At 56.3% G+C, this 52,722-nt stretch carries 74 protein-coding genes (1 of these 74 only partly in view); 13 read left to right on the forward strand and 61 right to left on the reverse strand.

The window, feature by feature from the left end; all coding sequences use genetic code 11:
- The first annotated feature begins 375 nt into the window (after positions 1-375).
- The gene (locus WA302_RS23025) at positions 376-918 is read left to right on the forward strand and encodes a gamma carbonic anhydrase family protein (protein WP_025304486.1); all 543 of its coding nucleotides are present in this window, start codon (positions 376-378) and stop codon (positions 916-918) included.
- 36 nt (positions 919-954) lie between these two features.
- On the opposite strand, the gene aroE is transcribed toward WA302_RS23025, so the two are convergent.
- From aroE to dprA, 5 genes are read right to left on the reverse strand one after another with little or no spacing between them, the layout of a single operon-like run.
- Positions 955-1,773, reverse strand: a complete 819-nt coding sequence (gene aroE, locus WA302_RS23030; RefSeq protein ID WP_089181393.1) for a shikimate dehydrogenase — start codon at positions 1,771-1,773, stop codon at positions 955-957.
- Positions 1,774-1,784: 11 nt separating this feature from the next.
- Positions 1,785-2,354, reverse strand: a complete 570-nt coding sequence (gene tsaC / locus WA302_RS23035; protein ID WP_089181394.1) for an L-threonylcarbamoyladenylate synthase type 1 TsaC — start codon at positions 2,352-2,354, stop codon at positions 1,785-1,787.
- 7 nt (positions 2,355-2,361) lie between these two features.
- The gene (locus tag WA302_RS23040; protein ID WP_025304489.1) at positions 2,362-2,907 is read right to left on the reverse strand and encodes a DNA topoisomerase family protein; all 546 of its coding nucleotides are present in this window, start codon (positions 2,905-2,907) and stop codon (positions 2,362-2,364) included.
- Positions 2,908-2,932: 25 nt separating this feature from the next.
- Positions 2,933-3,406 (reverse strand): DUF494 family protein Smg, encoded by a 474-nt coding sequence (smg, locus tag WA302_RS23045; protein WP_025160381.1) that lies wholly within the window; start codon positions 3,404-3,406, stop codon positions 2,933-2,935.
- On the reverse strand, positions 3,378-4,499 hold the full coding sequence (gene dprA, locus WA302_RS23050; protein ID WP_261456928.1) for a DNA-protecting protein DprA: 1,122 nt from the start codon (positions 4,497-4,499) through the stop codon (positions 3,378-3,380). Before dprA ends, smg begins: the two co-directional genes overlap by 29 nt.
- 133 nt (positions 4,500-4,632) lie before the next feature.
- Between dprA and def the strand changes: the two genes are divergently transcribed.
- From def to mscL, 5 genes are all read left to right on the forward strand, one after another.
- The gene (def, locus tag WA302_RS23055) at positions 4,633-5,142 is read left to right on the forward strand and encodes a peptide deformylase (RefSeq protein ID WP_015379260.1); all 510 of its coding nucleotides are present in this window, start codon (positions 4,633-4,635) and stop codon (positions 5,140-5,142) included.
- 17 nt (positions 5,143-5,159) lie between these two features.
- Positions 5,160-6,104, forward strand: coding sequence for a methionyl-tRNA formyltransferase (gene fmt / locus WA302_RS23060; RefSeq protein ID WP_089181396.1), 945 nt, complete (start codon positions 5,160-5,162; stop codon positions 6,102-6,104).
- 72 nt (positions 6,105-6,176) lie between these two features.
- Positions 6,177-7,466: a 16S rRNA (cytosine(967)-C(5))-methyltransferase RsmB gene (gene rsmB, locus WA302_RS23065; RefSeq protein WP_089181397.1), complete on the forward strand. Its 1,290-nt coding sequence runs from the start codon at positions 6,177-6,179 to the stop codon at positions 7,464-7,466.
- Between the two features lie 55 nt (positions 7,467-7,521).
- Positions 7,522-8,898 (forward strand): Trk system potassium transporter TrkA, encoded by a 1,377-nt coding sequence (gene trkA, locus WA302_RS23070; RefSeq protein WP_004929716.1) that lies wholly within the window; start codon positions 7,522-7,524, stop codon positions 8,896-8,898.
- Between the two features lie 137 nt (positions 8,899-9,035).
- Entirely contained in the window at positions 9,036-9,452 is a 417-nt protein-coding gene (mscL, locus tag WA302_RS23075; RefSeq protein ID WP_049208534.1) for a large-conductance mechanosensitive channel protein MscL, read from the forward strand.
- A 57-nt stretch (positions 9,453-9,509) separates the two neighbouring features.
- Here mscL and WA302_RS23080 read toward each other — a convergent pair whose 3' ends face one another.
- The 42 genes from WA302_RS23080 to fkpA all read right to left on the reverse strand — a co-directional run bounded on the left by WA302_RS23080 (position 9,510) and on the right by fkpA (position 33,213).
- Complete coding sequence (locus WA302_RS23080) at positions 9,510-9,716, reverse strand: alternative ribosome-rescue factor A (protein ID WP_025304494.1); 207 nt, start codon at positions 9,714-9,716, stop codon at positions 9,510-9,512.
- 74 nt (positions 9,717-9,790) lie between these two features.
- Positions 9,791-10,222 (reverse strand): Zn(2+)-responsive transcriptional regulator, encoded by a 432-nt coding sequence (gene zntR, locus WA302_RS23085; RefSeq protein ID WP_016930321.1) that lies wholly within the window; start codon positions 10,220-10,222, stop codon positions 9,791-9,793.
- The gene (locus tag WA302_RS23090; protein ID WP_049208531.1) at positions 10,222-10,596 is read right to left on the reverse strand and encodes a DUF1992 domain-containing protein; all 375 of its coding nucleotides are present in this window, start codon (positions 10,594-10,596) and stop codon (positions 10,222-10,224) included. The genes zntR and WA302_RS23090 overlap by 1 nt, the downstream gene beginning before the upstream one ends.
- Positions 10,597-10,744: 148 nt before the next feature.
- On the reverse strand, positions 10,745-11,134 hold the full coding sequence (rplQ, locus tag WA302_RS23095; RefSeq protein WP_004929726.1) for a 50S ribosomal protein L17: 390 nt from the start codon (positions 11,132-11,134) through the stop codon (positions 10,745-10,747).
- 40 nt (positions 11,135-11,174) lie between these two features.
- Positions 11,175-12,164 (reverse strand): DNA-directed RNA polymerase subunit alpha, encoded by a 990-nt coding sequence (locus tag WA302_RS23100; protein ID WP_002919219.1) that lies wholly within the window; start codon positions 12,162-12,164, stop codon positions 11,175-11,177.
- Between the two features lie 25 nt (positions 12,165-12,189).
- On the reverse strand, positions 12,190-12,810 hold the full coding sequence (gene rpsD / locus WA302_RS23105; RefSeq protein ID WP_025304496.1) for a 30S ribosomal protein S4: 621 nt from the start codon (positions 12,808-12,810) through the stop codon (positions 12,190-12,192).
- 30 nt (positions 12,811-12,840) lie between these two features.
- Positions 12,841-13,230 (reverse strand): 30S ribosomal protein S11, encoded by a 390-nt coding sequence (rpsK, locus tag WA302_RS23110; RefSeq protein WP_004929731.1) that lies wholly within the window; start codon positions 13,228-13,230, stop codon positions 12,841-12,843.
- 16 nt (positions 13,231-13,246) lie between these two features.
- Complete coding sequence (rpsM, locus tag WA302_RS23115) at positions 13,247-13,603, reverse strand: 30S ribosomal protein S13 (protein ID WP_004929734.1); 357 nt, start codon at positions 13,601-13,603, stop codon at positions 13,247-13,249.
- Positions 13,604-13,751: 148 nt separating this feature from the next.
- Positions 13,752-13,868 (reverse strand): 50S ribosomal protein L36, encoded by a 117-nt coding sequence (gene rpmJ, locus WA302_RS23120; RefSeq protein ID WP_002227352.1) that lies wholly within the window; start codon positions 13,866-13,868, stop codon positions 13,752-13,754.
- Between the two features lie 33 nt (positions 13,869-13,901).
- Positions 13,902-15,233, reverse strand: a complete 1,332-nt coding sequence (secY, locus tag WA302_RS23125) for a preprotein translocase subunit SecY (protein ID WP_004929740.1) — start codon at positions 15,231-15,233, stop codon at positions 13,902-13,904.
- A 7-nt stretch (positions 15,234-15,240) separates the two neighbouring features.
- Positions 15,241-15,675: a 50S ribosomal protein L15 gene (rplO, locus tag WA302_RS23130; protein WP_004929742.1), complete on the reverse strand. Its 435-nt coding sequence runs from the start codon at positions 15,673-15,675 to the stop codon at positions 15,241-15,243.
- Positions 15,676-15,678: 3 nt separating this feature from the next.
- Positions 15,679-15,858 (reverse strand): 50S ribosomal protein L30, encoded by a 180-nt coding sequence (rpmD, locus tag WA302_RS23135; RefSeq protein ID WP_048232028.1) that lies wholly within the window; start codon positions 15,856-15,858, stop codon positions 15,679-15,681.
- A gap of 6 nt (positions 15,859-15,864) precedes the next feature.
- Entirely contained in the window at positions 15,865-16,365 is a 501-nt protein-coding gene (gene rpsE, locus WA302_RS23140) for a 30S ribosomal protein S5 (protein ID WP_004929747.1), read from the reverse strand.
- Between the two features lie 14 nt (positions 16,366-16,379).
- The gene (gene rplR / locus WA302_RS23145; RefSeq protein ID WP_004929748.1) at positions 16,380-16,733 is read right to left on the reverse strand and encodes a 50S ribosomal protein L18; all 354 of its coding nucleotides are present in this window, start codon (positions 16,731-16,733) and stop codon (positions 16,380-16,382) included.
- 9 nt (positions 16,734-16,742) lie between these two features.
- Positions 16,743-17,276, reverse strand: coding sequence for a 50S ribosomal protein L6 (gene rplF / locus WA302_RS23150; RefSeq protein ID WP_004929751.1), 534 nt, complete (start codon positions 17,274-17,276; stop codon positions 16,743-16,745).
- Between the two features lie 14 nt (positions 17,277-17,290).
- Positions 17,291-17,683: a 30S ribosomal protein S8 gene (gene rpsH, locus WA302_RS23155; protein WP_004929753.1), complete on the reverse strand. Its 393-nt coding sequence runs from the start codon at positions 17,681-17,683 to the stop codon at positions 17,291-17,293.
- 30 nt (positions 17,684-17,713) lie between these two features.
- Positions 17,714-18,019 (reverse strand): 30S ribosomal protein S14, encoded by a 306-nt coding sequence (rpsN, locus tag WA302_RS23160; protein WP_004929754.1) that lies wholly within the window; start codon positions 18,017-18,019, stop codon positions 17,714-17,716.
- Positions 18,020-18,032: 13 nt separating this feature from the next.
- Positions 18,033-18,572, reverse strand: a complete 540-nt coding sequence (rplE, locus tag WA302_RS23165; protein ID WP_004929756.1) for a 50S ribosomal protein L5 — start codon at positions 18,570-18,572, stop codon at positions 18,033-18,035.
- A gap of 14 nt (positions 18,573-18,586) precedes the next feature.
- Positions 18,587-18,901: a 50S ribosomal protein L24 gene (gene rplX, locus WA302_RS23170; protein WP_004929758.1), complete on the reverse strand. Its 315-nt coding sequence runs from the start codon at positions 18,899-18,901 to the stop codon at positions 18,587-18,589.
- Positions 18,902-18,910: 9 nt separating this feature from the next.
- Positions 18,911-19,282, reverse strand: a complete 372-nt coding sequence (gene rplN, locus WA302_RS23175) for a 50S ribosomal protein L14 (RefSeq protein WP_000613954.1) — start codon at positions 19,280-19,282, stop codon at positions 18,911-18,913.
- A gap of 172 nt (positions 19,283-19,454) precedes the next feature.
- Positions 19,455-19,709, reverse strand: coding sequence for a 30S ribosomal protein S17 (gene rpsQ, locus WA302_RS23180; RefSeq protein WP_004929760.1), 255 nt, complete (start codon positions 19,707-19,709; stop codon positions 19,455-19,457).
- Positions 19,710-19,901: a 50S ribosomal protein L29 gene (rpmC, locus tag WA302_RS23185; RefSeq protein ID WP_004929762.1), complete on the reverse strand. Its 192-nt coding sequence runs from the start codon at positions 19,899-19,901 to the stop codon at positions 19,710-19,712.
- Complete coding sequence (rplP, locus tag WA302_RS23190) at positions 19,901-20,311, reverse strand: 50S ribosomal protein L16 (RefSeq protein ID WP_004929764.1); 411 nt, start codon at positions 20,309-20,311, stop codon at positions 19,901-19,903. The genes rpmC and rplP overlap by 1 nt, the downstream gene beginning before the upstream one ends.
- A gap of 12 nt (positions 20,312-20,323) precedes the next feature.
- Positions 20,324-21,022, reverse strand: coding sequence for a 30S ribosomal protein S3 (gene rpsC, locus WA302_RS23195; protein WP_004929766.1), 699 nt, complete (start codon positions 21,020-21,022; stop codon positions 20,324-20,326).
- Positions 21,023-21,039: 17 nt separating this feature from the next.
- Positions 21,040-21,372, reverse strand: a complete 333-nt coding sequence (rplV, locus tag WA302_RS23200; protein ID WP_002223844.1) for a 50S ribosomal protein L22 — start codon at positions 21,370-21,372, stop codon at positions 21,040-21,042.
- Positions 21,373-21,386: 14 nt separating this feature from the next.
- Complete coding sequence (gene rpsS / locus WA302_RS23205; protein ID WP_004929772.1) at positions 21,387-21,665, reverse strand: 30S ribosomal protein S19; 279 nt, start codon at positions 21,663-21,665, stop codon at positions 21,387-21,389.
- A gap of 14 nt (positions 21,666-21,679) precedes the next feature.
- A complete protein-coding gene (rplB, locus tag WA302_RS23210) occupies positions 21,680-22,504 on the reverse strand; it encodes a 50S ribosomal protein L2 (protein ID WP_004929775.1) in 825 nt (274 codons plus the stop codon).
- Positions 22,505-22,522: 18 nt separating this feature from the next.
- Entirely contained in the window at positions 22,523-22,825 is a 303-nt protein-coding gene (gene rplW, locus WA302_RS23215; RefSeq protein WP_004951179.1) for a 50S ribosomal protein L23, read from the reverse strand.
- Complete coding sequence (rplD, locus tag WA302_RS23220; RefSeq protein ID WP_004929779.1) at positions 22,822-23,427, reverse strand: 50S ribosomal protein L4; 606 nt, start codon at positions 23,425-23,427, stop codon at positions 22,822-22,824. Before rplD ends, rplW begins: the two co-directional genes overlap by 4 nt.
- A gap of 10 nt (positions 23,428-23,437) precedes the next feature.
- Positions 23,438-24,067 (reverse strand): 50S ribosomal protein L3, encoded by a 630-nt coding sequence (rplC, locus tag WA302_RS23225; protein WP_015379265.1) that lies wholly within the window; start codon positions 24,065-24,067, stop codon positions 23,438-23,440.
- Positions 24,068-24,099: 32 nt separating this feature from the next.
- Positions 24,100-24,411 (reverse strand): 30S ribosomal protein S10, encoded by a 312-nt coding sequence (gene rpsJ, locus WA302_RS23230; protein ID WP_001181005.1) that lies wholly within the window; start codon positions 24,409-24,411, stop codon positions 24,100-24,102.
- Positions 24,412-24,796: 385 nt separating this feature from the next.
- Positions 24,797-25,276 carry a bacterioferritin gene (bfr, locus tag WA302_RS23235; RefSeq protein WP_019456183.1) on the reverse strand — a complete coding sequence of 160 codons (480 nt, stop codon included), beginning with the start codon at positions 25,274-25,276 and terminating at the stop codon, positions 24,797-24,799.
- Between the two features lie 73 nt (positions 25,277-25,349).
- Positions 25,350-25,544: a bacterioferritin-associated ferredoxin gene (gene bfd / locus WA302_RS23240; protein ID WP_164068750.1), complete on the reverse strand. Its 195-nt coding sequence runs from the start codon at positions 25,542-25,544 to the stop codon at positions 25,350-25,352.
- 132 nt (positions 25,545-25,676) lie between these two features.
- A complete protein-coding gene (tuf, locus tag WA302_RS23245) occupies positions 25,677-26,861 on the reverse strand; it encodes an elongation factor Tu (RefSeq protein ID WP_015376315.1) in 1,185 nt (394 codons plus the stop codon).
- A 70-nt stretch (positions 26,862-26,931) separates the two neighbouring features.
- Entirely contained in the window at positions 26,932-29,046 is a 2,115-nt protein-coding gene (gene fusA, locus WA302_RS23250) for an elongation factor G (RefSeq protein ID WP_025304497.1), read from the reverse strand.
- A gap of 93 nt (positions 29,047-29,139) precedes the next feature.
- Positions 29,140-29,610, reverse strand: coding sequence for a 30S ribosomal protein S7 (gene rpsG / locus WA302_RS23255; protein WP_004956203.1), 471 nt, complete (start codon positions 29,608-29,610; stop codon positions 29,140-29,142).
- Between the two features lie 96 nt (positions 29,611-29,706).
- Positions 29,707-30,081, reverse strand: coding sequence for a 30S ribosomal protein S12 (rpsL, locus tag WA302_RS23260; RefSeq protein WP_004930426.1), 375 nt, complete (start codon positions 30,079-30,081; stop codon positions 29,707-29,709).
- 143 nt (positions 30,082-30,224) lie between these two features.
- Positions 30,225-30,512 carry a sulfurtransferase complex subunit TusB gene (tusB, locus tag WA302_RS23265; protein WP_025304499.1) on the reverse strand — a complete coding sequence of 96 codons (288 nt, stop codon included), beginning with the start codon at positions 30,510-30,512 and terminating at the stop codon, positions 30,225-30,227.
- Between the two features lie 9 nt (positions 30,513-30,521).
- Positions 30,522-30,881 (reverse strand): sulfurtransferase complex subunit TusC, encoded by a 360-nt coding sequence (gene tusC, locus WA302_RS23270; protein ID WP_025304500.1) that lies wholly within the window; start codon positions 30,879-30,881, stop codon positions 30,522-30,524.
- Positions 30,882-30,888: 7 nt separating this feature from the next.
- Positions 30,889-31,278 carry a sulfurtransferase complex subunit TusD gene (gene tusD, locus WA302_RS23275; protein ID WP_033636259.1) on the reverse strand — a complete coding sequence of 130 codons (390 nt, stop codon included), beginning with the start codon at positions 31,276-31,278 and terminating at the stop codon, positions 30,889-30,891.
- The gene (locus WA302_RS23280) at positions 31,278-32,000 is read right to left on the reverse strand and encodes a helix-turn-helix transcriptional regulator (RefSeq protein ID WP_004930418.1); all 723 of its coding nucleotides are present in this window, start codon (positions 31,998-32,000) and stop codon (positions 31,278-31,280) included. Before WA302_RS23280 ends, tusD begins: the two co-directional genes overlap by 1 nt.
- 373 nt (positions 32,001-32,373) lie before the next feature.
- The gene (fkpA, locus tag WA302_RS23285) at positions 32,374-33,213 is read right to left on the reverse strand and encodes an FKBP-type peptidyl-prolyl cis-trans isomerase (RefSeq protein ID WP_025304502.1); all 840 of its coding nucleotides are present in this window, start codon (positions 33,211-33,213) and stop codon (positions 32,374-32,376) included.
- A gap of 356 nt (positions 33,214-33,569) precedes the next feature.
- On the opposite strand from fkpA, the gene WA302_RS23290 reads away from it, so the two are divergent.
- Positions 33,570-33,797, forward strand: coding sequence for a SlyX family protein (locus WA302_RS23290; RefSeq protein WP_025304503.1), 228 nt, complete (start codon positions 33,570-33,572; stop codon positions 33,795-33,797).
- A 15-nt stretch (positions 33,798-33,812) separates the two neighbouring features.
- On the opposite strand, the gene WA302_RS23295 is transcribed toward WA302_RS23290, so the two are convergent.
- The 7 genes from WA302_RS23295 to kefG form a co-directional block, all read right to left on the reverse strand.
- Positions 33,813-34,985, reverse strand: coding sequence for a MalY/PatB family protein (locus WA302_RS23295; RefSeq protein WP_049208852.1), 1,173 nt, complete (start codon positions 34,983-34,985; stop codon positions 33,813-33,815).
- Between the two features lies 1 nt (position 34,986).
- Positions 34,987-36,426, reverse strand: coding sequence for a Na+/H+ antiporter NhaC (gene nhaC, locus WA302_RS23300; protein WP_049206071.1), 1,440 nt, complete (start codon positions 36,424-36,426; stop codon positions 34,987-34,989).
- A gap of 122 nt (positions 36,427-36,548) precedes the next feature.
- Entirely contained in the window at positions 36,549-37,577 is a 1,029-nt protein-coding gene (locus WA302_RS23305; RefSeq protein ID WP_060448453.1) for a LacI family DNA-binding transcriptional regulator, read from the reverse strand.
- Between the two features lie 92 nt (positions 37,578-37,669).
- Positions 37,670-38,257, reverse strand: coding sequence for a peptidylprolyl isomerase (slyD, locus tag WA302_RS23310; RefSeq protein WP_004930407.1), 588 nt, complete (start codon positions 38,255-38,257; stop codon positions 37,670-37,672).
- Positions 38,258-38,369: 112 nt separating this feature from the next.
- Positions 38,370-38,573, reverse strand: coding sequence for a YheV family putative zinc ribbon protein (locus WA302_RS23315; protein ID WP_015379274.1), 204 nt, complete (start codon positions 38,571-38,573; stop codon positions 38,370-38,372).
- 14 nt (positions 38,574-38,587) lie between these two features.
- Positions 38,588-40,396: a glutathione-regulated potassium-efflux system protein KefB gene (kefB, locus tag WA302_RS23320; RefSeq protein ID WP_049294935.1), complete on the reverse strand. Its 1,809-nt coding sequence runs from the start codon at positions 40,394-40,396 to the stop codon at positions 38,588-38,590.
- Between the two features lie 2 nt (positions 40,397-40,398).
- Positions 40,399-40,950: a glutathione-regulated potassium-efflux system ancillary protein KefG gene (kefG, locus tag WA302_RS23325; protein ID WP_025159909.1), complete on the reverse strand. Its 552-nt coding sequence runs from the start codon at positions 40,948-40,950 to the stop codon at positions 40,399-40,401.
- 129 nt (positions 40,951-41,079) lie between these two features.
- On the opposite strand from kefG, the gene WA302_RS23330 reads away from it, so the two are divergent.
- A complete protein-coding gene (locus WA302_RS23330; RefSeq protein ID WP_261456861.1) occupies positions 41,080-42,993 on the forward strand; it encodes an ABC transporter ATP-binding protein in 1,914 nt (637 codons plus the stop codon).
- A 6-nt stretch (positions 42,994-42,999) separates the two neighbouring features.
- Here WA302_RS23330 and tauD read toward each other — a convergent pair whose 3' ends face one another.
- The 6 genes from tauD to WA302_RS23360 all read right to left on the reverse strand — a co-directional run bounded on the left by tauD (position 43,000) and on the right by WA302_RS23360 (position 47,960).
- The gene (tauD, locus tag WA302_RS23335) at positions 43,000-43,848 is read right to left on the reverse strand and encodes a taurine dioxygenase (RefSeq protein ID WP_060448454.1); all 849 of its coding nucleotides are present in this window, start codon (positions 43,846-43,848) and stop codon (positions 43,000-43,002) included.
- Positions 43,845-44,681: a taurine ABC transporter permease TauC gene (gene tauC / locus WA302_RS23340; RefSeq protein WP_033631937.1), complete on the reverse strand. Its 837-nt coding sequence runs from the start codon at positions 44,679-44,681 to the stop codon at positions 43,845-43,847. The genes tauD and tauC overlap by 4 nt, the downstream gene beginning before the upstream one ends.
- Positions 44,678-45,445: a taurine ABC transporter ATP-binding subunit gene (gene tauB / locus WA302_RS23345; protein WP_336064761.1), complete on the reverse strand. Its 768-nt coding sequence runs from the start codon at positions 45,443-45,445 to the stop codon at positions 44,678-44,680. Before tauB ends, tauC begins: the two co-directional genes overlap by 4 nt.
- A gap of 9 nt (positions 45,446-45,454) precedes the next feature.
- Positions 45,455-46,450, reverse strand: a complete 996-nt coding sequence (tauA, locus tag WA302_RS23350) for a taurine ABC transporter substrate-binding protein (RefSeq protein WP_049208851.1) — start codon at positions 46,448-46,450, stop codon at positions 45,455-45,457.
- A 114-nt stretch (positions 46,451-46,564) separates the two neighbouring features.
- Positions 46,565-47,347, reverse strand: coding sequence for a PhzF family phenazine biosynthesis protein (locus tag WA302_RS23355; protein ID WP_261456860.1), 783 nt, complete (start codon positions 47,345-47,347; stop codon positions 46,565-46,567).
- Between the two features lie 10 nt (positions 47,348-47,357).
- On the reverse strand, positions 47,358-47,960 hold the full coding sequence (locus tag WA302_RS23360; RefSeq protein WP_025304514.1) for a LysE family translocator: 603 nt from the start codon (positions 47,958-47,960) through the stop codon (positions 47,358-47,360).
- A gap of 118 nt (positions 47,961-48,078) precedes the next feature.
- On the opposite strand from WA302_RS23360, the gene WA302_RS23365 reads away from it, so the two are divergent.
- The 3 genes from WA302_RS23365 (at position 48,079) to WA302_RS23375 (ending at position 50,310) form a co-directional block, all read left to right on the forward strand.
- The gene (locus WA302_RS23365; RefSeq protein WP_025304515.1) at positions 48,079-49,059 is read left to right on the forward strand and encodes a hydrolase; all 981 of its coding nucleotides are present in this window, start codon (positions 48,079-48,081) and stop codon (positions 49,057-49,059) included.
- Positions 49,056-49,289 carry a YheU family protein gene (locus tag WA302_RS23370; RefSeq protein WP_004930376.1) on the forward strand — a complete coding sequence of 78 codons (234 nt, stop codon included), beginning with the start codon at positions 49,056-49,058 and terminating at the stop codon, positions 49,287-49,289. The genes WA302_RS23365 and WA302_RS23370 overlap by 4 nt, the downstream gene beginning before the upstream one ends.
- A 151-nt stretch (positions 49,290-49,440) precedes the next feature.
- Positions 49,441-50,310, forward strand: a complete 870-nt coding sequence (locus WA302_RS23375) for a phosphoribulokinase (RefSeq protein ID WP_025304516.1) — start codon at positions 49,441-49,443, stop codon at positions 50,308-50,310.
- Positions 50,311-50,348: 38 nt separating this feature from the next.
- Here WA302_RS23375 and WA302_RS23380 read toward each other — a convergent pair whose 3' ends face one another.
- A complete protein-coding gene (locus WA302_RS23380; protein ID WP_025304517.1) occupies positions 50,349-50,756 on the reverse strand; it encodes an OsmC family protein in 408 nt (135 codons plus the stop codon).
- Positions 50,757-51,138: 382 nt separating this feature from the next.
- Between WA302_RS23380 and crp the strand changes: the two genes are divergently transcribed.
- Positions 51,139-51,771 (forward strand): cAMP-activated global transcriptional regulator CRP, encoded by a 633-nt coding sequence (crp, locus tag WA302_RS23385; protein WP_004090925.1) that lies wholly within the window; start codon positions 51,139-51,141, stop codon positions 51,769-51,771.
- A gap of 50 nt (positions 51,772-51,821) precedes the next feature.
- Positions 51,822-52,722 carry the beginning of a YccS/YhfK family putative transporter gene (locus WA302_RS23390; protein ID WP_025304518.1) on the forward strand. 1,178 nt of this gene lie beyond the right edge of the window, so only the first 901 of its 2,079 coding nucleotides appear in the window; the start codon lies at positions 51,822-51,824; its stop codon lies beyond the right edge, outside the window.

A 52,722-nucleotide genomic window follows, 5' to 3' on the forward strand; every position in this document is an offset into this window, starting at 1 on the left:
CCCACACAGATTGTCTGATAAATTGTTAAAGAGCAGTGAGTTAGGCGCTTTCGCTTGCTAACTCGAGGTGGCGTATATTACGCTTTCCTCTTTCAGAGTCAACCCTAATTTTCAGGATTTTTTCTCTTTCTTCCCGGCCGCTGTGTGAAGTGAATCACTTGCGCCGTGTCGATGGAGGCGCATTATAGGGATCCGAGTTTTTTGCACAACCCCTTTTTTGATCTTTTCTTTCTGTTTGCACACTTTTCAGCCCTTCCGGGTGGATCTTGTGCGATCAGGGCCATTTTCCGCAGGATCCGGCGCTGAGATTGGTTGTAATTCCATCGTCAGAGTCTAGTATTGCCGGTAAATATGATCCCGAGGTGAGGCAGCACTATGTCCGATGCAGTACGTTCTTATCTTCAATACACCCCTAAACTCGGTCAGCGCGTCCTGATCGATCCTTCCAGCGTCGTCATCGGCGACGTCGATCTGGCGGATGACGTCAGTATCTGGCCGCTGGTCGCCATCCGCGGCGACGTCAATGCGGTAAAGATCGGCGCACGCAGCAATATTCAGGACGGCAGCGTACTGCACGTGACTCATCGCTCCGAACATAACCCTGACGGTTATCCCCTGCTGATTGGAGAAGACGTGACCGTGGGCCATAAAGCGATGCTGCACGGCTGCGCCATCGGCAACCGAGTGCTGGTCGGTATGGGATCAATCCTGTTGGACGGTGCAGTAATAGAAGACGACGTGATGATTGGCGCCGGCAGTTTAGTGGCGCCGGGCAAACGTCTGGCCAGCGGCTATCTCTATATGGGTAGCCCGGCACGCCAGATTCGGCCGTTAACCGCCGCCGAGTTGGAAGGGTTGCTTTATTCTTCGAACAACTATGTACGCTGGAAAGATGAATACCTGTCGGAAGACATCTGACAGCCCCCCGTTCCCTATAAAGAGAACGGGCGGGATTTATGCCGCCAGTTCGCTGCGCAGCTGGCGCAATACCGGCTCGATCTCTGGCATTACGCCGTGCCAAAGCAGGAAGGCATGCGCCGCCTGCCCCACCAGCATACCCAGCCCATCGGCATATTCCGTTGCCCCCTGCTTCTGCGCCCAGGCTAGAAACGGCGTGACGCCCTGCTGATAAAACATGTCATAGCAACGGGTTTGCGCGTTAACTACGCCCGCAGGCAACGCCGGGACCTCCCCGCTGATGCCGGACGCCGTCGCATTGATCACCAGATCGAACGCTTGCTGATCACATTGATCCATCGGCGCCGCCGAGATCTCCCCCAGATGCCGGAAAGCGTCGGCCAACTCTTGGGCCCGGCTGAAGGTACGGTTGGTGATTGTTAACCAGCAGCCGAAAGACAGCAGCGGCAGGATCACACCGCGCGCCGCACCGCCGGCGCCCACCAGCAGAATGCGATCCTGCGGCCGGATCAATTGCTGACGCTGCAGATCGGTCAGCAAACCGATGCCGTCGGTGTTATCCCCCAATAGATCGCCATTCGGCAACACCTTCAGAGTATTGACCGCACCAGCCATCGCTGCGCGCTCGCTCAGCTCAGAAGCGGCCGAATAAGCTCGCTCCTTGAAAGGCACCGTGACGTTCGCCCCCAGCCCTCCGGCATGAATAAACGCCTGCAGGCTGGTTTCAAAACCGTCCAGCGGCGCCAGCACTGTTCCATAAGGATGCTCAATGCCGGTCTGGGCAGCAAACAGCGCATGAATTCGCGGCGACTTGCTGTGGCCGATAGGGTTGCCAAATACCGCAAACTTCTCCATGCCTATTACCTCTAGCCCTGACGGATCTGTTCGCCGGTCAGAACATCTCTGATTTCGGAAGGATTAAGACGGCCACCCACCTTGCCGTGCAATACCGGGAAAGCTTCGCCGAATTGCCGCGTGACCTCATCCGCACTGCGGCATGGCTCCAGCCCGCTGAGATTGGCGCTGGTCGATACCAGCGGCTTGCCGTACTGCCGGCACAGCAGCTGCACCAACGGATGATCGCTGACGCGCACCGCCAGCGAGCTGAAGCGCCCGGTCAACAAACGTGGCGTCTCCAGGCGAGCAGGCAACACCCAGGTTACCGGCCCAGGCCAGCTGGCAAACATCGTCGTGCGCTGCTGTTCGCTGAGCGCACTGTCGTCGATATAAGGTTTAAGCTGCGCATAGTCGGCGGCGATCAGAATCAGCCCCTTTTCCCACGGCCGCTGTTTCAGCGCCAGCAATGCATTGACCGCCTGTTCGCTGTCGGGATCGCAACCCAGGCCGAATACGGCTTCGGTAGGATAGGCAATCACCTGCTGTTGATGCAAAGCATCGATGATAGATAAAAGGTTCGGGCTTAATTCTGAGTTCATGATGTGATTATTCTGTAGTCGCGACGGGTTTTCCGCACAGCTTGCTGGCGCAGCACAGGACGGGCCCTTTTGCCGTGCGCTTTTCCATCAGCAGCGGATAATGGCAATAGGCGCATTCACCGGCGACAGGTTTAACATTGAGGGCGAACTGGCATTCCGGGTAACGATCGCAGGAATGAAAAACCTTGCCGTAACGCGACTTGCGCTGCAGCAGTTTGCCTTGGCCGCACTGCGGACAGGTAATGGCGGTTTCATCAGGCTTATCGATCACTTCAGTGTGATCGCATTGCGGATAATCGCTGCATCCGATAAACATGCCATAGCGCCCCTGGCGCAGCACCAACGTCGCCTGACACTTCGGGCACGGTTGCCCATCCAACACTTTGACGATATGCCCATCGGCCTGCGCTTTCAGCGGGCGAATATATTGGCATTCAGGATACTGGGAACAGCCGAGGAAGGGGCCGTGGCGACCGCTACGGATCACCAGCTCGGCCCCGCATTCCGGGCAGGGTTCATTTTGCCTGGCGGCAAAAATCGCGTTTTTTGTCATAACGTCTTCTATGCGCGTTATCGGCTCAATGCAGATAACCTTCGTTCACTTCAAACAACAGTTCTTCCATTTGCTGATAGGCGCTTTCATATCCGGGGATATTAAACAGCACCATCAACACGACCCATTTCAGATCTTCGAGATCGAATTCCGCATTATCCAAAGCCATAACGCGATCGATAACCATTTCACGGGTTTCGAGGTTCAATACCTGAATCTGTTCCAGGAACAGGAGAAAACCACGGCAGCCGGCGTCCAAACGCGCACCTTCCTCTTCGGTATAGATCCGCATTGCCAGCGGATCGGCATCCATAAAGTAAGGGGCATTTTGACCTTCTTGCAGGTCAGCCAACTTCTCAAGCCAATTCAACGCGTTGTAGATATCATCCCGATGAAACCCCGCCTGAGCGAGATCATCGGTCAGTTGATCCTGATCGACGCGCATCTCTGGTTCATTGTGGATATAAGTTTCAAACAAGTACATGAGTACGTCGAACATGGCTTGCCCTCCTTATTCGGACATAGCCGCCGGGTACAGCTGCGATCCACCCTGCTAACTCCAGTTCGAGTAACTTGATTACCACCACTGGCACAGGTTGGCCGGCACGTTCAGCGACGACGTCAACAGGTGTCACCTCATCTCCTACGTTAGCCAACACATCGGCAAATGGCAATTCAACTTCAGCCTGCGACGCACAAATAGTTGTATTTTCGTTCAGTGACAGCCATTGAAGGCCGCTTCCCAGCAATTCGGCGATATCTTTCGGCCCGGTGACCAGATGCGCACCCTGCTGGATTAACCAATGCGTACCCTCACTCATCGGGTTTCCCAATGGCCCAGGCAAGGCGAACACCTCACGCCCCTGCTCCAACGCATAGCGAGCCGTCACCAAGGTACCGCTGCGCAGCGAAGCCTCTATGACCAGAACGCCCAGGCTGAGCCCGCTGATAATACGGTTACGGCGAGGAAAATGGTCGGCCAGAGGCAAGTCGGTGACTAAATGATCTGAAATCACAGCGCCGCCCTGCTCGACTATCTGCTCCGCGAGCCGGCGGTGCCGGCGCGGATAGATATTGCCCAGCCCGCTACCCAACACCGCAATCGTGCCGCCATTGGCCGCCAGCGCCGCACGATGGCAAATGCCGTCGATGCCGATCGCCAAACCACTGGTGATGGTGAAACCGCAACGCGCCAACTCCTCGGCGAAATGGTTCGCCCAACGCTCGCCGTAATGGCTGAACTGCCGGCTGCCAACCATAGCGAGCTGAGGTTGCAACAGCACCCGAGGATCGCCCTTGATCAGCAGAAACAGCGGCGCGTCGTCGATCTGAGCCAAGTTTTCAGGATAGCCGGCCGCCCCATAGTTCAGCATACGGTGCGCCGGCTCCTCCAGCCAACGCAGGGTGGCCGCCAGATAGACGGGATCCACCCGGTTGAACTGTGCTTGCTGCCGTTCGTTCAATCCCAGCTCATGCAACACGCGGCGAGGCTCGCCACTCATTTGCGATAACTGTCGCACGAGCCGGCTGGCCACGACGGTCTGTAGCCCCGTTACCCCTCGCATCCGTAAAGCGATCTCTTCCGGCCGCATCGTCTGTTCCCTCAGCAAAAACGGTGGTATTACCAATCTGAGCAATTGGTGCACAATGCTGTCAATCAGGTCGGGAAATGTCTAGAATAGAGGTTAAACCTCGTTCATTACTCGGATACAGATCTAAAGATATATGTCAGTCTTGCAGGTATTACATTTCCCAGACGAGCGTCTGCGCAAAGTCGCAGCGCCGGTAAAAGAAGTCAATGCAGATATCCAGCGCATCGTGGATGATATGTTTGAAACCATGTACGCAGAGGAAGGCATTGGCTTGGCTGCGACTCAGGTGGATATCCATCAGCGCATTATCGTGATCGACGTCTCCGAGAATCGCGATCAGCGCCTGGTGCTGATCAACCCGGAGCTGCTGGAAAAAAGCGGCGAAACCGGCATCGAGGAAGGCTGTCTTTCCATTCCCGAGCAGCGTGCGTTAGTGCCGCGCGCCGCGCAGGTGAAGATCCGCGCACTGGATCGCGAAGGCAAACCTTTCGAACTGGAAGCGGACGACCTGTTGGCGATCTGCATCCAGCACGAGATGGATCACCTGATGGGCAAACTGTTCGTCGATTACCTGTCGCCGCTCAAGCGTCAGCGCATTCGTCAGAAACTGGAAAAAATGGCCAAGCTTCAAGCCCGCGCCTAACCGATCAGGAAATCAACGTGTCTGACTCTTTACGGATTATTTTCGCCGGAACACCAGACTTCGCAGCGCGTCATCTTGACGCGCTGTTGTCATCTGAGCACCAGATTGTCGGCGTTTTTACCCAGCCCGACCGCCCGGCAGGCCGCGGCAACAAGCTGACGCCCAGCCCGGTCAAAGTGCTGGCCGAGCAGCACCAACTGCCGGTATTTCAGCCCAAATCGCTGCGTCCCGAAGAGAGCCAGCGCCTGGTGGCCGATCTCAACGCCGACGTGATGGTGGTAGTGGCCTACGGGCTGATCCTGCCGCAGGCGGTGCTGGATATGCCGCGTCTCGGTTGCATCAACGTACATGGCTCGCTGCTGCCTCGCTGGCGCGGCGCGGCGCCGATCCAGCGTTCGCTCTGGGCCGGTGACAGCGAAACCGGCGTGACCATCATGCAGATGGACGTCGGTCTCGATACCGGTGACATGATGCACAAGATTGCTTGCCCGATTGAGAGCAGCGATACCAGCGCCAGTCTCTACGACAAGCTGGCACAGCTCGGCCCGCAGGGCATGTTGACTACGCTGCACCAAATGGCAGACGGCAGCGCCACCCGCGAAGTTCAGGATGAAGCGCTGGTCACCTACGCCGAGAAACTGAGCAAAGAAGAAGCTCGTCTGGACTGGACACTGTCCGCCGCACAGCTGGAGCGCTGCATCCGCGCCTTCAACCCTTGGCCGGTCAGCTATTTCACCATCGACGATCAACCGGTGAAAGTGTGGCAGGCCAGCGTACTGGCGCAAAGCGCCAACGCGGAGCCAGGCACCGTTGTCCATGCCGACAAGCACGGTATTCAGGTGGCGACTGCCGACGGTATCCTCAACCTGATCCAACTGCAGCCCGCCGGCAAGAAACCGATGTTGGCGCAAGACCTATTAAATTCACGTCGTGAATGGTTTACCCCGGGTAACCGGCTGTAAGTCACCCCACAGCCCGGCCGTTCATCGTCGGGCCGTTATTTTCTTAATGCCGATCGTTATCAGCTTCAGCCTATGAAAAATAATTACAATCTCCGCAGCATCGCTGCCAAAGCCATCGGCCAGGTGCTGGATCAAGGGCAGTCGCTAAGCACTGTCCTGCCGGCACTGCAAACCTCCATCAGCGATAAAGACCGCGGGTTGCTGCAGGAACTGTGCTTCGGCACGTTACGTGTACTGCCGCAGCTTGAATGGTGCATTCAACAATTGATGGCCAAGCCGCTGACCGGCAAGCAGCGTACGCTGCACTATTTGCTGATGGTCGGCTTGTATCAGCTGTTGTATACCCGTATCCCGGCGCACGCCGTGCTGGCAGAAACCGTGGAAGGCGCGGTAGCGCTGAAACGCCCGCAGTTGAAAGGCCTGATTAACGGTGTCTTGCGGCAGTTCCAGCGCCAGCAGGAAGAGCTGCTACAGCGCGCTGTCAACAACGACAGCCGCTATCTGCACCCGAGCTGGTTGCTGAAACGCATTCAACAAGCTTATCCCGCCAACTGGGAACAGATCGTCGACGCCAATAACCAGAAGCCACCAATGTGGCTGCGTGTCAACCGCCTGCATCACAGCCGCGAAGCTTACCTGCAGCTGTTGACCGACACCGGCATCGCCGCGGAGCCTCATGCAGACTATGCCGACGCAGTGCGGTTGCTGGCGCCTTGCGCCGTGGCCGATCTGCCTGGGTTCGCCGACGGCTGGGTCACCGTGCAAGATGCCTCAGCCCAGGGCTGTGTCGATCTGTTGGATCCGCAAGACGGCGAACAGATCCTCGATTTGTGCGCCGCTCCTGGCGGCAAAACCACGCATATTCTGGAAGCGGCGCCGAAAGCGCACGTCATGGCCGTCGATATCGACGAACAGCGTCTGGCACGGGTGAAGGAAAACCTGCAGCGCCTGCGTTTGCACGCAGAAGTTAAGCTGGGCGATGGCCGCACTCCGCAACAATGGTGCGGTGACAAACAGTTCGACCGTATCCTGTTGGACGCGCCTTGTTCCGCTACCGGCGTGATCCGCCGTCACCCCGACATCAAATGGCTGCGCCGCGATCGCGACATCGCCGAACTCGCCGCGCTTCAGGCCGAGATCCTGGAAGCCGTCTGGCCGCATCTGAAATCGGGCGGCGTGATGGTTTACGCCACCTGCTCTATCCTGCCGGATGAAAACAGCAGCCAGATCGCCGCGTTCTTGCAGCGCCACGCCGATGCCAAGCTGGTTGAAACCGGCGATGCGCAGCGGCCAGGGCGGCAGAATATCCCGCATCCCGAGGACGGCGATGGCTTCTTTTACGCTAAGCTGATTAAAATGTAATTCTTCAGGGCGTGCTCGCGCGCCCTAAGTCTTTCAGTGTGAAGCAGAGAACACGATGAAAATAATTATTCTTGGTGCCGGTCAGGTTGGCGGGACGCTGGCGGAAAACCTGGTGGGTGAAAACAACGACATCACCGTCGTCGATACCGATTCCGGCCGGTTACGTCAGCTGCAGGATAAATTCGATCTTCGGGTGGTTCAGGGACATGGCTCCCACCCTCGGGTGCTGCGCGAAGCCGGCGCAGAAGACGCCGACATGCTGGTTGCCGTCACCAACTCCGACGAAACCAACATGATCGCCTGCCAGATCGCCTATTCTCTGTTTAATACTCCCAACCGTATCGCCCGCATCCGCGCGCCGGAATACATCCGCGAGTCGGAGAAACTGTTCCTGCCGGAAGCGGTGCCAATCGACCATCTGATTTCGCCGGAGCAGCTGGTCATTGACTATATCTACAAGCTGATTGAGTACCCCGGGGCACTGCAGGTGGTCAACTTCGCCGAAGGCAAGGTCAGCATCGCCGCGGTTAAAGCCTATTACGGCGGCCCGCTGGTCGGCAATGCGCTCTCTTCAATGCGCGAACACATGCCGCATATTGACACCCGCGTCGCCGCTATTTTCCGCCAGGATCGGCCGATCCGTCCGCAAGGCTCGACCATTATCGAAGCCGGTGATGAAGTGTTCTTCGTCGCCGCCTCACAGCACATCCGCGCGGTGATGAGCGAACTGCAGCGGCTGGAAAAACCGTATAAGCGCATCATGATCGTCGGCGGCGGCAACGTCGGCGCCGGCCTGGCCGCCAAACTAGAAAAAGACTACAACGTCAAACTGATCGAGCGGAATCAGCAACGCGCCGCCGAACTCGCCGAACAGCTGCACGATACCATCGTGTTCTACGGCGATGCCTCCGATCAGGAACTGCTGGCCGAAGAGCACGTCGAGCAGGTGGATGTTTTCATCGCCATCACCAACGACGATGAGGCCAACATCATGTCCGCCATGCTGGCTAAGCGCATGGGCGCCAAGAAGGTAATGGTATTGATCCAGCGCCGCGCCTATGTCGATCTGGTGCAGGGCAGCGTGATTGATATCGCCATTTCGCCGCAGCAGGCGACCATCTCCGCCCTGTTGGGGCACGTGCGCAAAGCGGATATCGTCAGCGTTTCGTCACTGCGCCGCGGCGTGGCGGAAGCGATCGAGGCGATTGCCCACGGCGATGAAAGCACCTCCAAAGTGGTCGGCCGCATCGTCGAAGATATCAAGTTGCCACCGGGGACGACCATCGGTGCGATCGTGCGTGGCGACGACGTGATCATTGCCAACGGCAATAGCAAAATCGAACAGGGCGATCACGTCATCATGTTTATTACCGACAAGAAATTCGTGCCTGACGTTGAACGCTTGTTCCAACCGAGCCCGTTCTTCTTGTAGAACGAATTTATTTGGCTATGGTCTATAATCGCGTGGTTGTTCTCTGCCTTGGGAGGAGATAAAACTTCTCTCCTTTTGTGGCAAAGGGAAATTGCTTTGTTAAACTTGAGTTATTAATTCTGCAAGGGGTGCGTTCTATGAGTATGTTGAAAGAGTTTCGCGAATTTGCCATGCGTGGCAACGTGGTCGATCTGGCCGTCGGTGTGATTATCGGTGCCGCATTCGGCAAGATCGTTTCGTCCTTCGTGGCTGATATCATCATGCCACCGCTGGGCTTACTGATCGGCGGCGTCGACTTTAAACAGTTCCATCTGGTATTACGTGAAGCTCAGGGCGCCGTACCGGCGGTGGTAATGAACTACGGTTCATTCATCCAAACCGTATTCGACTTCGTGATTGTCGCCTTCGCCATCTTCCTGGCGATTAAATTGATGAACAAAATGCGCCGCAAACAAGAAGAAGTGCCCGCAGCGCCGCCGGCACCTACCGCAGAAGAGAAACTGCTGACGGAAATCCGTGATTTGCTGAGCCAGCAACAGCAGCCAAAACTGTAAGACAGCGTTTGGTTATGCCAATAAAAAGCCACCTGATGAAGGTGGCTTTTTTAATACTTAAAACCAGAAGGCCAGTGGTAAATTATCGCTTGATACTTTACCACTGGCCTCCCAGTTACCGCCTTTGTTGTGTTTTTCTTTACGCCGATAGCTGCCTTTACCTTTCACATTCTTTTCTACCCGCTGACGGAATAGAGGATCATGCAGCAGCGCCTCAATGGCGTTATCTTGAATCTGGCCTTTGGTGTGACGATATTTCGTCATGATAATGCTCCTGTAAAATATGAGGGATAAAACGGGGCGATAATACTGCCGGCGATATAAAAATTAAAGTGCCGTCAGCAACCTTTTTTGCCTTTGTCATCGCTGGCGCCCTGTTCCAAAGCTTCCAGGATCGAACAATAATTGCTGGTATGGGCAGTGCCACAGCAGGCGTCGCTCAGCCGCTTCAACGATTCACGCATACGCGTCAGCTCAGCCAACTTGCTTTCCACTTCGCTCAGGCGCGCATCAACGATCGACTTTGACTCCTGGCAGGTATGATGCTCAGGATCGACGCGGATCGACAGCAGCTCAGCGATCGTTTCCAGAGTAAATCCCAACTGCTTAGCATAGCGAATAAAGCGCAGCCGTTGAAGATCCTGCTCGGTGTAGAGTCGATAACCGCCCTCGGTGCGGACATTGTGATCCATCATGCCCTGCTTTTCATAGTAACGCACGGTATCAGGCGTTACTTCGGCAAGCTTGGCCAACTGACCTATCTTGAACATTACTGCTCCTCTCGGGTGAACTTGCCATCCAGTGCGCATTGATATTCACCATGCAAGAAATCCGTGCTCATCCCAGCCTGACGCAATCGATGTTCCAACAGCAACATGCGCTTGCTGAGATCGACATAGTCTGGATGCTCACTGTTGATCCCTTGCAGTAAGCGAGCAACAGTTAGCGCCTCTTTGCGATCTTCCAGTTCCGGTGGCAAGTAACCGGCATTTTTCAGCAGACGGTAACCGGCGCGCAGTTCAGCCGGCACCGCGCTATCGTCTTCCAGCGCTAATGGTTGTCCCTGGCCGGGCAAATTGTCGAACTCGCCTTTATCTTGGGCATCAAGGATATGACGTTCCGCCCATTGATCGAGCAACCCCATGGCAAACAGCCTCGGTTAGCCTAATGATTAAGCCTTAGCATAGCGGATAGGGGCGAGGATCTTAAGCACAGCGGGGGAATTGCGCACATTTGGCTGGATTTGGACGTAAAAAAACCGGGCAAGCCCGGTTTTTTTACGCGTCTACAGATTACTCTGCAGTTGCCACTTCTGCTTGAGACTCAGCACGATCAACCAGCTCGATGTATGCCATCGGCGCGTTGTCGCCTGCGCGGAAGCCACACTTCAGAATGCGAGTGTAACCACCGGCACGGCTCGCGAAACGCGGGCCCAGCTCGTTAAACAGTTTTGCCACGATCTCGTTATCACGAGTACGGGCGAATGCCAGACGACGATTAGCTACGCTGTCGGTCTTGGCAAGAGTAATCAGCGGCTCAACAACGCGACGCAGCTCTTTTGCTTTTGGCAGGGTCGTCTTGATGATCTCATGACGAACCAAAGAGCCGGCCATGTTACGGAACATAGCCTGGCGATGGCTGCTGTTACGGTTCAGTTGACGACCACTCTTACGATGGCGCATGACCTTATCCTTCTCAGTAAAACCTTAACCTGTGATCCGGTTACTCGTCAGCAATGCTTGCCGGCGGCCAGTTTTCCAGGCGCATGCCCAGAGACAGACCACGTGAGGCCAGCACGTCTTTAATCTCGGTAAGAGATTTTTTACCCAGGTTTGGCGTTTTCAGCAACTCAACCTCGGTACGCTGTACCAGATCACCGATGTAGTGGATAGCTTCTGCCTTGAGGCAGTTAGCAGAGCGGACAGTCAATTCCAGATCGTCAACAGGGCGCAGCAAGATCGGATCGAACTCTGGTTTCTCTTCTTTAACTTCCGGCTGACGTACATCACGCAGGTCAACGAAAGCTTCAAGTTGTTCAGCCAGAATGGTGGCCGCACGGCGGATCGCCTCTTCAGGATCGATCGTGCCATTGGTCTCCATCTCGATGACCAGCTTATCCAAGTCAGTACGCTGTTCTACACGCGCAGCTTCAACATTGTAGGCGATACGCTCTACAGGGCTGTAGCAGGCGTCAACCAACAGACGACCGATTGGGCGCTCATCTTCTTCCGAATGAATTCGGGCAGAAGCCGGCACATAACCGCGACCGCGCTGAACTTTGATACGCATGCTGATAGCCGCGTTCTCATCAGTCAGGTGGCAAATCACGTGCTGAGGCTTGACGATTTCGACATCACCATCATGGGTGATGTCGGCAGCGGTCACAGGGCCAATGCCAGATTTATTCAGGGTAAGAATAACTTCGTCTTTGCCTTGAACTCTCACCGCCAGCCCTTTCAGGTTGAGCAGGATCTCCAGGATATCTTCCTGTACGCCTTCTTTGGTGCTGTACTCATGCAGTACACCATCAATCTCAACCTCGGTCACCGCGCAACCCGGCATAGATGAAAGCAGAATACGGCGCAGTGCGTTGCCAAGAGTATGGCCAAAGCCACGCTCTAAAGGCTCAAGGGTCACCTTGGCGTGCGTCGAACTGACTTGCTCGATATCTACCAGGCGCGGTTTTAGAAACTCTGTCACAGAACCCTGCATTGTGTCCTCTCTTTGGTACTAAGCTTTACTTGGAGTAAAGCTCGACGATCAGGTGTTCGTTAATGTCCGCAGACAGATCGGTACGTTCAGGCATACGCTTGAACACGCCTTCCATCTTAGCAGCATCAACTTCCAGCCAAGTCGGCTTTTCACGCTGCTCAGCCAGCTCCAGAGAAGCTTTAACACGAGACTGCTTTTTAGCTTTCTCGCGGATGCTGACTACGTCATTCGGAGATACCTGATAAGAAGCGATGTTAACAACGTGACCGTTTACCATAACTGCTTTGTGGCTAACCAGCTGACGTGACTCTGCACGAGTAGCGCCGAAGCCCATACGGTAAACAACGTTGTCCAGACGACCTTCCAGCAGCTGCAACAGGTTTTCACCGGTGTTGCCCTTCAGGCGGGTTGCTTCTTTGTAATAGTTACGGAATTGACGCTCCAGAATGCCGTACATACGGCGAACTTTCTGCTTCTCACGCAACTGAACACCGTAATCAGACAGACGCGGTTTACGCGCACCGTGCTGACCAGGTGCTTGTTCAATTTTACACTTGGAATCGATCGCGCGAACGCCAGACTTAAGGAACAGGTCTGTGCCCTCACGACGGCTCAGCTTGAGCTTAGGACCCAAATATCTTGCCATTTTCTTTCTCCAACAATCCTAAAAGCTGCGTTACACGCGGCGCTTTTTCGGCGGACGACAACCGTTATGAGGGATCGGAGTCACATCAGTAATATTAGTGATGCGGAAACCAGCCGCGTTCAGAGCGCGGATAGTAGACTCACGACCAGGACCAGGTCCTTTAACCATAACTTCCAGGTTCTTGATACCGTATTCTTTTACTGCGTCGGCACAACGTTCTGCTGCAACCTGTGCTGCGAACGGAGTGGACTTACGAGAACCACGGAAACCGGAACCACCGGCTGTTGCCCAACCCAAAGCATTACCCTGACGATCAGTGATGGTAACGATGGTGTTGTTGAAAGAAGCATGGATATGAGCCACGCCGTCAGAGACTTGCTTTCTTACACGCTTACGTGTACGAACAGGTGCCTTTGCCATTATTCAATAACCCCGATTATTTCTTGATCGGCTTGCGCGGACCCTTACGGGTACGAGCGTTGGTCTTGGTGCGCTGACCGCGTACCGGCAGACCACGACGATGACGCAAACCACGATAGCAACCAAGGTCCATAAGACGCTTGATGCTCAGGGTAATTTCACGACGCAAATCACCCTCAACGGTGTATTTGGCAACTGCATCACGAAGCTTTTCGATTTGCTCTTCAGACAGCTCACTGATCTTAACATTTTCAGCAATACCCGTGGATGCACAGATAGCCTGTGAACGGGTTTTACCGATACCGAAGATCGACGTTAAGGCGATAACGGTATGTTTATGATCAGGAATGTTAATGCCTGCTATACGGGCCACTATGCACTCCTACTATTTTATACAGCAACACCATTCTGAAAAGCCCGTTTTCAGGATACTCAAATAATGTTGCAGTGCGACATACAAAAGATTGGCTGGCTAATCTAGCCAGCTCAACCCAACTTTGCAAGAAAAATATGCGAGATAATCAGCCTTGACGCTGTTTATGCTTCGGCTCGGCGCTGCAAATCACACGAACGACACCGTTACGCTTAACGATTTTGCAGTTACGACATAATTTCTTGACGGAAGCACGAACTTTCATTTTTACTCTCCGTAACTTCTCAAACGAATCTGACTAGCGGTTATAGCCTTTCAGATTTGCTTTCTTCAATGCAGACTCGTACTGACTTGACATCATCAGAGTTTGCACTTGAGCCATAAAGTCCATGATGACGACAACCACGATCAGTAGCGAGGTACCACCAAAGTAGAATGGTACTTTCATTGCATCACGCATGAACTCCGGGATCAGGCAGATGAAAGTAATGTACATCGCGCCCACCAGGGTTAAACGCGTCATTACTTTATCGATATACTTCGCCGTTTGCTCTCCCGGACGAATTCCTGGTACGAAGGCACCGGACTTCTTCAGGTTATCTGCTGTCTCACGCGGGTTGAAAACCAACGCCGTGTAGAAGAAACAGAAGAAGATGATTGCAGACGCATAGAGTAACACATAAAGCGGTTGCCCTGGCTGCAAATACAGCGAAATCGTAGTCAGCCAGTTCCAACCGGTACCGCCCCCAAACCATGATGCAATCGTGGCCGGGAACAGAATAATGCTGGAAGCGAAAATCGCCGGGATAACACCCGCCATGTTCACTTTCAACGGTAAATGTGTACTCTGTGCTGCATAAACACGACGACCTTGTTGACGCTTCGCATAGTTAACGACGATACGACGTTGACCACGCTCGATGAAAACAACGAAGAAGGTTACTGCAAACACCAATACTGCAACCAACAGCAGCAGGAGGAAGTGCAGGTCGCCTTGCCGCGCTTGCTCGATAGTATGGGCCACTGCCGGCGGGAGCCCCGCTACAATACCCGCGAAGATAATGATCGAGATACCGTTGCCGATACCGCGCTCAGTAATCTGCTCACCCAGCCACATCAGGAACATTGTCCCGGTTACCAGGCTCACAACCGCAGTAAAGTAGAATGCAAAGCCTGGGTTTAACACCAGGCCCTGCATACCAGGCATATTCGGCAGACCGGTAGCAATACCAATCGACTGGAATATGGCCAATACCAGCGTACCGTAACGGGTGTACTGGCTAATCTTGCGACGGCCAGCCTCCCCCTCTTTCTTGATTTCCGCCAACGCTGGATGAACCACCGTCAGCAGCTGGATAATGATCGATGCCGAGATATACGGCATGATCCCCAGAGCAAAGATAGAAGCACGGCTGAGGGCACCACCAGAGAACATGTTAAACATTTCAATGATAGTGCCTCTCTGCTGCTCAAGCAATTTGGCAAGCACAGTGGCATCGATACCAGGAATCGGAATGAAAGAGCCGATGCGGAAGACAATCAGCGCGCCGATGACAAACAAAAGTCTGCGCTTCAGCTCGCCGAGCCCGCCTTTAGCACTTTGAAAATCTAATCCTGGTTGCTTAGCCATCTGCTACTTATTCCTCAATTTTACCGCCAGCAGCCTCGATAGCAGCACGAGCGCCTTTGGTGACACGCAGACCACGCAGGGTTACCGGACGAGCGACTTCGCCAGAAAGTACAACTTTCGCGAATTCGATCTGGACACCAACTACGTTAGCGGCTTTCAGCGCGTTCAGGTCGATAACATCGCCTTCAACCAGAGCCAGTTCAGACAGACGAACTTCTGCCGTGATCATCGCTTTGCGTGAAGTGAAGCCGAATTTCGGCAGACGACGGTACAGAGGCATCTGACCACCTTCAAAACCACGACGTACGCCACCGCCAGAACGAGACTTCTGACCTTTGTGACCACGGCCGCCGGTTTTACCCAGGCCAGAACCAATACCACGACCTACACGCTTAGGCGCATGCTTGGCACCTTCAGCCGGAGACAGAGTATTTAAACGCATCTGTTACTCCTCAACTTTAACCATGTAGGAAACCAGGTTGACCATACCGCGAACAGCAGGAGTATCCTCGCGCTCTACGGTGTGACCAATACGACGCAGACCCAGACCGAGCAGAGTAGCTTTATGCTTCGGCAGACGGCCAATTGAGCTGCGAGTTTGTGTAACTTTAATAGTCTTAGCCATGGTCAATTACCCCAGAATGTCGGCAACGGATTTACCACGCTTAGCAGCGACCATTTCAGGAGACTTCATATTCGCCAGAGCGTCGATAGTTGCACGAACCACGTTGATCGGGTTGGTGGAACCATAAGCTTTAGCCAATACGTTGTGCACCCCAGCAACTTCGAGAACGGCGCGCATTGCACCACCCGCGATGATACCGGTACCTTCATGAGCAGGCTGCATGAACACGCGAGAACCCGTGTGAGCGCCCTTAACAGGGTGCTGCAGGGTGCCGCTGTTCAGCGCGACGTTCATCATGTTGCGACGGGCTTTTTCCATCGCTTTCTGGATCGCTGCTGGAACTTCGCGTGCTTTGCCGTAGCCAAAACCAACGCGACCGTTACCATCACCAACTACAGTCAGTGCGGTAAAGCTGAAAATACGGCCACCTTTTACGGTTTTAGATACGCGGTTTACCGCGATCAGCTTTTCCTGCAGTTCGCCAGCTTGTTTTTCGATGTGAGCCATCTTAAACCTCTTCCTTAGAACTGAAGGCCAGCTTCACGGGCAGCATCTGCCAGTGCCTGGACTCGACCATGATATTGGAAACCGGAACGGTCAAAGGATACTTTCGCAATCCCTTTTTCCAACGCGCGCTCAGCCAGAGCTTTACCTACGGCTGCTGCTGCGTCTTTGTTACCGGAATACTTCAGTTGCTCCGCGATAGCTTTTTCTAAAGTAGAAGCGGCTACCAGTACTTCAGAACCGTTTGGAGCAATCACCTGTGCGTAAATATGACGCGGGGTACGATGTACCACCAGGCGGGTTGCACCCAGCTCTTGGAGCTTGCGGCGTGCGCGGGTCGCACGACGGATACGAGCAGATTTCTTATCCATAGTGTTACCTTACTTCTTCTTAGCCTCTTTGGTACGCACGACTTCGTCGGCGTAACGAACACCTTTGCCTTTGTAAGGCTCAGGACGACGGTAAGCGCGCAGATCTGCTGCTACCTGGCCAATAACCTGCTTATCAGCGCCTTTCAGCACGATTTCAGTTTGGCTTGGGCATTCAGCAGTGATACCTGCCGGCAGCTGGTGATCGATAGGGTGAGAGAAGCCCAGGGCCAAATTCACCACGTTGCCTTTAACGGCAGCACGATAACCAACACCTACCAGTTGAAGCTTTTTGGTGAAGCCTTCGGTAACACCAACAACCATTGCGTTCAGCAGAGCGCGCGTGGTACCCGCTTGAGCCCATGCGTTAGCAAAACCTTCGCGCGGAGCGAAAGTCAGTGCGTTAGCTTCTTGCTTCACTTCAACGGCGTCGTGGATAGTACGAGTCAACTCGCCGTTTTTACCCTTAATCGAAATAACCTGACCGTTGAGTTTTACCTCTACGCCGGCAGGAATGACGACGGGTGCTTTTGCAACACGAGACATTCTTTCCTCCCGAATTAAGCTACGTAGCAGATAATCTCGCCACCAAGACCAGCCTGGCGAGCTGCACGATCGGTCATAACACCTTTAGAGGTAGAAACAACAGCGATACCCAAACCGGCCATAACTTTTGGCAGCTCATCTTTTTTCTTGTAGATGCGCAGACCTGGACGGCTGATACGTTGAATGCTTTCTACCACAGCTTTGCCCTGGAAGTACTTCAGTACCAGTTCCAGAACAGGCTTGGCGTCGCCTTCGATTTTGAAATCTTCAATAAAACCTTCTTCCTTCAGCACGTTGGCAATTGCCACTTTCAGCTTGGAGGAAGGCATGGTGACCGCAACTTTGTTCGCGGCTTGACCGTTACGGATACGGGTCAGCATATCCGCGATCGGATCTTGCATGCTCATCTGTCTTTACTCCCGTGATTCAATTGGTAATTACCAGCTAGCCTTTTTCAAGCCTGGTACTTCACCGCGCATAGCGGCTTCACGAAGCTTAATACGGCTCAACCCGAATTTGCCCACATAACCATGTGGACGGCCAGTTTGGCGGCAGCGTTTACGCTGACGAGACGGGCTGGAATCACGCGGCAGAGTTTGCAGCTTGAGAACGGCATTCCAACGATCTTCATCGGATGCGTTCACATCAGAGATAATAGCTTTCAGTTCAGCGCGTTTTGCAAAGAACTTGTCAGCTAATTTCACGCGCTTGACTTCGCGTGCTTTCATTGATTGCTTAGCCATCAGTAACCCTGCCTTACTTGCGGAACGGGAAGTTAAAAGCAGCCAGCAGCGCGCGGCCTTCATCATCAGATTTCGCAGTAGTGGTAATGGTAATATCCAAACCACGAACGCGATCGACTTTGTCGTAGTCGATTTCTGGGAAGATGATTTGCTCACGCACGCCCATGCTGTAGTTGCCACGGCCATCGAATGACTTGGCGGACAGGCCACGGAAGTCACGGATACGTGGAACAGCAATGGAGATCAGACGCTCAAAGAACTCCCACATGCGTTCGCCACGCAGAGTTACTTTACAGCCGATCGGATAGCCCTGACGGATTTTGAAGCCTGCAACAGATTTGCGGGCTTTGGTGATCAACGGTTTTTGACCGGAGATAGCTGCCAGGTCCGCTGCGGCGTTATCCAGCAGTTTCTTGTCAGCAATCGCTTCACCAACACCCATGTTCAGGGTGATCTTCTCGACCCGAGGGACTTGCATGACAGAGTTGTAATCAAACTGAGACATCAGTTGTTTGACTACCTCGTCTTTGTAGTAATCATGCAGTTTCGCCATCGTATTACTCCAAATTACTTGATAGTTTCGCTGTTAGACTTGAAGAAACGGACTTTTTTGCCGTCTTCGAATCTAAAGCCTACACGGTCAGCCTTGCCGGTAGCCGCGTTGAAGATAGCAATGTTAGAAACCTGAATTGCAGCTTCTTTTTCAACAATGCCGCCTGGTTGGTTCAGAGCCGGAACCGGCTTCTGGTGTTTCTTAACCAGGTTGATGCCTTCAACAATGACCTTGCCAGCAGACAGGACATTTTTTACTTTACCGCGCTTACCTTTGTCTTTCCCGGTAATCACGATAACTTCGTCATCACGACGGATCTTCGCTGCCATGTTCGCTCCTTAGAGTACTTCTGGTGCCAGAGAGATAATTTTCATGAACTTCTCATTACGCAGTTCACGAGTTACCGGCCCAAAAATACGCGTACCGATAGGCTGCTCGCTGTTATTGTTCAAAATAACGCATGCATTGCCATCGAAGCGAATGACAGAACCGTCCGGGCGACGTACACCCTTCTTGGTGCGCACCACTACCGCCTTCAGAACATCGCCTTTCTTCACCTTACCGCGAGGAATTGCTTCCTTGATGGTAATTTTGATGATGTCGCCGACGCCTGCGTAGCGACGGTGCGAGCCACCTAGAACCTTGATACACATTACGCGACGTGCACCGGAGTTGTCGGCGACGTTCAGCATAGTCTGTTCTTGGATCATTTTAGTGCTCCGCTAATGTCAACTACTACTTTAAAGACCCAAGTAAAAATTAGGCCGTTGAAAAGCCCCATAACCGAGGGCGCAGCATTATAACACCGCTTACTTGGTATGGGTAGAAAAAATAAACGGCTCATTTTCTGAGCCGTTTATTAAGTGAGAGCCAGCTACTCTATTACAGAATCGCTTTCTCTACAACGCGAACCAACGTCCAGGACTTAGTCTTGGACAGTGGGCGGCATTCGCGGATTTCCACCACGTCGCCGGTACCACATTCGTTGTTCTCGTCATGTACGTGCAGCTTGGTCGTACGTTTGATGAATTTCCCGTAGATCGGGTGCTTCACAGTACGTTCGATAGCAACAACGATGGATTTCTCCATTTTATCGCTAACAACACGACCCTGCAGGGTACGGATAACTTCAGTCATTTACACACCCGCCTTTTGAGTCAGTAAAGTCTTAACGCGTGCGACGTCACGACGCACTTGTTTCAACAGGTGAGTTTGTTGCAGCTGGCCACTGGCCGCCTGCATGCGCAAGTTGAATTGCTCACGCAGCAGGTTGAGCAGCTCGGCATTCAGCTCTTCAACGCTTTTTTCACGCAGCTCTTGTGCTTTCATTACATCACCGTCTTAGTTACAAAGGTGGTTTTGATCGGCAGTTTCGCTGCTGCCAGTTTGAATGCCTCGCGGGCAACCTCTTCTGGCACGCCGTCCATTTCGTACAGGACCTTACCAGGCTGGATCAGGGCAACCCAATACTCCACGTTACCCTTACCTTTACCCATACGCACTTCCAGCGGCTTCTCGGTGATCGGTTTGTCCGGGAATACACGGATCCAGATCTTGCCTTGACGCTTAACTGCACGAGTCATTGCACGACGAGCTGCTTCGATTTGACGAGCAGTCAGACGGCCACGGCCAACAGCTTTCAGACCGAAAGTGCCGAAGCTAACATCCGTACCTTGCGCCAGACCACGGTTGCGGCCCTTGTGCACCTTACGGAATTTTGTACGCTTTGGTTGTAACATCAGCGACTCTCCTTACTTGCGGCCTTTACGCTGCTGCTTTTTAGGTTGAGCAGCCGGTTCCGGTTGTTCAACTGCAGCCATACCACCCAGGATCTCACCTTTGAAGATCCATACCTTAACGCCGATTACACCATAAGTGGTGTGCGCTTCAGATGTGTTGTAGTCGATGTCCGCACGCAGAGTGTGCAATGGAACACGACCTTCGCGGTACCATTCGGTACGTGCGATTTCAGCGCCGCCAAGACGGCCGCTTACTTCAACTTTGATACCTTTAGCGCCAAGACGCATTGCGTTCTGTACTGCACGCTTCATAGCACGACGGAACATAACGCGACGTTCCAGCTGAGAAGTGATGCTGTCAGCAACCAATTTAGCGTCGAGTTCCGGTTTACGGACTTCGGCGATGTTGATCTGTGCAGGAACGCCAGCGATGTCCGCTACGACCTTGCGCAGTTTTTCGACGTCTTCACCTTTCTTGCCGATAACGATGCCTGGGCGAGCAGTGTGAATGGTCACACGGATGCTCTTCGCAGGACGCTCGATAACGATGCGAGAAACGGAAGCTTTCGACAGTTCCTTAGTCAGGAATTGACGAACTTTAAAGTCGCTGTCCAGGTTGTCAGCGAATTCTTTGGTATTCGCATACCAAGTAGAGTTCCAAGGTTTGACAATACCCAGGCGAATACCATTAGGATGTACTTTCTGACCCATTGCTAGTCTCCAGAGTCTCAGCGATCGGACACAACCACAGTAATGTGGCTGGTGCGCTTCAGGATGCGATCTGCACGACCTTTTGCACGCGGCATAATGCGCTTCATGCTTGGGCCTTCGTCTACGAAGATTTTCGTAACTTTCAGATCATCGATGTCAGCGCCATCGTTGTGTTCTGCGTTAGCAATGGCAGACTCCAGCACTTTCTTAACCAGACCAGCAGCTTTCTTGTTGGTGTAGGTCAGAGTTTCCAGAGCTTGCGACACTTTCTTACCGCGAATCAGGTCAGCAACAAGGCGAACCTTCTGAGCAGAAGAACGAGCGTGGCGATGTTTAGCGATAGTTTCCATCTCTTCCTCCTACCTTAGCGCTTTTTAGCTTTTTTATCAGCCGCATGGCCGCGATAAGTACGAGTCGGCGCGAATTCACCCAGTTTGTGACCGACCATTTCATCGGAAACGAACACTGGTACGTGCTGACGACCATTATGGACAGCGATGGTCAAACCGATCATGTTAGGAAAGATCGTTGAACGACGGGACCAAGTGCGCAAAGGCTTCTTGTCACCGCTTTCCACCGCTTTCTCTACCTTCTTCAGCAAGTGCAGGTCAATAAAAGGACCTTTCTTGAGAGAACGTGGCATGGCTTATCCTCTAATTATTTTTTGCTACGGCGACGTACGATGAACTTATCAGTACGCTTGTTGCTACGGGTCTTCTTACCTTTGGTCTGAACGCCCCACGGAGTTACCGGGTGCTTACCAAAGTTACGACCTTCACCACCACCGTGCGGGTGATCTACCGGGTTCATCGCCGTACCGCGAACGGTAGGACGAACACCACGCCAACGTGCAGCACCTGCTTTACCCAGAACGCGAAGCATGTGTTCAGCGTTACCGACTTCACCCAGGGTGGCGCGGCAATCAGCTGGAACTTTACGCATTTCGCCAGAGCGCAGACGCAGAGTTACGTAGGAACCATCACGAGCAACGATCTGAACGTAGGCACCAGCGGAGCGAGCCATCTGGCCGCCTTTACCTGGTTTCATTTCTACGTTGTGAACCGTTGAACCAACTGGAATGTTGCGCATCGGCAGGGTGTTGCCCGCTTTGATTGCAGCATCAACGCCAGATTGAATCTGGTCACCAGCTTTCAGGCCTTTCGGCGCCAGGATGTAACGGCGTTCGCCGTCTTTGTACAGAACCAGCGCGATGTTCGCGGAACGGTTCGGATCGTACTCCAGACGCTCAACCACAGCAGGGATACCGTCTTTGTTGCGCTTGAAGTCAACCAGACGATAATGTTGCTTGTGGCCACCACCGATATGACGGGTGGTGATACGGCCATTGTTGTTACGACCACCGCTTTTGCTCAGTTTTTCCAGCAGCGGGGCATAAGGTTTACCCTTGTGCAGCTCAGGGTTAACCACTTTAACAACGTGGCGACGACCCGGAGATGTAGGTTTACATTTAACAATTGCCATTGTTCTTACTCCTCCGACTTACTCTGCGCCGCCGATGAAGTCCAGATTCTGGCCTTCTTTCAGGGTGACGTAAGCTTTTTTCCAGTCGCTACGACGACCAACACGCTGACCGTGACGCTTCACTTTCCCTTTAACTACCAGGGTGTTCACGTCTTCGACTTCGACTTCAAACAGTTTCTGCACTGCAGCTTTGATTTCTGCTTTGGTCGCGTCTTTGGCAACTTTGAGAACGATGGTGTTGCTTTTTTCCATCGCAGCGGATGCTTTTTCAGATACGTGCGGTGCACGCAGCACTTTCAGCAAACGTTCTTCACGGATCATGCCAGCATCTCCTCAACTTGCTTCACAGCATCAGCAGTCATAACCACTTTGTCGAAGGCGATCAGGCTAACCGGATCGATACCTGCTACATCGCGCACGTCAACCTTGTACAGGTTGCGAGCTGCCAGGAACAGATTCTCATCCAGTTCACCGGTCACGATCAGCACGTCTTCCAGAGCCATATCTTTCAGTTTCTGTGCCAGCAGCTTAGTTTTAGGCGCTTCTACAGAGAACTTCTCGACAACGATCAGACGATCTTGACGTACCAGCTCGGACAGGATGCTTTTCAGCGCGCCGCGGTACATCTTTTTGTTTACTTTCTGACTGTGGTCCTGTGGCTTAGCAGCAAAGGTCACGCCGCCTGAACGCCAGATCGGGCTCTTTACAGAACCTGAACGCGCACGGCCGGTGCCTTTCTGACGCCATGGCTTTTTGCCGGAACCAGTTACTTCAGCACGGGTCTTCTGAGCACGGGTACCTTGACGGGCACCTGCTGCATAAGCAACAACAACCTGGTGTACCAGCGCTTCGTTGAAATCACGACCGAAGGTAGTTTCGGAAACAGTCAGCGCGCTTTGCGCGTCTTTCAATACTAATTCCATTGCTATCCCCTTACGCCTTCACAGCTGGTTTAACGATCAGGTTGCCACCGGTTGCGCCCGGTACAGCACCCTTAACCAGCAGCAGGTTGCGCTCAGCGTCAACACGTACTACGTCCAGGCTCTGAACGGTTACGCGCTCATCACCCAGGTGGCCAGCCATTTTCTTGCCTTTGAACACTTTGCCCGGAGTCTGGTTCTGACCGATAGAACCCGGAACGCGGTGAGACAAGGAGTTACCGTGGGTAGCGTCTTGGGTACGGAAGTTCCAGCGCTTAACAGTGCCAGCAAAACCTTTACCTTTAGAAGTACCGGTAACATCGACTTTTTTAACGTCAGCGAAGATTTCTACGCTAATTTCCTGACCTGCAGCGAACTCTTGACCTTCTTCAAGGCGGAATTCCCACAGACCACGGCCAGCTTCAACGCCAGCTTTAGCGAAATGGCCCGCTTCCGGCTTGGTTACACGGTTAGCTTTTTTGCTACCAGTGGTAACCTGAACGGCACGGTAACCGTCGGTGTCCAGGCTTTTAACCTGAGTCACGCGGTTCGCTTCAATTTCAATTACGGTTACTGGGATAGAAACGCCATCTTCAGTGAAGATACGGGTCATACCCACTTTTTTACCGACTAAACCAATCATTGTTTCAACCTCTCAATCGCTCAATGACCTGATTAACCCAGGCTGATCTGCACGTCTACACCGGCAGCCAGATCCAGACGCATCAGAGCATCAACGGTTTTCTCGGTTGGCTCAACGATGTCAACCAGACGCTTGTGAGTGCGAATCTCGTACTGATCGCGCGCGTCTTTGTTGACGTGCGGAGAGATCAGAACGGTAAAGCGCTCTTTGCGAGTTGGCAGCGGGATCGGACCACGGACTTGCGCACCAGTGCGCTTTGCAGTCTCGACGATTTCCGCGGTTGATTGATCGATCAGACGATGATCAAACGCTTTCAGGCGGATACGGATTCTTTGGTTCTGCATGAGACCAGAGCTCCAATTATTTATAAACGTAAATAATTACTCCTCACACCCATTTCGATTGATGGGGGAGTGTAATCGTCAACATATAACCCCCATATCGGGAGTATTGTTCGAAAGGCAAAAAAGGCCTGCCAATCGACTGATTCGCTAAAATCAGGCTTACCAAGATTAGGTAAGCCCGCGCATTATACGCAAAATGGCCCAGGAAGCAAGCCGCAGTTGGAAATATGCTCAGGAAATCGTCATTTTTGCGCGTTCAGTGTCAGTTTGCGGGTTAGCACGGTGAGCAGGGAATGAATTATGCTTAGGGTGGGTTGAGCTCTCCCCTGCCCCGCCGTGAAAACGGCCGCCGGCAGGAGAGGCAATGGCGAATAGGCTGAAGGCTTTACTCTTTGCGCTCCAAAATCTGGGCCTGGGCATAGTTTTGAATACCGAGGCGAGCGATGAGGTCCAGCTCGGTTTCCAGCCAGTCGATATGCTCTTCTTCATCGGCCAGGATATCGATCATCAAATCGCGGCTGACATAATCGTGAATAGAATCGGCATAGGCGATACCTTCACGCAGGTTCTTGGCACCTGCCAGCTCCAGAGCCAGATCGGAACGCAGCATCTCTTCAATGTCTTCGCCGATGTTCAGCTTGCCGAGATCTTGCAGGTTAGGAAGCCCTTCCAGGAACAGGATACGCTCGATGTAGCGATCGGCATGTTTCATTTCGTCGATCGACTCGTGGTATTCCTTGTCGTTGAGGCGCATTAAGCCCCAATTCTTGAACATGCGGGCGTGCAGGAAATATTGATTGATGGCAACCAGCTCGTTGCCGAGCAGCTTGTTGAGGTGAGCAATGATCTTTTTATCGCCTTTCATAGGTAACTCCTCCTGGCCAGTTCTAAAAGTGTAGAACCTGTAAGCCAAGAGTCAAAAATAACCTTACCCTTTGTTAGGCAACTTCATGCATTGGGATGATAGTTCCGCTTTCCTCCACCATAATCTGTCTTGCCTGACGAATGCACTTTCCACAATCGGTACCAATCGGCACAAGTTCACGCAGCTGCTTCATGGTATGGGGATTGTGCTGACGCACCGCATTACGGATCGCTTTGTCAGTCACCGCATTACACAGACATACATACATAGAGAGACTCACTTCTTAACCAATGCATTGAGTCTAAATAGGAATGGTTTTTATTTCAATTAAGATTTGAGCAAATTGCATAAAAAAAGGGCACCGAAGTGCCCCTTTTTTGTGTCGAAAAATTATTCGCGATTAAGCGATAACTTTAGCAACAACACCAGCGCCTACAGTACGGCCGCCTTCACGGATTGCGAAACGCAGACCGTCGTCCATCGCGATTGGGTGAATCAGGGTTACAACCATGTTCACGTTGTCGCCTGGCATTACCATCTCTACGCCTTCTGGCAGTTCGATGGTACCGGTCACGTCAGTGGTACGGAAGTAGAACTGTGGACGGTAGCCTTTGAAGAATGGCGTGTGACGACCACCTTCATCTTTGCTCAGGATGTACACTTCAGATTCGAACTGGGTGTGCGGCTTGATGGAGCCTGGTTTAGCCAGTACCTGACCACGTTCGATTTCTTCACGTTTGATACCACGCAGCAGAACACCTACGTTCTCACCAGCACGGCCTTCGTCCAGCAGTTTGCGGAACATTTCAACGCCAGTACAGGTAGACTTAACGGTGTCTTTGATACCAACGATTTCAACTTCTTCGCCAACTTTGATGATACCGCGCTCAACACGACCGGTAACAACGGTACCACGACCGGAGATGGAGAATACGTCTTCGATTGGCAGCAGGAACGGCTTGTCGATAGCACGCTCTGGCTCTGGGATGTAGCTGTCCAGGGCTTCGGCCAGTTCGATGATTTTCGCTTCCCACTCAGCTTCGCCTTCCAGCGCTTTCAGCGCGGAACCGCGGATCACTGGCAGGTCATCGCCTGGGAAGTCGTACGCGGACAGCAGTTCGCGAACTTCCATTTCTACCAGTTCCAGCAGCTCTTCATCATCAACCATGTCGCATTTGTTCATGAATACGATGATGAAAGGAACGCCAACCTGACGACCCAGCAGGATGTGCTCACGAGTCTGAGGCATTGGGCCGTCAGTCGCAGCTACTACCAGGATCGCGCCGTCCATCTGAGCAGCACCGGTGATCATGTTTTTCACGTAGTCGGCGTGCCCTGGGCAGTCAACGTGCGCGTAGTGACGAGTCGGGGTGTCATACTCAACGTGAGAGGTGTTGATGGTGATACCACGAGCTTTTTCTTCTGGCGCGTTATCGATCTGGTCGAAAGCACGTGCAGAACCGCCGTAGGTTTTAGCCAGAACGGTGGTGATCGCTGCAGTCAGGGTAGTTTTACCGTGGTCAACGTGGCCGATAGTACCAACGTTAACGTGCGGTTTTGTACGTTCAAATTTTTCTTTAGACACGGCTATATTCCTTACTATAGCGCTCTCCCCTTCTGGAGAGAGCACGGGACTTTGGTTTTAACCCTGCGGCTTATTTGCCACGGGCTTCGATTACGGCCTGAGCGACGTTGTTCGGTGCATCATCATACTTCAGGAATTCCATGGTGTATGATGCGCGACCTTTAGTCAGAGAACGCAGCTGAGTTGCGTAGCCGAACATTTCGGACAACGGTACTTCAGCGTGGATCTTAACGCCAGTCACTTCAGATTCCTGACCGCGCAGCATGCCGCGACGACGGCTCAAGTCACCGATAACGTCACCGGTGTTCTCTTCTGGAGTCTCAACTTCAACCTTCATGATAGGCTCAAGCAGAACTGGTTTCGCTTTCTTAAAGCCTTCTTTAAAGGCGATAGACGCGGCCAGTTTAAACGCCAGTTCAGAGGAGTCAACGTCGTGGTAAGAACCGAAGTGCAGACGAATACCCATGTCTACTACCGGGTAACCAGCCAACGGACCAGACTTCAGCTGCTCCTGGATGCCTTTATCAACGGCAGGGATGTATTCGCCAGGAATTACACCACCTTTGATGTCGTTGACGAACTCGTAACCTTTCGGGTTAGAGCCCGGTTCCAGTGGGTACATGTCGATCACAACGTGACCGTACTGACCGCGACCACCAGACTGCTTGGCGTGCTTACCTTCAACGTCGGTAATCTTCGCGCGAATCGCTTCGCGGTAAGCTACCTGAGGTTTGCCCACGTTAGCTTCAACGTTGAATTCACGCTTCATGCGGTCAACGATGATGTCGAGGTGCAGTTCACCCATACCGGCGATGATAGTCTGGTTAGACTCTTCGTCAGTCCATACGCGGAACGACGGGTCTTCTTTAGCCAGACGGCCCAGAGCCAGACCCATTTTTTCTTGGTCAGCTTTGGTTTTCGGTTCAACGGCGATAGAGATTACCGGCTCAGGGAATTCCATACGCTCCAGGATGATTGGAGAGTCTGGATCACACAGGGTGTCCCCGGTGGTCACGTCTTTCAGACCGATCGCAGCGGCGATGTCGCCTGCGCGAACTTCTTTGATCTCTTCACGCTTGTTGGCGTGCATCTGAACGATACGGCCAAAACGCTCGCGCGCAGACTTAACGGAGTTCAGCACGGTGTCGCCGGAGTTAACAACGCCGGAGTACACGCGGAAGAAGGTCAAGTTACCTACGAACGGGTCGGTAGCGATTTTGAACGCCAGCGCAGAGAACGGCTCGTCATCACTTGCGTGACGCTCAGCCGGAGTGTCTTTACCGTCGTCCAGGATACCGTTGATCGCAGGAACGTCAGTTGGTGCCGGCAGGTATTCGATTACCGCATCCAGCATCGCCTGCACGCCCTTGTTCTTGAACGCAGAACCGCAGGTAACCAGGATGATTTCGTTGTTCAGTACGCGCTGACGCAGAGCTGCTTTGATTTCTTCCTCGGTCAGCTCTTCGCCGCCCAGGTATTTTTCCATCAGCTCTTCGGAAGCTTCCGCAGCGGACTCGATCAGGTTCTGGCGCCATTCTTCAGCCAGATCCATCATGTCAGCCGGGACGTCTTCGTATTCGAAGGTTACGCCTGCGTCTTCTTCGTTCCAGTTGATCGCCTTCATTTTCACCAGGTCGATAACGCCGGTGAATTTGTCTTCTGCGCCGATAGCCAGCTGCAGAGGAACAGGGTTAGCGCCCAGACGAGATTTGATCTGGCCAACAACTTTCAGGAAGTTAGCGCCCATACGGTCCATTTTGTTAACGAACGCAATACGTGGCACTTTGTATTTGTTAGCCTGACGCCATACGGTTTCAGACTGTGGCTGAACACCACCAACAGCACAGTAAACCATTACCGCGCCATCCAGCACACGCATGGAACGTTCTACTTCGATGGTGAAGTCAACGTGCCCTGGGGTGTCGATGATGTTTACGCGATGCGGTTCGAACTGCTTGGCCATACCAGACCAGAAAGCAGTAGTCGCTGCAGAAGTGATGGTAATACCACGCTCCTGCTCCTGTTCCATCCAGTCCATGGTGGCAGCGCCGTCATGAACTTCACCGATTTTGTGGTTTACACCGGTGTAGAACAGAATACGTTCGGTAGTGGTGGTTTTACCGGCGTCGATGTGAGCACTGATACCGATGTTACGGTAGCGTGCAATGGGTGTTGTACGAGCCATTTGATTCCTCTATTCCTAGGGCGTTCAAGTTCAGTTAACCCAAGCGGGCCGATTTGACGCGCCCGCTTGGTTAGCATGACTACAGCCAGGTGATTACCAGCGGTAGTGGGCGAACGCCTTGTTGGCTTCGGCCATACGGTGAACGTCTTCACGCTTCTTAACAGCAGAACCTTTGTTCTCTGCTGCGTCAGACAGCTCGTTCGCCAGGCGCAGAGCCATGGATTTATCACCGCGTTTACGTGCAGCATCAACGATCCAACGCATTGCCAGAGCATTACGACGAACCGGGCGGACTTCAACTGGTACCTGATAAGTAGAACCGCCAACGCGACGCGACTTAACTTCTACAGTCGGGCGAACGTTGTCGAGAGCGACTTCGAAAGCTTCCAGGTGATCTTTACCAGAACGCTGAGCCAGGGTCTCCAGCGCGGTATAGACGATTGCTTCTGCAGTAGATTTTTTACCGTCTACCATCAGGATATTTACAAATTTGGCCAGCAGCTCAGATCCGAACTTAGGATCTGGCAGGATTTTACGTTGGCCGATTACGCGACGACGTGGCATGGAAATACTCCGTTGTTAATTCAGGATTGTCCAAAACTCTACGAGTTTATTTTGACATTAAAGTTAAAACGTTTGGCCTTACTTAACGGAGAACCATTAAGCCTTTGGCTTCTTCACGCCGTACTTGGAACGAGCTTGCTTACGGTCTTTAACACCGGAGCAGTCAAGTGCACCACGGACGGTGTGGTAACGCACACCTGGCAGGTCTTTTACACGACCGCCACGGATCAGGATTACGGAGTGTTCCTGCAGGTTGTGGCCTTCGCCACCGATGTAGGAAGTCACTTCGAAACCGTTGGTCAAACGCACACGGCAAACTTTACGCAGTGCGGAGTTTGGTTTTTTCGGGGTAGTGGTATATACGCGGGTGCATACGCCACGTTTCTGCGGGCAGGCTTCCAGCGCTGGAACGTTGCTTTTAGCAGCCTTCACAGAGCGTGGTTTGCGAACCAGCTGGTTAATTGTTGCCATTAAAAAAGCTCCTGGTTTTTGCTTCGTACTAGCTTCGTAAACATGTGATAAATCCCCTCGTATGCACTATTGGCAGAGTACGAGGACGCAGAATTTTAGGGCTGACCAGTATGGGTGTCAAGAAATATACAACATCACTCTCATTACCAGGCCATTTGGCTGCGGTGTTGTTCGGTTAATTCAACGAAGTGATTATAGCCGATGACAGTGATTTTGTGCGAAAAATGACCAACCAATCCCCGGGCTTCCAGGTCATCCTGCAGCGCATAAAGGGATATGGGGGCGGCGAGCAGCAATTCAAGATGAGCGCTGCCGGCAAGGCCTGCAAGCACGCCGTCCTGTAGCAGCAACAGCGCGTCGCCCTCCGCCGCCAGGCGCAGCAGCGCAGGTAAGTCACATTGGTTTGGCGAATGGCTCAGGGTATACAGCATCAGAAGATCCTAAAACGTCATCACGGCGTCGTAACCGGCCAATTGGCGGCGCAATTCATCCGGCGCCAGCACCTCGGCATCCAGCACCCAATCGGTCACCTGACTCAGCCCACGCTCCTGCAGCGAAGCCTGGCATAGATAGCAGCGCTCCACGTCATACAACGGCAGCACGCCGAAGGTGGCGATGTAATTGCGCGCCAAGATTTTTTCCGGTTGCTGGCCCGGCAACAGCTGCAATACGCCATCGCCGACAAAAAACACCCCCAAATCCTCACTGAGCGCCGATGTGGCAAGCAGCGCATCCAGCCCTTCCCTGCCGCCGGCACCGCCGTGCGGCCCGTGGGTGAAAACAAAAGCGACTCGTTTCATCATATCCTCAGAACTGCACCAGACGGTCGCAACTCAGCGACGCTTCGGCCAGGGAACCCAGCCCGCTCAGGGTAAAGCCGGGCTGCAGGTTGGCGCTTGCCAGCCCCTGTTGCGCCGCCTCCTGCTCGTCGGTGACGCCACGGCGCAGCGCGGCAGCAACGCAGACGTTGAGCGCCACGCCGTGTTGCTGCGCCAGCTGCGTCCAGCCGCGCACCAGGTCGAATTCGTCGCTGGCCGGCGCGGTCAGTTGGTTGGCGTTCAACACCCCTTCACGGTAGAAAAAAACGCTGGAAAGCCGGTGCCCTTTCGCCAGCAAAGCCTGAGCGAACTGATAGGCGCTGCTGGCCTGCTGAGTGCCGTAAGCCGGGCCGGTGACCAACAGACAATAATCGAGCATCAACGGTCGCTTCCCAACAGATCGCCGCTCTTGAACTGGCGGATGTACAGATACACGGTGTGTTTGGAGATATTCAGGCGATCCGCCACCTGATTGATCGCATCCTTGATATCGAAGATGCCTTTCTCATAGAGGTTGAGCACCACCTGGCGATTCTTGGCGTTATTGGACACCGAGCGGTCGGCGTTCACCTCTTCGATGGTGAACTCCAGCGTCTGCGCCACCAGATCGTCGACGGAAGAGGCGAAATTCACCGACGACGGCACGTCCTGCGTGGCCGGCGGCATAAAAGTCTGCATGATCTGCGAGAACGGCACGTCGAGGTTCATGTTGATGCACAGCAAGCCGATCACCCGCTGCTCGCGATTGCGAATGGCAATGGTCACCGATTTCATCAACACGCCGCTCTTGGCGCGGGTAAAGTAGGCTTTCGACACGCTGCTGTCGTCGCCGGCCATGTCGTGCAGCATGCGCAGCGCCAGGTCGGTGATCGGCGAGCCGATTTTGCGCCCGGTGTGTTCCCCGTTGGCGATGCGCACCGCCGAGCTGTTCAGGTCTTCCAGCGCGTGCAATACGATCTCACAGTGGCCGCCGATCAACATCGCCAGCCCGTCGACCACCGCTTCATAGGATTTCAGGATTTCATGATCCGTTTGAGTAAACGGACGTTCATTCAGCAAATCAAGTTCGCTGGCTTCGCTGGATAAAAGCGAATTCGACATCGAAGATACCACCCTCATAGATCGCCTGTGCCAGGGGGCGCAGCTAAAACCGCTCGGACCGGATCGCTGCCGTCGTCGGCATGCCGCCGCGCGGCTGGCTGAGAGCCGCATAAAACGGCACGATGACATCCGCGGGCGAGGCGGCCGGGAACAATTTTAGGTACACGCCCTAAGGGGCAGACGCATGACTGATAAGTCAGAATTATTAGTCTAGCAAAGCGGCCGGAGCAAAGTCCTTGCGTTTGCGCGTGGTATTGACGTTAAGCCCGATGCCCGGCAGGCGTCAAGCGTTCAATGGCGAGAGAGGCGGCGGCGGCCAAAATGAAAACCGCCGCGGAGGGCATCCGCGGCGGTGGCAAACAAAGCGACGAGATTATTTCGCTTTGGTATCGGCTTTCGCATCAGCCGGTTTTTCGGCTTTAGCGTCGGCTTTCGGCGCCGCTTTCACGTCCAGCAGCTCAACGTCGAAGACCAGCGTGGAGTTAGCTGGGATGCCCGGAACGCCGGTTTTGCCGTAGGCCAAGGCCGGCGGGATCACCAGCTTGATTTTGCCGCCTTTCTTGATGTGCTTCAGACCTTCGGTCCAGCCAGGGATCACGCCGTCCAGACGGAACGACAGCGGCTCGCCGCGGGTATAGGAGTTATCGAACTCGGTACCGTCGGTCAGGGTGCCTTTGTAGTTCACCACCACGGTGTCGCTGTCTTTCGGCGCTTCACCCGCGCCCGGTTTCTCTACCTGATACAGCAGGCCGGATTCGGTTTTCTTCACGCCTTTTTCTTTAGCGAAGCTGTCGCGATACTTGGCGCCTTTGGTTTCGTTGTCCTTGGCGTCCTGCTCCATCTTCGCCTGAGCGGAAGCCTTCACGCGCGCTTCGAAGCCCTGCAGGGTCTTCTCGATGTCGGCATCGTTCAGCTTGCTCTTGTTGGCGAACGCGTCCTGAACGCCGGCGATCAGCTGATCTTTGTCCAGCTTGATGCCCAGCTTCTCTTGCTCTTTCAGAGAGTTGTCCATGTAACGGCCGAGAGAGGCGCCCAGTGCGTAAGCCGCTTGCTCGTCGTCGTTTTTGAACTTGCCGGTGCTTGGCGCTGCTGCCGCGTCCGCTGGTTTAGCGGCTTCTGCCGGTTTGGCGGCATCGGCTGCCATGACCTGGGTCGCATTCAGAGCAAAAGCCATGGTGGTTGCCAGAAGCGTGACTTTAAACAAAGATTTCATCCATTTCTCCAGTGTCTGAAGCAATGCCCCAAACAATCATTAGGTAAGATAACCGGGCTACTATAGCTGCCTGAAACAAAACAAAACAGTCGCACAGGTAACCAATCGAGTCAAAGTGTGACTCCCACTTTGCCGAGAAGTTTCCCCCTGCGTGCTACTCGTATGATAAATCAGATTTTTCTTGCAGAATATTCGGCGAGGTTAGCAAAAAACGGCGTATCGGGCGCGCAACTTTTCAGCACTTTACACTGCCGATCGCAACGTTGCGCGCCGTCTGAAGAAATAGCGCGAGCAAACCCGGCGCCAGCTGTTACCATAGCGCCGAATCAGGATTTTATCGCGTCAGAGGTAGCCTCATGCACAACGCCGACATTCAACGCCTGCTACAGCGGCTTGAAGAACTGGAGAGCCGTCAGGCTTTCCAAGAGCTCACCATCGAAGAGCTCAACCAGACCGTTACCCAGCATCAAATGGAAATGCTGAAGATGCGCGAACACCTGCGCATGTTGACCGACAAGCTGCGCTCGACCCAAACCTCAATGATCGCCTCGCAATCGGAAGAAACCCCTCCGCCGCACTATTGAGGGTCCGTTGCGCGGTTATTTCAGGCGTGCCAACCCATCGACGGCACGCTCGAGATACCGGCGCGGGCACCCCAGGTTGATGCGGATAAAACCGCTCCCCTGCGGGCCGAAACCGCTGCCCATCGACGGAGCCAGCTTTGCCACCGCCACCAGCGCCTGCTGTAAGTCAGCATCGCTCAAACCCAGTGCACGGCAATCCAGCCAGGCGAGATAGGTCCCTTCTGCCTGGGTCATCGTGCACCAGGGCGCGGCGGCCGCCAGCGCCCGTTCAAACCAACGCCGATTCTCCGCCAGGTAGCCGAGCAGCTCATCAAGCCAGACAGCACCCCGTTGATAGGCCGCGGTCGCCGCCGTCATCGATAGCGCGTTGAACACATCCAGCCCGTGGGCATTCAGCCGATCGACAAACGCCTGCCGAAGCCGAGCGTTGGGGATCAGGAAATTCGAAATGCGCAGCGAGGAAAGGCCGAACGTTTTGCTGGCGGACGTCGCCGCAATCGCTCGCTCGCGATATTTCTTGTCCAGATGCAACACCGACGTAAACGTCTCGCCGGGCAGCAGCAGATCGGCCCAGATCTCATCGGAGATCACCGTAACGTCGTGGGTATGGCAAAGCGCCATGAGCCGCTCCAGTTCATCGCGGCGCCAGCAACGGCCTGTCGGATTGTGCGGATTGCACAGCAACAACAGCGGCGGTTTACGCTGTGCCAGACAGGCAGCCAACTGGTCGAAATCGATCCGATATCCCTGCGGAGTTTTCAACAGAGGATTCTCAAGCACCTCTCTGCCATTCATGGTGACTATCTTGGCGAACGAGCCATAATACGGCCCCTGCACCACCACACCGTCCCCCGGCTTGCTGAGCAGTTGGATCAGCATCGCCAATCCGGGCACCACCCCCTCAATCGACGTAAACCACTCACGCCGCAGCGGCAAGTCGTGCCGTTTGGCGAACCAGTCGATCGCCGCCTGATAGTAGGCGTCGTCACGTTCGCTGTAGCCAAAGACCCCGTGGTCCACCCGCTGATGCAGCGCCTGTTGCACCTCTGGCGGACATGGAAAATCGAAATCGGACACCCACATCGGCAACAGTTCGCTGCCATCCAGTTGCAGATAGCGGTCGATGAAGTCCCACTTCACGGAGCTGGTGTTGTGGCGATCGATGATGGCGTTGAAATGACTCGTCATGTCAGGCTTCCTTACGCTGCAAATCGTTCTGAGGTTGAAGTTTGGCGATACCGAAGCCGGTGAACCCATAAATCAGGGCGAACACCACCGCGGCATAACATTGGATCGCCCACGGCAGCAGATCGAGCGTGCTGACCCCCAGCGTGGTCGCCATGTAAATACCGGCGGCCGTCCACGGGATCAGCGGCTCGATAACGGTGCCCGCATCCTCGACGGTGCGCGACAGGTTTTTGTTGTCCAGCCCCATGCGCCGATAGGCCCCTTTGAACAGCTCCGCTGGGATCAGCAGCGCCAGCTTGCCGTCGCTGGTCGCGCCGGTCACCAGGATCGTGGTGGCAACGGTGGCGGCGATCAGTTGGCCGGTGGTGTGCACCACGTGCAGCAGCCGGCTGATGATCACCGTCAGGGCGCCGGTCAGCGTCAGGGCGCCGGCGAAGGAAAAGGCGCAGAACACCAGCAGGATCGTACTCATCATCGAGAACATGCCGCCGCGGTTCAGCAGGCGCGGCACATCGGCGACGATCCCTTCGACGTTATGGCCCTGGCTGGCGAACATCGACAGATTGAAGCCGTCCATCAACGCATTCAGCCCCTGTTGCAGGCTAAAACCCTGCAGCGCGACGCCGATGGCGATCGCCAGCGCGCAGGCGGCCAGCATGACAGGGATCACCGGCCGTTTGGTCACCGCGCCCCACAGCACCAGCACCGGTGGCAGGATCAACAGCAGGTTGAAATGGTACAGCCCCTCAAGCGCGCTGACGATTTCGGTCACTTTTTCCGGCGTTGCCACGCTGCCCACCGCGCCGGTGTGGCCGGCGATCAGGTACACCACGGCGGCCAGGATGAAGCTCGGCAACGTCGTGTACATCAGATGCTGGATATGGCTGTAGAGATCGGTATCCGCAACGATAGCCGCGAAATTCGTCGAATCGGACAACGGCGAAATTTTGTCGCCGAAGTAGGCGCCGGACACCACCGCCCCAGCCGCGGCGGCCAGTGGCACGTCTAAACCGGCGGCCACGCCCATCAGCGCCACGCCCACGGTGCCGGCTGCCCCCCACGAGGTGCCGGTGCACACCGAGATCACGCTGGTGATGAAGAACGCGGCAATCAGAATATATTGCGGACTGATCAGCTTCAGCCCCCAATACACCATGTAAGGGATTGTACCGCTGATCATCCAGGTGCCGATCAGGCCACCTACGCAGATCAGGATCATGATCACCGGCATGGCCTTCGCCAGCTTGGCCACGATGGCCTCGATGATGTCGTCCCAGCGGTAACCTTGCCACCAGGCCAGCGCGGCGGTGATGGCGGCGGAAACCAGCAGAAGCGGTTCAATGCGCAGGCCAAACTGGCCATAGCCGATGATGAGCAGCAACAGCATGGCCACAATCGGCAGCGTCGCCAACCCAAGGTTGAGCGTTTTCTTATTATCCATATACGGCTCCTGTTGAAGATGGGGTACTGCAACAGCGTAATGGCTTCGATAATCGGAGGATGTGAGCGCAGGCAACCGGCCATGTAATCGGTTTCATGCGCTCACGTTGTGTGACTTGTCTCTCATTCGCCGCGCTTGCTTTGCTCATGCGGCTCGCCATCGGTGACAGAGTCTCGCAGGATAAGCTCGGCCGAAAAGCGGTTGTTCTGCGGCGCGACGTCGCTGCCGCTGTGGATCTGCAGCGCGAGGCGCGCGGCGCGTCGGGCCATTTTCTCGATGGGGTAATGCACAGTGGTCAGCGAAGGGTGGAGATATTTCGCCAGGGCAATGTCGTCAAAGCCAACGATCGACAGCGCATCGGGCAACTGAATGTGCCGTTGATGGCAGGTGCGCATCATGCCGGCGGCCATCACGTCGTTGAACGTCACTGCGGCGGTGAAGCGTGGGTCGCTGGCCAGCACGCGCTCGGCCGCCAACTCGCCCCCTTTCTCGTTGAAGGGCACGCTGATGATCCAGGCTCCGGGCACCTCAATACCAGCGGCGGCCATGGCCTTGCGGTAACCCGCTAACCGCTGTGCGCGGTCGTCGATCGGCAAATCCGCCGTCACGCAGGCGATTCTCCGATGCCCCTGGCGAATGAGTAGCTCGGTCGCCGCCTGTGCCGCCTTGGCATTGTCGAGCCAAATACAACGATTGGCGATGGCCGGCAGGTAGCGATTGACCAGCACCAACGCGGGCGTGTGGGCGGCGTAGCGCAGCAGCTCCTCTTCTCCCATGCGCGTGACGTGCGCCACAATGGCTTCGCATCCCTGATTGATGAGAAAGTCGAGGCCGCTTTTTTCCAGTTCGGCCTGATGCCCGCCGCTGCACAACATCAAACGCACGCCAGCCTGCCGCGTGATGTCTTCCACGCCCCGCGCCAGGCGCGAGAAAAACGGATCGTCGAGGTTGCCGGTCAGCAACCCCAGCATATTGCCGCTTCTTTTCGCCAGTGCCAGCGCGGCGGCGTTGCGGTGGTAATTGAACTCGCGCATCGCTTTCTCGACGCGTTCGCGGGTCACCGGTTCAACGTAGGCGGTATTATTGATCACCCGGCTGACGGTGGCCGTGGAAACGCCGGCGCGGCGCGCAACGTCTTTCATGGTGGCCATGGCATGTCCTGTTGTGCCGTTCGGCGCCTGGTGCGCCGCGCATAAAAAAGGGCAGCCAATGGCCGCCCTCTTGTCTCGGGATTGCGTTCTGCTTAGTGGCAGCCGCAACCACCGTTACCGCAACCGCCTTTACCGTGGTCGTGACCATGGTCGTGATCGTGGCTGTGGCCGTGACCGCCGCAGCAACCTTCACCGTGCTCGTGGTGATGGTCGTGCTCGCCGTGTACGTGACCGTGCGCCAGCTCTTCTGCGGTCGCTTCGCGGATCGCGACAACTTCCACGTTGAAGTTCAGGTTTTGGCCAGCCAGCATGTGGTTGCCGTCAACCACGACGTGGTCACCGTCAACTTCGGTGATTTCAACCGGTACCGGGCCCTGATCGGTGTCAGCCAGAAAACGCATGCCGACCTGCAGTTCGTCAACGCCCATGAAGACGTCTTTCGGTACGCGCTGCACCAGGTTTTCGTCGTAGTTGCCGTACGCGTCGTTCGCGCCGACGTGAACGTCAAAACGATCGCCAACGTCGTGGCCTTCGAGTGCTTTTTCCAGACCTGCGATCAGAGAACCATGCCCGTGCAGATAGTCCAGCGGTGCGCTCACCGGAGACTCATCAACCAAAACACCGTCTTCTGTACGTACTTGGTAAGCCAGGCTGACCACCAAGTCTTTTGCTACTTTCATGATATCTCCTACCGTTGGCTACTAGGACGCGCACCGTTATCGGGATGCGCGCCTTTTCCGGACAGATTGTAACGGAAATCTGCCTCGCTGTACCCTCCGGGATAAAAAAACGCTACTTCGGCTGGAAAATGCCGATCACCTGCTCTTGCGGGCGAACGTGTTTTTCCACCTGCTGTTCGGTCTGGCGCTGATGGTGTCCGCACTTGACGCACTCCACCACTTCCACCTGATCCTCCCGCCATACCGCCAACGTATCCATAGCGCTACAGCTCGGGCACACCGCCCCGGCGATAAATCTCTTACGTGTTGCAGACATCGTTATGCTCCCGCTTATTCGTATTCGTCCCAGCCGTCGAACTGGCGACTTTCTTTTTGCATTTCGCGATGGAACAGCTCTTCCAGCTCGCGCCGCGCCTCTTTCACGCGGGAAATTTGCGCCACGTCGCCCTGATGCGGCGGCATCAGCTCACGCAGCATGCGCATATCCAGGCGGCGGAAATGCTGCTGGGCGCGGAAAGCCTGATGCGGGTGCATGCCCAACTCCATCAGCGCCTTGCGCCCCAGTTCCAGCGCGCTGGAGAAGGTTTCGCGGCTGAACTGTTTCACGCCCGCCTGCAGCAGCTCATGCGCCTCCACGCGGCCGCGCGCGCGCGCCAGAATGCTCAGGTTCGGAAAGTGCTGTTGGCACAGCCGCACGATCTCCATGGTGTCTTCCGGCTCATTGCAGGTGATCACGATCGACTTGGCCTTTTCGGCGCCCGCCGCGCGCAACAGCTCCAGCTCGGTGGCGTCGCCGTAATAAACCTGGTAACCGTAACGCCGCAGCACGCCGACGGCGCTGACGTCGCGCTCCAGTACGGTAATGCGCATTTTGTTGGCCATCAACAGGCGGCCGATCACCTGGCCGAAACGCCCGAAGCCGACGATGATCACCTGCGGATCGTCATCCTCTACGTACGGCGTTTCCTCGTCTTCGCCTTTAGCGTTATAGCGGCGCGCCAAAATGCGGTCGATGGCCTGCATCAGCAGCGGCGTGGTCATCATCGACAGCGTCACCACCACCAGCAGCAAAGAGAGTTGATCCGGCTGCAGCACCTTTTGCGCCCCCGCCGCCGAAAACAGCACGAAGGCAAACTCACCGCCCTGGCTGAGCACCCCGGCAAACTGCAGCCGCACCGAGCTACGCAGGCCGAACAGACGCGACACGCCATAGAGCACGCCGGATTTGACCGCCACCAGCGCCAGTACGCCGATCAACACCTCGGCCAGGTGGGTGTAGAGCACGCCGATATTCAACACCATGCCCACCGAGATAAAGAACAGCCCCAGCAGCAGCCCTTTAAACGGCTCGATGGAGATCTCCAGTTCGTGGCGATATTCGCTCTCCGCCAACAGCACCCCGGCGATGAAGGTGCCGAGCGCCATCGACAGGCCGAGCGCCTCCATAAACAGCGCCGAGCCGAGCACCAACAACAGCGCCGCGGCGGTGAAAATCTCGCGCACGCCGGAGGCGGCGATATAGCGGAACAGCGGCCGCAGCAGAAAACGTCCGCCGATCAGCATGCCGCCGAACGCCGCGACCTTGAGCGCGATCTTCGCCCAGTCGTCGCTGGTGCCGCCGGCGCCGGCCAGAATGGGGATCAACGCCAACGCCGGGATCACCGCCATATCCTGGAACAGCAGCACCGAGAAACCGAGCTGCCCCCCTTCGTTGCGGTTCATGCCCTTTTCGCGCATCAGCTGCAGCGCCATGGCGGTGGAAGACATCGCCAGGCCGATACCGCCGATCACCGCCGCCTGCCAGGCGAAGTGCGTCAGGTACAGCAACGCGCCCAGCACCGCCGCGGTGAGCAACACCTGGCCGGCGCCGGCGCCGAAAATCGAGCGCCTCAGTTCCCACAGCTTGCTGGGGTTCAGCTCCAGACCGATGATGAACATCAGGAACACCACGCCCAGCTCGGAGAAGTGCAGGATCTCGTCAACGTCGCGGATGAAGCCCAATCCCCAAGGGCCGATGGCAATGCCGGCGATCAGATAGCCCAGCACCGCGCCGATCCCCAGGCGACGGGCGATCGGCACCGTCACCACCGCGGCAAACAGGAACAGCAAAATGGCGGTCAGTAAGGTCGATCCTTCCATGGTCACCGCCCTCCGTGCGGCAGCGGGTGGCTCAGCCACTCGCCGTAGGCGTCTGCATGGCTGCGCAACACCTCCGGCTTCTGCCGCCGCGCCCAATAGACCACGAACGGCGTCAGCCAGTGCATATGGCACATCCCGGCGGTCAGCTCGAACGGCCGCAGGATATCTTCCATCGGATAGTGGTTATAACCGCCGGTGCGGTAGGCGCCTTCCGGCTCACCGGTGGTGATCACCGAGCGCCAGTATTTGCCCGCCAGCGCATTGCCGCCCACCCCGCTGGCGAAGCCGCGCGACAGCACGCGATCCAGCCACTCCTTCAGCAGCGCCGGACAGCTGTAGGTATACAGAGGGTGCTGAAACACGATGACCTGATGCTCACGCAGCAGCTGTTGTTCGTGATGAATATCGATAAAAAAATCAGGGTAGTGCGCGTAGAGATCGTGCACGGTGACATGTTCTAACTGCTGCGCCGGTCGAAGCAAAACCCGGTTCGCCACCGAGTCATGGGATTCCGGATGGGCATACAGCAGCAAGACCTTGGGCGGCTGCGACATCATTCCCCTCCAAAGCGTCGTCAGAGTAGCGGTTTTCCGCTACCATGCATCGCAAAGACAAAAACAGCGCGCGGTGCGCGTTCTGTTACCTTAATGATAATTTAACATACTCTGAACATACGGCGCTTTATGATTGTATTCTCCTCGCTACAAATCCGACGCGGCATCCGCGTCCTGCTGGACAACGCCACGGCGACGGTTAATCCAGGTCAGAAGGTCGGCCTGGTGGGCAAAAATGGCTGCGGCAAATCCACGCTGCTGTCGCTGCTGAAGGGCGAGATCGCGGCGGATGGCGGCAGCTTTACCTTCCCCGGCAACTGGGCGCTGGCCTGGGTCAACCAGGAGACGCCGGCGCTGGACGTGCCGGCGATCGAGTATGTTATCGACGGCGACCGCGAGTTTCGCCAGCTCGAAGCCGAACTGCAGGCCGCCAACGACCGCAACGACGGCCACGCCATCGCCACCCTGCACGGTAAGCTGGACGCCATCGACGCCTGGACCATCCGTTCCCGCGCCGCCAGCCTGCTGCACGGCCTCGGCTTCTCCAACGAACAGCTGCAAAGCCCGGTGCGCGACTTTTCCGGCGGCTGGCGCATGCGTCTCAACCTGGCGCAGGCGCTGGTGTGCCGTTCCGACCTGCTGCTGCTCGACGAACCGACCAACCACCTGGATCTCGATGCGGTGATCTGGCTGGAGCGCTGGCTGAAAAGCTACCCCGGCACGCTGGTGCTGATCTCGCATGACCGCGACTTCCTCGATCCGATTGTCGACAAGATCCTGCATATCGAACAGCAGACCCTGAACGAATACACCGGCAACTACTCGTCGTTCGAACGCCAGCGCGCCACCAAATTGGCGCAGCAACAGTCGCTGTATCAGCATCAGCAAGAAAAAGTGGCGCACCTGCAAAGTTATATCGACCGTTTTCGGGCGAAGGCCTCCAAGGCCAAGCAGGCGCAGAGCCGCATCAAGATGCTGGAGCGCATGGAGCTGATCGCCCCGGCGCACGTCGACAACCCGTTCACCTTCAGCTTCCGCCCGCCGGAAAGCCTGCCGAACCCGCTGCTGCGCATGGAAAAAGTCAGCGCCGGATATGGCGATAAAGTGATCTTGAAGTCAATCAAGCTGAACCTGGTACCCGGTTCACGCATTGGCCTGCTCGGCCGCAACGGCGCCGGTAAATCGACGTTGATCAAACTGCTGGCCGGCACCCTGGAACCGCTGAGCGGCGAGATCGGCCTGGCGAAAGGCATCAAGCTGGGTTACTTCGCCCAGCACCAGCTGGAATTCCTGCGCGCCGACGAATCGCCGTTGCAGCATCTGAGCCGCATCGCGCCACGGGTGCTGGAGCAGCAGCTGCGAGATTACCTGGGCGGTTTCGGGTTCCAGGGCGACAAGGTCAGCGAAGTGACCGAACGTTTCTCCGGCGGCGAGAAGGCGCGGCTGGTGCTGGCGCTGATCGTCTGGCAACGCCCGAACCTGCTGCTGCTCGATGAACCGACCAACCACCTGGATCTCGACATGCGTCAGGCGCTGACCGAGGCGCTGATCGATTTCGAAGGCGCGTTGGTGGTGGTCTCGCACGACCGTCACCTGCTGCGTTCCACCACCGACGATCTGTACCTGGTGCATGACGGCCAGGTCGAGCCTTTCGAGGGCGATCTCGACGACTACCAGCAGTGGCTTGTCGACCTGCAGCGCCAGGAAAACCAGCAGGATGCACCGGAAAAAGAGAGCGGCGGCAACAGCGCGCAGGCGCGCAAGGACCAAAAACGCCGCGAGGCGGAGTTCCGTACGCAGACCCAACCGCTGCGCAAGCAGATCGCCAAGCTGGAACAGCAGATGGAAAAACTGGGCGCCGAACTGGCGGCGGTGGAAGAGCAGTTGGCGGATCCCGCACTGTACGACATCAGCCGCAAGGCCGAACTGACCGACTGCCTGCAAAAGCAAAGCCAGGCCAAATCCGCGCTCGAAGAGATGGAAATGACCTGGCTGGATGCACAGGAACAGCTGGAGCAGTTAACGCAGGCGTTCGACGCCTAAACGTTGTTACGCCTTGTAAAAGGGCCTATCCCCCAGAATGGTCGCGCGGTGCATGATGCGCCGCTGCGGCAGATAATCCGCGTTGGCGTAGTGCTGCGTCACGCGGTTATCCCAGATCGCCACGTCATTTTCCTGCCAGCGCCAGCGCACCTGAAACTCCGGTTTGGTGATGTGAGCAAACAGGAAGTTCAGTAAAGCGTCGCTCTCCTTCGGCGCCACATCCACGATCCGCGTGGTGAACCCTTCATTGACGAACAGCGCCTGCCGGCCGCTGACCGGATGAGTACGCACCACCGGATGCAGCAGCGGCGGATTTTTCTGCACCGCCAGTTGCCAACGCTGGTGTTCTTCTTCACTGCCGCGATGCTTGTACTCCGGGAACGACTTGGTGAAGTCATGTTCCGCGCGCAGCCCCGCGAGCAGCGTTCTGAACGGCGCCGACAGCGCCTCGTAGGCCGCGATGCCACTGGCCCACAGCGTATCGCCGCCGGTGGAAGGCAAGGTCTTGGCCGCCAGGATCGCCCCCAGCGGCGGGTTCTCGATAAAGGTCACGTCGGTATGCCAGTTGTCGTTGTCCGGCGGGTTGTCGTCGTGGGTATCGAGCACGATGATCTCTTCCACGTCGGTGGCGTGCGGATAGACCGGATGGATGTGCAGATCGCCGAAGCGGCCGGCCAGATCGCGCTGCTGCAGCGGCGTGATCGGCTGGTTGCGGAAGAACAGCACCTGATGCTTGAGCAGCGCATGATAAAGCTGTTCAAACTGGCCATCGCCCAACGGCCGGGCCAACTCGACGTTTTCCACCAGCGCCCCGATGTAAGGCCCCAGCGGGGTGATATTCAGACGTTCGTTCATTGCTGTACTCCATGCCACGGGGTCAATCGGCGCTGCAGGGCGCGCAGCCCCAGCTCCAACCCAAATGCAATCACCGCAATCACGCCGATGCCGGCCAGCACCACGTCGGTCGCCAGAAACTCACCGGCGGATTGCACCATAAATCCCAGGCCGCGCGTGGCGGCGATCAGTTCGGCAGCCACCAGCGTCGACCAGCCGACGCCCAGCCCGATGCGGATGCCGGTCAGGATCTCCGGCAGCGCGCTCGGCAGCACCACGAAACGCAGCACCTGCCAACGCGTGGCGCCCAGCGCGCGGGCGGCGCGCACCCGCACCTGCGCCACGCTGCGCACGCCGGCCACAGCGGACAGCGTCACCGGCGCGAAAATCGCCAGATAAATCAACAAGATTTTCGAGGTCTCGCCGATGCCGAACCAAATTACCATCAGCGGTAAATACGCCAACGGCGGCACCGGACGATAGATCTCAATCAGCGGATCGAGGATGCCGCGCACCGTGTCGTTCAGCCCCATGGCGATGCCCACCGGAATGCCGACGATCACCGCCGCCAGCAGCGCCACCAAAATGCGCCCCAGGCTGGCCGCCAGATGCTGCCACAGCGTGGCGTCCATAAAACCTTGCGGGCTGGCGATGGTGATCAGTTGATGCAGCACCTGCTGCGGCGCCGGCAGGAACAGCGGGCTGATCAGCTGCAGCGCCGTCACGCCCCACCAGACGATCAACACCGTCAACAGCGTGGCGCCGCTCAACCAAACGTTGCGCGGCACGCTGAAACGGCGCGCCGCTTTGCCCTGCGGCTGCGCCGCGGCCTTTAACGTGGAATGCAGGCTCATAGCAAGGCCTCGCGCTGTTGGAAAACTTTGCCCAGCACGTATTCGCGCTGCGCGATAAATTCAGGATCGGACTTAATCGAGCGGCAGGCTTCGCCGTCGGCATAGCGTTGGCCGAAGTTCAGCGACAATCGCTCCACCACCAGCCCCGGCCCCGGCGACAGCAGCAGCAGCTCGCTGGCGAGGAACACCGCCTCTTCGATATCATGGGTGATCAGCAGCACCTGCTTGCCGGTATCGCGCCAGATGGTCAGCAGCAGCTCCTGCATTTGCTCGCGAGTAAACGCGTCCAGCGCGCCGAACGGTTCATCCAGCAACAGCAGGCGTGGATCCGCGGCCAGGGCGCGGGCGATGCCGACGCGTTGGCGCATGCCGCCGGAAAGCTGCCAGATGAAATGCCGCTCGTAACCGGCCAGACCGACGCGCTGCAGCATCTGCTCCGCCACCTGACGGCGCTGCGCCTTGCCGACGCCGGCCAGCTGCAGGCCGAACTCGACGTTGTCCACCACGTTACGCCACGGCAGTAAACCCTCATGCTGGAACACCACGCCCCGTTCAGCGCCCGGGCCGTGAACGGGCGTTCCATCCAGCGTGATGCTGCCAGCTGAAGGCTCGATAAACCCGGCGATCAAATTCAGCAGCGTGGTCTTGCCGCAGCCCGATGGGCCGAGCACCACCACCAGTTGCCCGGCGGCGATCTGGAACGACACGTCACGCAGCGCGGGCCGCCCCTGATACTCTGCTGAAAGATGATTGACGTTTAGCATCCTGCTTCCTTACGACTGCGGCGCAGCCTGCACCTGTTTCACAAAACGGTCGGTGACGTAAGCGCTGTAGTCGCTGTCGACCTGCGGGATCTTGCCCTGCTGCTTGAGGAATTCGGCGGTATCGCGGATTGCCTTGTCCACCGGCTGGCCGAGCTGGGCAACCTGATCGGCCACCGGCAGATAACGGTTCCCCTTCACCAGTTCCGGCACCTGCGCTTCCGGTACACCGCTCAAGCGCGCCAAGGTGCTAAGGTGGCTCGGATCTTTCAGCCACTGTTCCGGCGCCGTCAGGTAGGCCTTTTGCGCCTGCAGGGCGCTGGCGGCAAAGGCGGTTACTACGTCGGGATGTTTCTCGGCGAAGTCTTTGCGCACCACCCACACGTCCAGCGTCGGCGAACCCCATTCGCCCACCTGCGCGGAGTCTGTCAGCACCTTGCCCTGTTTGGCCAGTTCGTTGACCACCGGCGCCCAGACGTAGGCGCCGTCGATGTCGCCGCGCTGCCAGGCGGCGGCGATGGCCGGCGGCTGCAGATTGAGGATCTTCACCTGTTCAGGCTTGATGCCCCAATGTTTGAGCGAGGCCAGCAGGCTGTAATGAGTCGTAGAAATAAACGGCACCGCAATGCGCTTGCCGATCAAATCCTGCGGGTTTTTGATGTCATTTTTCACCACCAGCGCTTCGGAGCTGCCGAGCTGCGAGGCGATGAGGAACACTTCGATGGGGAGTTTTTGGCTGGCGGCCACCGCCAGCGGGCTGGAGCCGATATTGCCGATCTGCACGTCGCCGGAGGCCAGCGCGCGCAGCACGCTGGAACCGCTGTCGAACTTACGCCAGTCGACGGTCGCGCCGGACTGTTTGGCGAAGCTGTTTTCCGCCTGCGCCACCTTGGCCGGCTCCGCCGACGTCTGGTACGCCACGGTCACGTCCACCGCGTAGGCGCTGGCCGCGCTGAGCGACAACGCCAGCAGCGCCACGTTACGTAAGGAAAAGAGTTTGCCCGCCATGTTCCGCTCCGTTGATAAAAATCTGTTCAGTTGCTGACAGTTTTATCTGAGCGATGACGGGCGATAAAAGAATAAAAAAGTCTTCTTTATTACCTTGAGTAATATAACCGCAGATTACAGCGCGATACTTCCGTGCAGGAACACATGAGCATAGCCGCCGAGCAGCGTGCGATCCCCTTGCAGTTCGCAGAACAGTTCGCCGCCGCGTGCCGAGATCTGCTGCGCATGCAGCCGATGGCGGCCGAGGCGCGCCGTCCAGTAAGGCATCAACGTGCAATGCGCGGAGCCGGTCACCGGATCCTCGCCGCCGTCGAGCGTGAAATAGCGCGAAACGAAGTCCACGGTATCACCCGGCGCGGTGACGATCACCGCGCAGCCGGCCAATGCGATCAGCGCCGGGATGTCCGGGCGCAGCGCGCGCACCTGCGTCTCATTTTCCACCACCACCAGCAGCGCTTTCGCCTGCCACACTTCCTGCGGCTGCACGCCCAGCAGCGCCGCGAGGCCCGCCGGTTCGGCGACTTTCTGCGGCGGCCTGGCGGGGAAATCAAGCACCAGCCGCTCCCCGTCCTGCGCATCGCGCTTGACGAACAGCTCGCCGCCGGCCGAACGGAAGCGAATATCCTTCAGCGCCGGGTTAACCGCGCTGAACATCACATGCGCCGCCGCCAGCGTGCCGTGGCCGCAAAGATCGACCTCACGCTCCGGGGTAAACCAGCGAATGGCGGTCATGTCGCCGTCATCCCAAACAAAGCTGGTTTCCGGCAGGCCGATCTCGTTGGCGATCGCCTGCAACCGCTCCGCCGGCAGCGGCTGCGTCAGCAGGCAAACCCCGGCCGGGTTGCCGCGCAGCCCTTTGCCGGTAAAAGCAACCACGTGATAATAATTTTCCGCCATCGTTCACTCCTTAATGCCAGATCAGTAACACACAGGCTGCGGTCAACAACCCCATGGAAACGTTGAAGATAACCCAGGCCTTTTTGCTGCGCAGCAGGCGGCCGATCAGGGTACCGAACGCCAGCCAGATAACGCCGGCGACGATGTTTACCGCCAAAATGCCCAGCGCGATCGCCGCGATGGAACCGTTGTACTTATCGCCCGCCAGGCTGAAGCTCGCCACCGCGCCCAGCGCCATCAGCCAGGCTTTCGGGTTGAGGAACTGCAGCAGCCAGCCCTGATACAGCCGCACCGGCTGCGGCGGCGCCACGTCGGTTTCCAGCTTTTCATAGGCGGCGGTGGCGACTTTCCACGCCAGCCACAGCAGGTACAAACTGCCGAGGATTTTCAGGATCAGGTGCAGCGACGGGTAAACCAGGATCAGGCTGCCGACGCCGAAGGCCACCAGCAGCAAAATGCTTTGCATGCCGAGCATGATGCCAATCATCAGCCACAGCGAACGCATAAAGCCGAAGTTAGCACCGGAGGTGGTCAGCAGCAGGTTATTGGGGCCTGGCGTGATGGCGGCGACCCACAGGAAGCCCAGCATCGAAAGGAATAAACTCGGTTCCATGGCACGGGTGCTCCTCACCCAAGGCGCTTTTTTGCAGTATCATTGTTAATTCTTGGTATTGAAGCTAACAGTGCGCTAGGGATCTCACAATAGCCGCCCACAACATTTTACTCAGCCTATGCCTAACACCTTTCGCCCCCTGACCGGGGCCAGTAACCCGCACCTGCAAACGCTGTTGCCGCGGCTGGTGCGCCGCCGCGTGTTATTGAAACCGCATTGGCAACGGCTGGAATTGCCCGACGGCGACTTCGTCGATCTTGCCTGGAGCGAGGATCCGGCGCAGGCGCGCGATAAACCGCGCGCGGTGCTGTTCCACGGTCTGGAGGGCAGCTTCTACAGCCCCTACGCGCATGGCCTGCTCAACGCCTGGCGCGAACGTGGCTGGCTCGGGGTGGTGATGCACTTTCGCGGCTGCAGCGGCGTGCCCAACCGCAAACAGCGCATCTACCACTCCGGCGAAACCGAAGACGCGCGCTTCTTCCTGCGCTGGCTGCGCGACCGCTACGGCGAGGTGCCAACCGCGGCGGTAGGCGTTTCGCTCGGCGGCAACATGCTGGCCTGTTATCTGGCGCAGCAAGGCGCCGACAGCCTGCTGCAGGCGGCGGTGGTGGTCTCAGCGCCGCTGATGCTGGAACCCTGCGCCTACCGCATGGAGCAAGGCTTCTCCCGCGTCTATCAGCGCTATTTGCTGGGGCAACTGAAACAAAACGCCACCCGCAAACTGTTGCACTACCCGGACACCCTGCCGCTCAAGCTGTCACAGCTGAACGGTTTGCGGCGCATCCGCGAGTTCGACGACGCCATCACCTCGCGCATTCACGGCTTCAGCGACGCCACCGACTATTATCGCCGCTGCAGCGCTCTGCCGCTGTTGCCGGCGATCCAAACGCCGCTGCTGATCATCCATGCGAAGGACGATCCCTTCATGACCCATGAGGTGATCCCCGACGTCGCCGGCCTGCCGCGCAATATCGAATATCAGCTGACCGAGTTCGGCGGCCACGTCGGCTTCGTCGGCGGCACGCTGAAAAAACCGCACATGTGGCTGGAGCATCGCATTCCGGCCTGGCTTTCCCCTTATCTGGACATCCCGACGTGATCATTCCCTGGCAAGAACTGGCAACCGACACCCTGAACAGCCTGATCGAATCCTTTGTGCTGCGCGAAGGCACCGATTACGGCGAGCACGAACGATCGCTGGAACAGAAGGTGGAGGACGTGCGCCGCCAGCTGAAAAACGGCGAGGTGGTGCTGGTATGGTCAGAACTGCATGAGAGCGTCAACATCATGCCGCGCGGCCAGTTCCGCGCCGGGCAGGAAGAAATTTAGTGGCGTTCGGTTCTATGACTGACGGAAAAAATCAGGTAACAATGGGACATTGCAAACCAGCGAGCGCCATTTTTTCCTGACATAGAGAGCGTCAACAAGAGCCACAATAATCCCCTGACGCCGGCGCATTCAACACGGAGTGACAACCACCATGTCTGCCAAACATCCCGTTATTGCGGTGACCGGTTCCAGCGGCGCCGGCACCACCACCACCAGCGTGGCGTTCCGCAAAATCTTCCAACAGCTCAACATTCGCGCCGCCGAACTGGAGGGCGACAGCTTCCACCGCTACACCCGGCCGGAAATGGACGCGGCGATCCGCAAGGCGCGCGATCTGGGCAGGCACATTAGCTATTTTGGCCCCGAGGCCAACGACTTCGGCCTGCTGCAGCAGAGCTTTATCGAGTACGGCAAAAACGGCACCGGCCGTTCGCGCAAGTACCTGCACACCTACGACGAAGCGGTGCCCTACAATCAGGTGCCGGGCACCTTCACCCCATGGGAGCCGCTGCCGGCGCCGACCGACGTGCTGTTCTACGAGGGGCTGCACGGCGGTGTGGTCACCGAACACCATGACGTGGCCAGCCACGTCGATCTGCTGGTCGGCGTGGTGCCGATCGTCAACCTGGAGTGGATCCAGAAGCTGATCCGCGATACCGGCGAGCGCGGCCACTCCCGCGAGGCGGTGATGGATTCGGTGGTGCGTTCGATGGAAGATTACATCAACTACATCACGCCGCAGTTCTCGCGCACCCACATCAACTTCCAGCGTGTGCCGACGGTGGACACTTCCAACCCGTTCGCCGCCAAAGCCATTCCCTCACTGGATGAAAGCTTCGTGGTGATCCACTTCCGCGGGCTGGATCAGATTGACTTCCCCTATTTGCTGGCGATGCTGCAGGGCTCGTTTATCTCGCACATCAATACGTTAGTGGTGCCGGGCGGCAAGATGGGGCTGGCGATGGAGCTGATCATGGCGCCGCTGGTGCAGCGATTGCTGGAAGGCAAGAAGATCGAATAAATGCGTTGAGCGCGGCGGCGGGCCGCGCTCCGTCTCGATTACGCCGGTTGGCGGATCTCGAAACTGTGGGTCACCGTGGCGGCCTTGTTGAGCATCAGCGCCACCGAGCAGTATTTCTCCGCCGACAGGTTCACCGCACGCTCTACGATTTTGTCGGTCAGATCCTGACCGGTGACGATGAAGTGCAGATTGATATGGGTGAACAACCGCGGGGCTTCTGCACGGCGCTCGGAGGTCAGCTTCACCTCGCAGTCGCGCACGTCGTTGCGCCCTTTTTGCAGGATGGACACCACGTCAATCGCGCTGCAGCCGCCCACCGACATCAGCACCATTTCCATCGGGCTCGGCGCTTTATCGCCGGCGTTGCCGTCCATCAGCACCTGGTGGCCGGAGGCCGATTCCCCCAAAAACGTTAACCCTTCCACCCACTTAACTCTTGCCTGCATTCTGGTCACTCCGGTTAATTTCTTAAAATCAGAGTACGCTTTCGCATAGAAACAGGCAACGTAACCTGATGCTAATCATGCTGAAGCGAGACAACACGAGACACCCGCCTTACTCTGTGCTACAAACAGAGCCGCAATAAATCTTTCCGGGACACTGAATTTCAGGGAAACGCCCAGAGAAAGGCTCCTTTACCGGTATGTTAACAGAATGTAGCTTGCAGCGCTTACGGCAAGTTAATATGCTAGAGCGACAGCGTATTTTTATGACACGCCTCAAAACTTGCCGGTAGCCCTCGCTCATGACTGCGGCTACAGGCGGGTTTTACAGGGAACTCTGACCCCTGTGACACAAGGCAGCGATAACAACAGAGGATAACAGCGAATGGTTCTCGGCAAACCGCAAACAGACCCTACTCTCGAATGGTTCCTGTCTCATTGCCATATCCACAAATATCCATCGAAGAGTACGCTGATTCACCAAGGTGAAAAGGCCGAAACGCTTTACTACATCGTGAAAGGCTCCGTCGCGGTGCTGATCAAGGATGAAGAAGGTAAAGAGATGATCCTGTCCTACCTCAACCAGGGGGATTTCATCGGCGAGCTCGGATTGTTCGAAGAAGGCCAGGAGCGCAGCGCCTGGGTTCGCGCGAAAACCGCCTGTGAAGTGGCCGAAATTTCCTACAAGAAATTCCGCCAGCTGATCCAGGTGAACCCGGACATCCTGATGCGCCTGTCCGCCCAAATGGCGAGCCGCCTGCAGGTTACCTCCGAAAAAGTGGGCAACCTCGCCTTCCTGGACGTGACCGGCCGCATCGCGCAAACCCTGCTGAATCTGGCGAAGCAACCCGACGCCATGACTCACCCGGACGGCATGCAGATCAAGATCACCCGTCAGGAGATCGGCCAGATCGTCGGCTGCTCGCGTGAAACCGTTGGCCGTATTCTGAAAATGCTGGAAGATCAAAACCTGATTTCCGCCCACGGCAAAACCATTGTCGTCTACGGCACCCGTTAATCCCTGAAGAAACGGCGCAATCTGCGCCGTTTTTTTGTCTGCTCTCTGCCATGTGGCGCCGCCTGATCTACCACCCGGAAATCAACTACGCACTGCGACAAACGCTGGTGTTGTGCCTACCGGTGCTGTTTGGCTTGTTGATAGGCCAGCTGCAGCTCGGCCTGATGTTCTCTCTGGTGCCCGCCTGCTGCAATATCGCCGGTCTGGACACGCCGCATAAGCGCTTCTTTAAACGGCTGATCGTCGGCGGCTCGCTGTTCGCCTTCAGCAGCGTGCTGTTGCAACAGGCACTGCTGTGGCACGTGCCGCTGCCGGCGCTGATGCTGGGCCTGGCGCTGCTGCTCGGCGTTACCGGCGAAATCAGCCCGCTGCACGCCCGGCTGTTGCCGGCGGCGCTGGTGGCCGCCATCTTCGCTCTCAGCACGGCCGGCACGGTGCCTGTCTGGCAGGCGCCGCTGCTGTACGCGATCGGCACCGTCTGGTACGGCTTATTCACCTGGTTCTGGTTCCGGCTGTGGAAAGAGCAACCGATGCGCGAGACGCTCAGCCAGCTCTATCTGGAACTGGCGGACTACTTCGAAGCCAAATACTCCCTGCTGACTCAGCACACCGATCCGCAGACCGCGCTGCCGCCACTGCTGGTGCGCCAGCAAAAGGTGATGGATCTGATCAGCCTGCTGTACCAACAGCTTAATTTCCTGCCGCACGCCAACAACCTCGATCAAAAGCGACTGCAGCGCGCCTTTCAGGTGGCGATGGATCTGCAGGAGCACATCACCGTCAGCCTGCATCTGCCGGAGGAAGTGCAAAAACTGGTGGAGCAGAGCCAGGCCGAAGCGATCATTCGCCGCAACGCTCAGGTGATCGCCGGCCGGCTGCGCGTGGTGGCGCACGATATACTCTACCATCAACATTCGAAGCGCTTTTCCATGGCCCACGAGCTGGCGGCGC

The sequence above is a fragment of the Serratia sp. 201 genome, assembly GCF_037027545.1.
Taxonomy (GTDB): domain Bacteria; phylum Pseudomonadota; class Gammaproteobacteria; order Enterobacterales; family Enterobacteriaceae; genus Serratia; species Serratia bockelmannii.

Bases quoted from the DNA above. Each gene is read 5' to 3' on its own strand.
- tauD (WP_060448454.1), bottom strand. From the start codon at position 43,848: ATGAACGAACGTCTGAATATCACCCCGCTGGGGCCTTACATCGGGGCG.
- rpmC (WP_004929762.1), bottom strand. From the start codon at position 19,901: ATGAAAGCACAAGAGCTGCGTGAAAAAAGCGTTGAAGAGCTGAATGCC.
- WA302_RS23315 (WP_015379274.1), bottom strand. From the start codon at position 38,573: ATGTCTGCAACACGTAAGAGATTTATCGCCGGGGCGGTGTGCCCGAGC.
- rplD (WP_004929779.1), bottom strand. From the start codon at position 23,427: ATGGAATTAGTATTGAAAGACGCGCAAAGCGCGCTGACTGTTTCCGAA.
- nhaC (WP_049206071.1), bottom strand. From the start codon at position 36,426: ATGGATAATAAGAAAACGCTCAACCTTGGGTTGGCGACGCTGCCGATT.
- bfr (WP_019456183.1), bottom strand. From the start codon at position 25,276: ATGAAAGGCGATAAAAAGATCATTGCTCACCTCAACAAGCTGCTCGGC.
- rpmJ (WP_002227352.1), bottom strand. From the start codon at position 13,868: ATGAAAGTTCGTGCTTCCGTCAAGAAATTATGTCGTAACTGCAAAATC.
- tusB (WP_025304499.1), bottom strand. From the start codon at position 30,512: ATGCTGTATACCCTGAGCCATTCGCCAAACCAATGTGACTTACCTGCG.
- rpsJ (WP_001181005.1), bottom strand. From the start codon at position 24,411: ATGCAGAACCAAAGAATCCGTATCCGCCTGAAAGCGTTTGATCATCGT.
- WA302_RS23040 (WP_025304489.1), bottom strand. From the start codon at position 2,907: ATGACAAAAAACGCGATTTTTGCCGCCAGGCAAAATGAACCCTGCCCG.
- rsmB (WP_089181397.1), top strand. From the start codon at position 6,177: ATGAAAAATAATTACAATCTCCGCAGCATCGCTGCCAAAGCCATCGGC.
- crp (WP_004090925.1), top strand. From the start codon at position 51,139: ATGGTTCTCGGCAAACCGCAAACAGACCCTACTCTCGAATGGTTCCTG.
- rplE (WP_004929756.1), bottom strand. From the start codon at position 18,572: ATGGCGAAACTGCATGATTACTACAAAGACGAGGTAGTCAAACAACTG.
- kefB (WP_049294935.1), bottom strand. From the start codon at position 40,396: ATGGAAGGATCGACCTTACTGACCGCCATTTTGCTGTTCCTGTTTGCC.
- tauC (WP_033631937.1), bottom strand. From the start codon at position 44,681: ATGAGCCTGCATTCCACGTTAAAGGCCGCGGCGCAGCCGCAGGGCAAA.
- rpsL (WP_004930426.1), bottom strand. From the start codon at position 30,081: ATGGCAACAATTAACCAGCTGGTTCGCAAACCACGCTCTGTGAAGGCT.
- WA302_RS23080 (WP_025304494.1), bottom strand. From the start codon at position 9,716: ATGACGAAATATCGTCACACCAAAGGCCAGATTCAAGATAACGCCATT.
- rpsE (WP_004929747.1), bottom strand. From the start codon at position 16,365: ATGGCTCACATCGAAAAACAAGCTGGCGAACTGCAGGAAAAGCTGATC.
- rpsC (WP_004929766.1), bottom strand. From the start codon at position 21,022: ATGGGTCAGAAAGTACATCCTAATGGTATTCGCCTGGGTATTGTCAAA.
- fusA (WP_025304497.1), bottom strand. From the start codon at position 29,046: ATGGCTCGTACAACACCCATTGCACGCTACCGTAACATCGGTATCAGT.
- WA302_RS23295 (WP_049208852.1), bottom strand. From the start codon at position 34,985: ATGACGAGTCATTTCAACGCCATCATCGATCGCCACAACACCAGCTCC.
- WA302_RS23360 (WP_025304514.1), bottom strand. From the start codon at position 47,960: ATGGAACCGAGTTTATTCCTTTCGATGCTGGGCTTCCTGTGGGTCGCC.
- rplN (WP_000613954.1), bottom strand. From the start codon at position 19,282: ATGATCCAAGAACAGACTATGCTGAACGTCGCCGACAACTCCGGTGCA.
- mscL (WP_049208534.1), top strand. From the start codon at position 9,036: ATGAGTATGTTGAAAGAGTTTCGCGAATTTGCCATGCGTGGCAACGTG.
- slyD (WP_004930407.1), bottom strand. From the start codon at position 38,257: ATGAAAGTAGCAAAAGACTTGGTGGTCAGCCTGGCTTACCAAGTACGT.
- fkpA (WP_025304502.1), bottom strand. From the start codon at position 33,213: ATGAAATCTTTGTTTAAAGTCACGCTTCTGGCAACCACCATGGCTTTT.
- WA302_RS23290 (WP_025304503.1), top strand. From the start codon at position 33,570: ATGCACAACGCCGACATTCAACGCCTGCTACAGCGGCTTGAAGAACTG.
- tauB (WP_336064761.1), bottom strand. From the start codon at position 45,445: ATGCTAAACGTCAATCATCTTTCAGCAGAGTATCAGGGGCGGCCCGCG.
- WA302_RS23375 (WP_025304516.1), top strand. From the start codon at position 49,441: ATGTCTGCCAAACATCCCGTTATTGCGGTGACCGGTTCCAGCGGCGCC.
- rpsD (WP_025304496.1), bottom strand. From the start codon at position 12,810: ATGGCAAGATATTTGGGTCCTAAGCTCAAGCTGAGCCGTCGTGAGGGC.
- rplO (WP_004929742.1), bottom strand. From the start codon at position 15,675: ATGCGTTTAAATACTCTGTCTCCGGCTGAAGGTGCCAAGCATGCGCCT.
- rplV (WP_002223844.1), bottom strand. From the start codon at position 21,372: ATGGAAACTATCGCTAAACATCGCCACGCTCGTTCTTCTGCTCAGAAG.
- rpsH (WP_004929753.1), bottom strand. From the start codon at position 17,683: ATGAGCATGCAAGATCCGATCGCGGATATGCTGACCCGTATCCGTAAC.
- tusD (WP_033636259.1), bottom strand. From the start codon at position 31,278: ATGCTCGATTATTGTCTGTTGGTCACCGGCCCGGCTTACGGCACTCAG.
- bfd (WP_164068750.1), bottom strand. From the start codon at position 25,544: ATGTATGTATGTCTGTGTAATGCGGTGACTGACAAAGCGATCCGTAAT.
- rpsG (WP_004956203.1), bottom strand. From the start codon at position 29,610: ATGCCACGTCGTCGCGTAATCGGCCAACGTAAAATCCTGCCAGATCCT.
- rpsS (WP_004929772.1), bottom strand. From the start codon at position 21,665: ATGCCACGTTCTCTCAAGAAAGGTCCTTTTATTGACCTGCACTTGCTG.
- tusC (WP_025304500.1), bottom strand. From the start codon at position 30,881: ATGAAACGAGTCGCTTTTGTTTTCACCCACGGGCCGCACGGCGGTGCC.
- trkA (WP_004929716.1), top strand. From the start codon at position 7,522: ATGAAAATAATTATTCTTGGTGCCGGTCAGGTTGGCGGGACGCTGGCG.
- rplB (WP_004929775.1), bottom strand. From the start codon at position 22,504: ATGGCAATTGTTAAATGTAAACCTACATCTCCGGGTCGTCGCCACGTT.
- rplQ (WP_004929726.1), bottom strand. From the start codon at position 11,134: ATGCGCCATCGTAAGAGTGGTCGTCAACTGAACCGTAACAGCAGCCAT.
- smg (WP_025160381.1), bottom strand. From the start codon at position 3,406: ATGTTCGACGTACTCATGTACTTGTTTGAAACTTATATCCACAATGAA.
- kefG (WP_025159909.1), bottom strand. From the start codon at position 40,950: ATGTCGCAGCCGCCCAAGGTCTTGCTGCTGTATGCCCATCCGGAATCC.
- WA302_RS23100 (WP_002919219.1), bottom strand. From the start codon at position 12,164: ATGCAGGGTTCTGTGACAGAGTTTCTAAAACCGCGCCTGGTAGATATC.
- rpmD (WP_048232028.1), bottom strand. From the start codon at position 15,858: ATGGCTAAGACTATTAAAGTTACACAAACTCGCAGCTCAATTGGCCGT.
- rplP (WP_004929764.1), bottom strand. From the start codon at position 20,311: ATGTTACAACCAAAGCGTACAAAATTCCGTAAGGTGCACAAGGGCCGC.
- rplX (WP_004929758.1), bottom strand. From the start codon at position 18,901: ATGGCAGCGAAGATCCGTCGTGATGACGAAGTTATCGTGATTACCGGG.
- def (WP_015379260.1), top strand. From the start codon at position 4,633: ATGTCAGTCTTGCAGGTATTACATTTCCCAGACGAGCGTCTGCGCAAA.
- WA302_RS23280 (WP_004930418.1), bottom strand. From the start codon at position 32,000: ATGTCGAATTCGCTTTTATCCAGCGAAGCCAGCGAACTTGATTTGCTG.
- rplR (WP_004929748.1), bottom strand. From the start codon at position 16,733: ATGGATAAGAAATCTGCTCGTATCCGTCGTGCGACCCGCGCACGCCGC.
- WA302_RS23330 (WP_261456861.1), top strand. From the start codon at position 41,080: ATGATTGTATTCTCCTCGCTACAAATCCGACGCGGCATCCGCGTCCTG.
- rplF (WP_004929751.1), bottom strand. From the start codon at position 17,276: ATGTCTCGTGTTGCAAAAGCACCCGTCGTCATTCCTGCCGGCGTAGAG.
- rplC (WP_015379265.1), bottom strand. From the start codon at position 24,067: ATGATTGGTTTAGTCGGTAAAAAAGTGGGTATGACCCGTATCTTCACT.
- WA302_RS23305 (WP_060448453.1), bottom strand. From the start codon at position 37,577: ATGGCCACCATGAAAGACGTTGCGCGCCGCGCCGGCGTTTCCACGGCC.
- WA302_RS23380 (WP_025304517.1), bottom strand. From the start codon at position 50,756: ATGCAGGCAAGAGTTAAGTGGGTGGAAGGGTTAACGTTTTTGGGGGAA.
- rpsN (WP_004929754.1), bottom strand. From the start codon at position 18,019: ATGGCTAAGCAATCAATGAAAGCACGCGAAGTCAAGCGCGTGAAATTA.
- aroE (WP_089181393.1), bottom strand. From the start codon at position 1,773: ATGGAGAAGTTTGCGGTATTTGGCAACCCTATCGGCCACAGCAAGTCG.
- rpsQ (WP_004929760.1), bottom strand. From the start codon at position 19,709: ATGACTGAAGTTATCCGTACCCTGCAGGGTCGTGTTGTTAGCGATAAA.
- WA302_RS23025 (WP_025304486.1), top strand. From the start codon at position 376: ATGTCCGATGCAGTACGTTCTTATCTTCAATACACCCCTAAACTCGGT.
- WA302_RS23355 (WP_261456860.1), bottom strand. From the start codon at position 47,347: ATGGCGGAAAATTATTATCACGTGGTTGCTTTTACCGGCAAAGGGCTG.
- WA302_RS23090 (WP_049208531.1), bottom strand. From the start codon at position 10,596: ATGGGGTTGCTCGATCAATGGGCGGAACGTCATATCCTTGATGCCCAA.
- WA302_RS23365 (WP_025304515.1), top strand. From the start codon at position 48,079: ATGCCTAACACCTTTCGCCCCCTGACCGGGGCCAGTAACCCGCACCTG.
- dprA (WP_261456928.1), bottom strand. From the start codon at position 4,499: ATGCGGCCGGAAGAGATCGCTTTACGGATGCGAGGGGTAACGGGGCTA.
- rpsK (WP_004929731.1), bottom strand. From the start codon at position 13,230: ATGGCAAAGGCACCTGTTCGTACACGTAAGCGTGTAAGAAAGCAAGTC.
- tsaC (WP_089181394.1), bottom strand. From the start codon at position 2,354: ATGAACTCAGAATTAAGCCCGAACCTTTTATCTATCATCGATGCTTTG.
- tauA (WP_049208851.1), bottom strand. From the start codon at position 46,450: ATGGCGGGCAAACTCTTTTCCTTACGTAACGTGGCGCTGCTGGCGTTG.
- secY (WP_004929740.1), bottom strand. From the start codon at position 15,233: ATGGCTAAGCAACCAGGATTAGATTTTCAAAGTGCTAAAGGCGGGCTC.
- rplW (WP_004951179.1), bottom strand. From the start codon at position 22,825: ATGATCCGTGAAGAACGTTTGCTGAAAGTGCTGCGTGCACCGCACGTA.
- zntR (WP_016930321.1), bottom strand. From the start codon at position 10,222: ATGTTCAAGATAGGTCAGTTGGCCAAGCTTGCCGAAGTAACGCCTGAT.